The 56,646-nt window shown below is 73.1% G+C and carries 51 protein-coding genes and 3 pseudogenes (1 of these 54 only partly in view); 26 read left to right on the top strand and 28 right to left on the bottom strand.

The features are described from left to right. Positions 1–121: the 3' portion of a MoaD/ThiS family protein gene (locus H9641_RS08280; RefSeq protein WP_191802732.1), read on the top strand. 116 nt of this gene lie to the left of the window's left edge; 121 of the gene's 237 nt are visible here — the last part of the coding sequence; its start codon lies off the left edge, out of view; it ends in the stop codon at positions 119–121. Positions 122–161: 40 nt separating this feature from the next. On the opposite strand, the gene H9641_RS08275 is transcribed toward H9641_RS08280, so the two are convergent. Next, positions 162–692 carry a MogA/MoaB family molybdenum cofactor biosynthesis protein gene (locus H9641_RS08275; protein ID WP_191802730.1) on the bottom strand — a complete coding sequence of 177 codons (531 nt, stop codon included), beginning with the start codon at positions 690–692 and terminating at the stop codon, positions 162–164. Positions 693–822: 130 nt separating this feature from the next. Between H9641_RS08275 and H9641_RS08270 the strand changes: the two genes are divergently transcribed. The 4 genes from H9641_RS08270 to narI all read left to right on the top strand — a co-directional run bounded on the left by H9641_RS08270 (position 823) and on the right by narI (position 8,027). Next, positions 823–4,740 (top strand): nitrate reductase subunit alpha, encoded by a 3,918-nt coding sequence (locus H9641_RS08270; RefSeq protein WP_191802728.1) that lies wholly within the window; start codon positions 823–825, stop codon positions 4,738–4,740. A gap of 73 nt (positions 4,741–4,813) precedes the next feature. After that, entirely contained in the window at positions 4,814–6,520 is a 1,707-nt protein-coding gene (gene narH, locus H9641_RS08265) for a nitrate reductase subunit beta (protein WP_191802726.1), read from the top strand. Continuing rightward, entirely contained in the window at positions 6,520–7,269 is a 750-nt protein-coding gene (gene narJ, locus H9641_RS08260; RefSeq protein ID WP_191802725.1) for a nitrate reductase molybdenum cofactor assembly chaperone, read from the top strand. Before narH ends, narJ begins: the two co-directional genes overlap by 1 nt. Further along, positions 7,266–8,027, top strand: a complete 762-nt coding sequence (narI, locus tag H9641_RS08255) for a respiratory nitrate reductase subunit gamma (RefSeq protein WP_191802723.1) — start codon at positions 7,266–7,268, stop codon at positions 8,025–8,027. The genes narJ and narI overlap by 4 nt, the downstream gene beginning before the upstream one ends. Before the next feature lie 122 nt (positions 8,028–8,149). On the opposite strand, the gene H9641_RS08250 is transcribed toward narI, so the two are convergent. The 9 genes and pseudogenes from H9641_RS08250 to H9641_RS08215 all read right to left on the bottom strand — a co-directional run bounded on the left by H9641_RS08250 (position 8,150) and on the right by H9641_RS08215 (position 17,413). Continuing rightward, complete coding sequence (locus tag H9641_RS08250) at positions 8,150–9,241, bottom strand: pirin family protein (protein WP_191802721.1); 1,092 nt, start codon at positions 9,239–9,241, stop codon at positions 8,150–8,152. 579 nt (positions 9,242–9,820) lie between these two features. Beyond that, positions 9,821–10,819 (bottom strand): hypothetical protein, encoded by a 999-nt coding sequence (locus H9641_RS08245; RefSeq protein ID WP_191802719.1) that lies wholly within the window; start codon positions 10,817–10,819, stop codon positions 9,821–9,823. A 107-nt stretch (positions 10,820–10,926) separates the two neighbouring features. Continuing rightward, positions 10,927–11,493: a DinB family protein gene (locus H9641_RS08240; protein WP_191802717.1), complete on the bottom strand. Its 567-nt coding sequence runs from the start codon at positions 11,491–11,493 to the stop codon at positions 10,927–10,929. Between the two features lie 46 nt (positions 11,494–11,539). After that, complete coding sequence (locus H9641_RS08235) at positions 11,540–11,836, bottom strand: antibiotic biosynthesis monooxygenase (RefSeq protein ID WP_191802715.1); 297 nt, start codon at positions 11,834–11,836, stop codon at positions 11,540–11,542. A gap of 86 nt (positions 11,837–11,922) precedes the next feature. Next, positions 11,923–13,365 carry a sugar porter family MFS transporter gene (locus H9641_RS08230; protein ID WP_191802713.1) on the bottom strand — a complete coding sequence of 481 codons (1,443 nt, stop codon included), beginning with the start codon at positions 13,363–13,365 and terminating at the stop codon, positions 11,923–11,925. A gap of 169 nt (positions 13,366–13,534) precedes the next feature. After that, positions 13,535–13,723, bottom strand: a pseudogene (locus H9641_RS20915) (DUF779 domain-containing protein); the annotation flags it as partial. Between the two features lie 231 nt (positions 13,724–13,954). Next, positions 13,955–14,233: pseudogene (locus H9641_RS20910) on the bottom strand (DUF779 domain-containing protein); the annotation flags it as partial. A gap of 102 nt (positions 14,234–14,335) precedes the next feature. Further along, the gene (gene adh / locus H9641_RS08220) at positions 14,336–15,859 is read right to left on the bottom strand and encodes an aldehyde dehydrogenase (protein WP_191802709.1); all 1,524 of its coding nucleotides are present in this window, start codon (positions 15,857–15,859) and stop codon (positions 14,336–14,338) included. A 192-nt stretch (positions 15,860–16,051) separates the two neighbouring features. Further along, complete coding sequence (locus H9641_RS08215) at positions 16,052–17,413, bottom strand: sigma-54-dependent transcriptional regulator family protein (RefSeq protein ID WP_191802707.1); 1,362 nt, start codon at positions 17,411–17,413, stop codon at positions 16,052–16,054. A 136-nt stretch (positions 17,414–17,549) separates the two neighbouring features. On the opposite strand from H9641_RS08215, the gene H9641_RS08210 reads away from it, so the two are divergent. The 7 genes from H9641_RS08210 (at position 17,550) to H9641_RS08180 (ending at position 25,320) form a co-directional block, all read left to right on the top strand. After that, positions 17,550–18,155 carry a TetR/AcrR family transcriptional regulator gene (locus H9641_RS08210; protein WP_056644728.1) on the top strand — a complete coding sequence of 202 codons (606 nt, stop codon included), beginning with the start codon at positions 17,550–17,552 and terminating at the stop codon, positions 18,153–18,155. 37 nt (positions 18,156–18,192) lie between these two features. After that, positions 18,193–19,011, top strand: coding sequence for a CPBP family intramembrane glutamic endopeptidase (locus tag H9641_RS20690; protein ID WP_191802705.1), 819 nt, complete (start codon positions 18,193–18,195; stop codon positions 19,009–19,011). A 356-nt stretch (positions 19,012–19,367) separates the two neighbouring features. Continuing rightward, on the top strand, positions 19,368–20,744 hold the full coding sequence (locus H9641_RS08200) for an MFS transporter (protein WP_191802704.1): 1,377 nt from the start codon (positions 19,368–19,370) through the stop codon (positions 20,742–20,744). 183 nt (positions 20,745–20,927) lie between these two features. After that, positions 20,928–21,593: a biliverdin-producing heme oxygenase gene (locus H9641_RS08195; protein WP_191802702.1), complete on the top strand. Its 666-nt coding sequence runs from the start codon at positions 20,928–20,930 to the stop codon at positions 21,591–21,593. A 345-nt stretch (positions 21,594–21,938) separates the two neighbouring features. Next, complete coding sequence (locus tag H9641_RS08190) at positions 21,939–23,171, top strand: heme/hemin ABC transporter substrate-binding protein (protein WP_191802700.1); 1,233 nt, start codon at positions 21,939–21,941, stop codon at positions 23,169–23,171. Between the two features lie 230 nt (positions 23,172–23,401). After that, positions 23,402–24,412 carry a FecCD family ABC transporter permease gene (locus H9641_RS08185; RefSeq protein ID WP_191802934.1) on the top strand — a complete coding sequence of 337 codons (1,011 nt, stop codon included), beginning with the start codon at positions 23,402–23,404 and terminating at the stop codon, positions 24,410–24,412. Beyond that, on the top strand, positions 24,409–25,320 hold the full coding sequence (locus H9641_RS08180; RefSeq protein ID WP_191802697.1) for a heme ABC transporter ATP-binding protein: 912 nt from the start codon (positions 24,409–24,411) through the stop codon (positions 25,318–25,320). The genes H9641_RS08185 and H9641_RS08180 overlap by 4 nt, the downstream gene beginning before the upstream one ends. A 171-nt stretch (positions 25,321–25,491) precedes the next feature. On the opposite strand, the gene H9641_RS08175 is transcribed toward H9641_RS08180, so the two are convergent. The 8 genes from H9641_RS08175 to H9641_RS20090 all read right to left on the bottom strand — a co-directional run bounded on the left by H9641_RS08175 (position 25,492) and on the right by H9641_RS20090 (position 31,738). Further along, positions 25,492–26,289 carry a MerR family transcriptional regulator gene (locus tag H9641_RS08175; RefSeq protein WP_191802694.1) on the bottom strand — a complete coding sequence of 266 codons (798 nt, stop codon included), beginning with the start codon at positions 26,287–26,289 and terminating at the stop codon, positions 25,492–25,494. A gap of 294 nt (positions 26,290–26,583) precedes the next feature. Continuing rightward, positions 26,584–27,372, bottom strand: a complete 789-nt coding sequence (locus H9641_RS20685) for an HAD hydrolase-like protein (RefSeq protein WP_318244462.1) — start codon at positions 27,370–27,372, stop codon at positions 26,584–26,586. Positions 27,373–27,470: 98 nt separating this feature from the next. Then, entirely contained in the window at positions 27,471–27,998 is a 528-nt protein-coding gene (locus tag H9641_RS08165; RefSeq protein ID WP_191802691.1) for a hypothetical protein, read from the bottom strand. A 124-nt stretch (positions 27,999–28,122) separates the two neighbouring features. Next, the gene (locus H9641_RS08160; RefSeq protein WP_191802689.1) at positions 28,123–28,455 is read right to left on the bottom strand and encodes a hypothetical protein; all 333 of its coding nucleotides are present in this window, start codon (positions 28,453–28,455) and stop codon (positions 28,123–28,125) included. 137 nt (positions 28,456–28,592) lie between these two features. Beyond that, positions 28,593–29,030 (bottom strand): MazG nucleotide pyrophosphohydrolase domain-containing protein, encoded by a 438-nt coding sequence (locus tag H9641_RS08155; RefSeq protein WP_191802687.1) that lies wholly within the window; start codon positions 29,028–29,030, stop codon positions 28,593–28,595. 19 nt (positions 29,031–29,049) lie between these two features. After that, positions 29,050–29,649, bottom strand: coding sequence for a dihydrofolate reductase family protein (locus H9641_RS08150; RefSeq protein ID WP_318244461.1), 600 nt, complete (start codon positions 29,647–29,649; stop codon positions 29,050–29,052). A gap of 14 nt (positions 29,650–29,663) precedes the next feature. Continuing rightward, a complete protein-coding gene (locus tag H9641_RS08145; RefSeq protein WP_191802685.1) occupies positions 29,664–30,638 on the bottom strand; it encodes an ABC transporter permease in 975 nt (324 codons plus the stop codon). Beyond that, positions 30,638–31,738 carry an ABC transporter ATP-binding protein gene (locus H9641_RS20090; RefSeq protein ID WP_225220184.1) on the bottom strand — a complete coding sequence of 367 codons (1,101 nt, stop codon included), beginning with the start codon at positions 31,736–31,738 and terminating at the stop codon, positions 30,638–30,640. The genes H9641_RS08145 and H9641_RS20090 overlap by 1 nt, the downstream gene beginning before the upstream one ends. Positions 31,739–31,848: 110 nt before the next feature. Between H9641_RS20090 and H9641_RS08135 the strand changes: the two genes are divergently transcribed. After that, positions 31,849–32,730, top strand: a complete 882-nt coding sequence (locus H9641_RS08135; RefSeq protein ID WP_191802683.1) for a TetR/AcrR family transcriptional regulator — start codon at positions 31,849–31,851, stop codon at positions 32,728–32,730. Between the two features lie 269 nt (positions 32,731–32,999). Further along, positions 33,000–33,623, top strand: coding sequence for an HdeD family acid-resistance protein (locus H9641_RS08130; RefSeq protein WP_191802682.1), 624 nt, complete (start codon positions 33,000–33,002; stop codon positions 33,621–33,623). A gap of 256 nt (positions 33,624–33,879) precedes the next feature. Here H9641_RS08130 and H9641_RS08125 read toward each other — a convergent pair whose 3' ends face one another. After that, a complete protein-coding gene (locus H9641_RS08125) occupies positions 33,880–34,800 on the bottom strand; it encodes a sugar phosphate isomerase/epimerase family protein (protein WP_191802680.1) in 921 nt (306 codons plus the stop codon). Positions 34,801–34,913: 113 nt separating this feature from the next. On the opposite strand from H9641_RS08125, the gene H9641_RS20085 reads away from it, so the two are divergent. After that, positions 34,914–35,180, top strand: a complete 267-nt coding sequence (locus H9641_RS20085) for an HPr family phosphocarrier protein (RefSeq protein WP_318244460.1) — start codon at positions 34,914–34,916, stop codon at positions 35,178–35,180. A gap of 172 nt (positions 35,181–35,352) precedes the next feature. Here H9641_RS20085 and ptsP read toward each other — a convergent pair whose 3' ends face one another. Next, the gene (gene ptsP / locus H9641_RS08115) at positions 35,353–37,092 is read right to left on the bottom strand and encodes a phosphoenolpyruvate--protein phosphotransferase (protein ID WP_191802676.1); all 1,740 of its coding nucleotides are present in this window, start codon (positions 37,090–37,092) and stop codon (positions 35,353–35,355) included. Next, a complete protein-coding gene (locus H9641_RS08110; RefSeq protein ID WP_225220183.1) occupies positions 37,089–38,549 on the bottom strand; it encodes a PTS transporter subunit EIIC in 1,461 nt (486 codons plus the stop codon). The genes ptsP and H9641_RS08110 overlap by 4 nt, the downstream gene beginning before the upstream one ends. Before the next feature lie 235 nt (positions 38,550–38,784). Between H9641_RS08110 and H9641_RS20680 the strand changes: the two genes are divergently transcribed. From H9641_RS20680 to H9641_RS08090, 4 genes and pseudogenes are all read left to right on the top strand, one after another. Next, on the top strand, positions 38,785–39,576 hold the full coding sequence (locus H9641_RS20680) for a GntR family transcriptional regulator (RefSeq protein ID WP_191802674.1): 792 nt from the start codon (positions 38,785–38,787) through the stop codon (positions 39,574–39,576). Positions 39,577–39,601: 25 nt separating this feature from the next. Then, positions 39,602–39,880 (top strand): annotated as a pseudogene (locus H9641_RS08100) (PTS transporter subunit EIIB); the annotation flags it as partial. 191 nt (positions 39,881–40,071) lie between these two features. Continuing rightward, positions 40,072–40,302, top strand: a complete 231-nt coding sequence (locus H9641_RS08095; RefSeq protein WP_191802671.1) for a PTS transporter subunit EIIB — start codon at positions 40,072–40,074, stop codon at positions 40,300–40,302. Continuing rightward, entirely contained in the window at positions 40,302–40,766 is a 465-nt protein-coding gene (locus tag H9641_RS08090; protein ID WP_191802669.1) for a PTS sugar transporter subunit IIA, read from the top strand. Before H9641_RS08095 ends, H9641_RS08090 begins: the two co-directional genes overlap by 1 nt. A gap of 68 nt (positions 40,767–40,834) precedes the next feature. Here H9641_RS08090 and H9641_RS08085 read toward each other — a convergent pair whose 3' ends face one another. Then, on the bottom strand, positions 40,835–43,036 hold the full coding sequence (locus H9641_RS08085) for an NHL domain-containing thioredoxin family protein (RefSeq protein ID WP_191802668.1): 2,202 nt from the start codon (positions 43,034–43,036) through the stop codon (positions 40,835–40,837). A gap of 95 nt (positions 43,037–43,131) precedes the next feature. On the opposite strand from H9641_RS08085, the gene H9641_RS08080 reads away from it, so the two are divergent. Continuing rightward, on the top strand, positions 43,132–43,623 hold the full coding sequence (locus H9641_RS08080; RefSeq protein WP_191802666.1) for a GNAT family N-acetyltransferase: 492 nt from the start codon (positions 43,132–43,134) through the stop codon (positions 43,621–43,623). Between the two features lie 10 nt (positions 43,624–43,633). On the opposite strand, the gene H9641_RS08075 is transcribed toward H9641_RS08080, so the two are convergent. After that, complete coding sequence (locus H9641_RS08075) at positions 43,634–43,942, bottom strand: hypothetical protein (protein ID WP_191802664.1); 309 nt, start codon at positions 43,940–43,942, stop codon at positions 43,634–43,636. A gap of 44 nt (positions 43,943–43,986) precedes the next feature. Further along, positions 43,987–45,024, bottom strand: a complete 1,038-nt coding sequence (locus H9641_RS08070; RefSeq protein ID WP_191802663.1) for a chymotrypsin family serine protease — start codon at positions 45,022–45,024, stop codon at positions 43,987–43,989. A gap of 187 nt (positions 45,025–45,211) precedes the next feature. Here H9641_RS08070 and H9641_RS08065 point away from each other — a divergent pair, with 187 nt between their 5' ends. Beyond that, positions 45,212–45,442, top strand: coding sequence for a hypothetical protein (locus H9641_RS08065; protein WP_191802660.1), 231 nt, complete (start codon positions 45,212–45,214; stop codon positions 45,440–45,442). Between the two features lie 40 nt (positions 45,443–45,482). Here the strand turns inward: H9641_RS08065 and H9641_RS08060 are convergent, their stop codons facing one another. Both H9641_RS08060 and H9641_RS20080 read right to left on the bottom strand, forming a co-directional pair. Continuing rightward, positions 45,483–45,941 (bottom strand): YbaK/EbsC family protein, encoded by a 459-nt coding sequence (locus H9641_RS08060; RefSeq protein ID WP_191802658.1) that lies wholly within the window; start codon positions 45,939–45,941, stop codon positions 45,483–45,485. 211 nt (positions 45,942–46,152) lie between these two features. Then, the gene (locus tag H9641_RS20080; protein WP_318244459.1) at positions 46,153–47,046 is read right to left on the bottom strand and encodes a helix-turn-helix transcriptional regulator; all 894 of its coding nucleotides are present in this window, start codon (positions 47,044–47,046) and stop codon (positions 46,153–46,155) included. A gap of 100 nt (positions 47,047–47,146) precedes the next feature. Here H9641_RS20080 and H9641_RS08045 point away from each other — a divergent pair, with 100 nt between their 5' ends. Then, positions 47,147–47,887, top strand: coding sequence for an alpha/beta fold hydrolase (locus tag H9641_RS08045; protein WP_191802656.1), 741 nt, complete (start codon positions 47,147–47,149; stop codon positions 47,885–47,887). A 97-nt stretch (positions 47,888–47,984) separates the two neighbouring features. On the opposite strand, the gene H9641_RS20675 is transcribed toward H9641_RS08045, so the two are convergent. After that, positions 47,985–51,359, bottom strand: coding sequence for a GH36-type glycosyl hydrolase domain-containing protein (locus H9641_RS20675; protein WP_191802654.1), 3,375 nt, complete (start codon positions 51,357–51,359; stop codon positions 47,985–47,987). Next, positions 51,356–52,072, bottom strand: a complete 717-nt coding sequence (locus H9641_RS08035; protein WP_191802652.1) for a TetR/AcrR family transcriptional regulator — start codon at positions 52,070–52,072, stop codon at positions 51,356–51,358. Before H9641_RS08035 ends, H9641_RS20675 begins: the two co-directional genes overlap by 4 nt. Before the next feature lie 141 nt (positions 52,073–52,213). On the opposite strand from H9641_RS08035, the gene H9641_RS08030 reads away from it, so the two are divergent. The 4 genes from H9641_RS08030 to H9641_RS08015 are packed head-to-tail and all read left to right on the top strand — an operon-like array spanning position 52,214 to position 56,507. Then, positions 52,214–53,503: an extracellular solute-binding protein gene (locus tag H9641_RS08030; protein ID WP_191802650.1), complete on the top strand. Its 1,290-nt coding sequence runs from the start codon at positions 52,214–52,216 to the stop codon at positions 53,501–53,503. A 9-nt stretch (positions 53,504–53,512) separates the two neighbouring features. Next, positions 53,513–54,436, top strand: coding sequence for a carbohydrate ABC transporter permease (locus H9641_RS08025; RefSeq protein WP_191802648.1), 924 nt, complete (start codon positions 53,513–53,515; stop codon positions 54,434–54,436). A 1-nt stretch (position 54,437) separates the two neighbouring features. After that, positions 54,438–55,328, top strand: coding sequence for a carbohydrate ABC transporter permease (locus tag H9641_RS08020; RefSeq protein WP_191802646.1), 891 nt, complete (start codon positions 54,438–54,440; stop codon positions 55,326–55,328). Positions 55,329–55,337: 9 nt separating this feature from the next. Beyond that, positions 55,338–56,507 carry a glycoside hydrolase family 1 protein gene (locus H9641_RS08015; RefSeq protein WP_191802644.1) on the top strand — a complete coding sequence of 390 codons (1,170 nt, stop codon included), beginning with the start codon at positions 55,338–55,340 and terminating at the stop codon, positions 56,505–56,507. The last annotated feature ends 139 nt before the right edge of the window (positions 56,508–56,646 follow it).

The following is a 56,646-nucleotide window of genomic DNA, read 5'->3' as shown; positions in this document are numbered from 1 at the left end:
GCTCGCCGAGGTGCTGCCGCGCTGCTCGGTGCTCGTGGGCGGCGTGCGGACGGCGGACCACGGCGTCGCGCTGGCCGACGACCAGCAGGTCGACGTCCTGCCCCCCTTCGCGGGCGGCTGAGGGCCACCCACCTTCCGCTGGGTGCGGAGGCCGCAGAAGACTAGTGGTCCCCGCCCGCGAGCTGCGAGAACACGTGCGGCAGCAGCGGCTCGAGCACCGTCCACCCGTCGCGGACCCCGCCCGGTGACCCCGGCAGGTTCACGACGAGCGCGCGCGTCCCGTGCGCCGCGGGCGCGGTCCCGACGATCCCGCGCGAGAGCACCGCGCTCGGCACCACGGTCGCCCCACGGCGCCGGATCGCCTCGGCGACGCCCGGCAGCTCCTGGTCGACGACCTCGGCCGTGCCCTCGGGCGTGTGGTCGCGCGGCCCGATGCCCGTCCCGCCCGTGGTGATCACGAGGCGCGCCCCCTCGACCAGCGCCGAGGTGAGGGCGTCGCGGACGGAGTCGACGCCGTCGGGCACCAGACGCAGCGTGACGCGCTCGAAGCCACCCGTCTCCAGGAGCGAGACCAGCAGCGGGCCCGAGCGGTCGGGCGACTCGCCGCGCGAGCCGCGGTCGGAGACCGTGACGACGGTGACGGGCAGGTGGGCGAGGGGGAAGACCGCGGAGGGCCCGTCGAACGAGGTCATGGGAGCACCGTAGACAATCGCGCGGCCAGGGGCGACGGGGCACCGCTCGCCGGGCAGAAGAGACGGTACCTGGGCATACTGCAAGGCAGACGAACGTACAAGCACGATCCTGCTCGCCCCAGGAGGTCGCATGTCGCAGTCCACCGTCCCAGGCCCGGGCACCGCCGCCCGCGCCGAGGGCGCCCCACGCCCTGAGTCCCCTGGTGGAGGCGGCGAGGACGCCCTGCTCCGGCTCGGCAAGCACCTGCGCCGCGGGGAGGTCTCACCGGACCTGCGGCAGCTGTTCCTCCAGGGAGGCCGCGAGGGCGACGTCTTCTACCGGGACCGGTGGTCGCACGACAAGGTGGTGCGCTCGACGCACGGCGTGAACTGCACGGGCTCGTGCTCGTGGAAGGTGTACGTCAAGGACGGCATCATCACCTGGGAGACGCAGCAGACGGACTACCCGTCGGTCGGCCCGGACTCGCCCGAGTACGAGCCGCGGGGCTGCCCGCGCGGCGCGGCCTTCAGCTGGTACACCTACTCGCCGACGCGGGTCCGGTACCCGTACGTGCGCGGCGTGCTGCTGCGCGCCTTCCGCGACGCGAAGGCCCGCACGGGCGACCCGGTGCGGGCGTGGGCCGAGGTCACGGGCGACCCGGAGACGGCGCGCGCGTACAAGCAGGCGCGCGGCAAGGGCGGCCTGGTCCGGGCATCGTGGGACGAGGCCGCGGAGATCGTCGCGGCGGCCCACGTCCACACGATCAAGGCCTACGGCCCCGACCGCATCGCGGGCTTCTCCCCCATCCCGGCGATGTCGATGGTCTCGCACGGCGTGGGTGCCCGGTTCATCTCGATGCTGGGCGGCGCGATGCTGTCGTTCTACGACTGGTACGCGGACCTCCCGGTCGCCTCGCCGCAGGTGTTCGGCGACCAGACCGACGTGCCCGAGTCGGCTGACTGGTGGAACTCGTCGTACTGCATCATGTGGGGCTCGAACATCCCCGTGACCCGCACCCCCGACGCGCACTTCATGGCCGAGGCGCGCTACCGCGGCCAGAAGGTGATCGTGGTCTCGCCCGACTACGCGGACAACACCAAGTTCGCGGACGAGTGGCTCGCGGTGCACCCCGGCACGGACGGCGCGCTGGCCCTCGCGATGGGTCACGTGATCCTGCGGGAGTTCCACGTGGAACGTCGCACCGCTCCGTTCGTGGACTACCTGACGAGGTTCACGGACTCGTCGTTCCTCGTGACGCTCACACCGAGCCCGGCGTCGTCGGGGCCCGACGGCGCCGCTCGCCCCGCGGGGGACGTCACCTACGTCCCGGGCAAGTTCCTCACCGCGGCCGACCTCGCGGACGATGTCCTGCCGGGCGCCGCGAGCGCCGCGAACGCGGCCTTCAAGCCCGTCCTGCTCGACGCCGACGGCTCGCCCGTGATCCCGAACGGCACGCTGGGACACCGGTTCGGCGAGGCCGACGAGGGGAAGTGGAACCTCGACCTGGAGGGCGTCGAACCGCTGCTGTCGGTCGCGGACGGCCGCACGACCGGGCACGATCCGCTGACGGGGGCGGCGCCGTCGGGCCATGACGACACCACGACCGCGCGCGTGGACCTGCCGCGCTTCGACCTCTCGCCCGACCCCGACCAGGGCGACGAGCGCATGCACACGGGGGGCGCGGGCTCGGTCACGCGCGGCGTGCCGGTGCGGCGCGTGGGTGGGCACCTGGTGACCACGGTGTTCGACCTGCTGCTGGCCCGGTACGGCGTGAACCGCGAGGACCTGGACCTGCCCGGCGAGTGGCCCACGGGCTACGACGACGCGGACTCCCCCGGCACCCCCGCGTGGCAGGAGCAGTTCACGGGGGTCCCCGCAGCGGCGGCAGCACGGATCGGGCGCGAGTTCGCGGACAACGCCGAGAAGTCCGGTGGGCGCTCGATGATCATCATGGGCGCCGGCGCCAACCACTGGTTCCACGCCGACACGATCTACCGCGCCATGCTCGCGCTCACGACCATGACGGGCTGCCAGGGCGTCAACGGCGGCGGGTGGGCGCACTACGTCGGGCAGGAGAAGTGCCGACCCGTCACGGGATGGGCCCAGTACGCGGGCGGCCTGGACTGGTCGCGGCCCCCGCGCCAGATGATCGGCACGGCGTTCTGGTACGTCGCGACCGACCAGTGGCGCTACGACGGGCTGCCCGCGGACGCGCTCGCGACCCCCCTGGGCTCGGGCATGTTCGCGGGCCGGACCACGGCCGACTGCCTGGTCGAGTCCGCGCAGCGCGGCTGGATGCCCAGCTACCCGACGTTCGACCGCAACCCGCTCGACCTCGTGGACCAGGCCGAGGCGGCCGGGGCCGAGCCCGCGGACTACGTGGTCTCCGAGCTGCGCAGCGGCGCGCTCAGGTTCGCGGTCGAGGCCCCCGACGCCCCCGAGAACTTCCCGCGCTGCGTCACGGTGTGGCGGGCCAACATCCTGGGGTCCTCGGGCAAGGGCAACGAGTACTTCCTCAAGCACCTGCTCGGGACCGACTCCGCGGTGCTCGCGGACGAGTCGGCGCCGGGGCGGCGGCCACGGTCGATCGAGTGGGCCGAGGAGGGCGCGCGCGGCAAGCTCGACCTGCTCACGACGCTCGACTTCCGCATGACGAGCACCACGCTGTTCTCGGACGTCGTGCTGCCCGCAGCCACCTGGTACGAGAAGCACGACCTGTCCACGACCGACATGCACCCGTTCGTGCACTCGTTCAACCCCGCGATCAGCCCGCCCTGGCAGACCCGTACCGACTTCGACATCTTCCACACGATCGCGAAGAAGATCAGCGAGTACTCGGTCGAGCACCTGGGCGTGCGCAAGGACCTCGTGGCCGCGCCCCTGCTGCACGACACCCCGGACGCCATGTCGGTGCCGCACGGCACGATCGTCGACTCGGGCGCAGGGTCGGCGTCCCGGCCCCTCGTCCCGGGCGTGACCATGCCCAAGCTGGTCGTGGTCGAGCGCGACTACCCGGCGTTCGCGGACCGCATGGCCTCGCTCGGCCCGCTCACCGAGAAGCTCGGCATGGTCACCAAGGGCGTGCAGTTCTCGCCCGGCGAGGAGGTGCGGGTCCTGGGGCAGAAGAACGGGCTCGTGCCCTCGGGACCTGCGGCGGGTCGCCCGCGGCTCGACAAGGACACGCACGCGTGCGAGATGATCCTCGCGCTGTCGGGCACCACGAACGGTCGCCTCGCCGTCCAGGGCTTCGAGCACGTCGAGAAGCGCACGGGCGTCGAGCTCGCGGACCTGGCGCGCGACGAGCAGGGCAAGCGCGTCACGTTCCCCGACGTCCAGTCCCGCCCGACGACGGTCATCACGTCTCCCGAGTGGTCCGGCTCGGAGCACGGGGGGCGCCGGTACACGGCGTTCGCGATCAACGTCGAGCGGCTCAAGCCGTGGCACACCCTCACGGGGCGCCAGCACTTCTTCCTCGACCACGACTGGATGACCGAGCTCGGGGAGCAGCTGCCCGTGTTCCGGCCGCCGCTCGACATGCACCGCCTGTTCCCCGACTCCCCGGCGCTCGGCGACCGCTCCCCGAGCGGGTACCCCGGGTCGCAGGGTCAGGCCGAGGTCGCGGTGCGGTACCTGACCCCGCACTCCAAGTGGTCCATCCACTCGGAGTACCAGGACAACCTGTTCATGCTCTCGCTCTCGCGCGGCGGGCCGAACATCTGGATGTCGCCGCGCGACGCCGTCAAGATCGGGGTCCGCGACAACGAGTGGATCGAGGCCTACAACCGCAACGGCGTGGTCGTCGCGCGGGCCGTGGTCTCGCACCGCATGCCCGAGGGCACGGTGTACATGCACCACGCGACCGACCGCACGATCGACGTCCCGCTCGCCGAGACCTCGGGCCTGCGCGGCGGCATCCACAACTCGCTGACGCGGGTGCTGCTCAAGCCCAGCCACCTCGTCGGGGGCTACGCGCAGCTGGCCTTCGCGTTCAACTACCTCGGCCCCACGGGCAACCAGCGTGACGAGGTCACGACGATCCGTCGCCGCTCGCAGGACGTGACGTACTGATGGGCGCCCCGCAGCGGCGACTGGGCCCCCGTCGCCGACCGCTGACGTACCGATCCGACCAGGAGGTGGCACCGTGCGCGTGATGGCTCAGATGTCGATGGTCATGAACCTCGACAAGTGCATCGGGTGCCACACGTGCTCGGTCACGTGCAAGCAGGCGTGGACGAACCGCACGGGCGTCGAGTACGTGTGGTTCAACAACGTCGAGACGCGGCCCGGGCTCGGCTACCCCCGGACCTACCAGGACCAGGAGAAGTGGCAGGGCGGTTGGGTCCGGACCAAGCGTGGCAAGCTCAAGCTCCGCGCGGGTGGTCGGGCCAAGAAGCTCGCGACGATCTTCTCCAACCCCAAGCTCCCCTCGATCCACGAGTACTACGAGCCGTGGACGTACGAGTACGACATGCTGCTCTCGGCCCCGCAGGGCCCGCACACCCCGGTCGCCAAGCCCAAGTCCCTGCTCACGGGCGAGGACATGAAGATCGAGTGGTCGGCCAACTGGGACGACGACCTGGGCGGGTCCAAGGAGACCATGCAGGACGACCCGATCCTGCAGCACATGAGCGAGCACGTGGCCTCGGAGTTCGAGCAGACGTTCATGTTCTACCTGCCGCGCATCTGCGAGCACTGCCTCAACCCGGCGTGCGTCGCGTCGTGCCCGTCAGGGGCCATGTACAAGCGGGCCGAGGACGGGATCGTCCTGGTGGACCAGGACCAGTGCCGCGGCTGGCGCATGTGCGTCACGGGCTGCCCGTACAAGAAGGTCTACTTCAACCACAAGACCGGCAAGGCCGAGAAGTGCACGCTGTGCTACCCGCGCCTCGAGGTCGGGCTGCCCACGGTCTGCTCCGAGACGTGCGTGGGGCGCCTGCGCTACCTGGGCCTGGTCCTGTACGACGCCGACCGCGTGACCGAGGCCGCGTCGGTCGAGGACGAGCACGAGCTCCTCGAGTCCCAGCGCTCGGTGTTCCTGGACCCGCACGACCCCGAGGTCGTCGCGGCGGCCCGGGCCGAGGGCATCCCCGAGGACTGGATCGCGGCCGCCCAGGCGTCCCCGATCTGGGCCCTCATCCAGAAGTACCGTGTGGCCCTGCCGCTGCACCCCGAGTACCGGACCATGCCCATGGTCTGGTACATCCCGCCGCTGTCCCCCGTGGTCGACGTGGTCGGGTCGTCGGGCAACGACGGCGAGGACCCGCGCACCCTGTTCGCGGCGATCTCCAAGCTCCGCATCCCGCTCGAGTACCTCGCGGGACTGTTCACCGCGGGCGACACCGTGCCGGTCGAGCGCACGCTGCGCCGGCTGGCCGCGATGCGCTCCTACATGCGCGACATCAACCTGGGCGAGGAGCCCAACGAGGCCATCGCCCGCGCGGTCGGCATGACGGGCACCGAGATCCAGGAGATGTACCGCCTGCTCGCGATCGCCAAGTACGAGGACCGCTACGTGATCCCGACCGCGCACCAGGAGATCGCGCGCGAGCTCGAGGAGATCAGCTGCTCGCTCGACTTCGACGGCGGTCCCGGGATGGGTGGCATGGGTGGGGCAGGGCCGTTCGGCTCGTCGAGCGGGACCCCGGTGCCCGTCGCGGTCGAGAACTTCCACGTCCTGCAGGCCCGCCAGACGGCCGACTCCCCCAACGGCCCGTCGACCTCGGGGCGCGTCAACCTCCTCAACTGGGACGGCAACGGCCGGCCCGCGGGCCTGTTCCCGCCGGGGTCGCCCGGTGGCGCCGAGGGCCCCGGGCGGGACACCTCGGGCGACGACACGGCGGCCCGGTGATGGGACTGTTCTCGAAGTCGCCCTCGACGACGTTCCTGCCCCGCCCGACGGCGCGCACCCCGCTCCTGGAGCCCCTCGCCCCGGTCCGGGCCACGCCCGCGCAACGGCGCACCACCCACATGGCCGCCTCGCTCCTGCTCGACTACCCCGACGCCGCGACGCTCGCCGCCGCGCGCGAGGTGCGCGACGTCGTCGGGCAGCTTCCTCCCGAGGTCCGGGCGCGGCTCGGCGCGTTCCTCGACGACCTCGAGGCCGGCGAGCCCGCCGCGCTCGAGGCGCGCTACGTCGCGACGTTCGACCTCAAGCGCAAGTGCTCGATGTACCTCTCCTACTACGCCGCCGGGGACACCCGGAAGCGCGGCATGGCGCTCGTGCGGTTCGTGCAGGCCTACCGCGCGGCCGGGTGGGAGGTCGACGGCGAGGAGCTGCCCGACTACCTGCCCATGGCCCTCGAGTTCTCCGCGCGCGCCCGGTCCCGCGACGAGGAGCGCATCGCCGCGGGCCTGCTCGGCTCGCACCGCCAGGGCATCGAGGTGCTCCGCTCGGCGCTCGCCGCCATGGCCAGCCCGTACGCGCTCGTGGTCGAGGCCGTGTGCTTGACCCTGCCCCCGCTCGACGCCGAGACCGAGCGGCGGTACCTCGAGCTCGTGACGTCCGGACCGCCGACCGAGATGGTCGGGCTGTCGGCCATGGGGCCGCTCGAACCCTTCGCCCCCGCGGGGGCGCCGTCCGAGGAGGTACGACGATGACCGGTGCGAGCACGGGGAGCATCCTGCTGTGGGTGGTCTTCCCCTACGTGACCTTCGCGGTGTTCGTCGTCGGGTCCGTGTGGCGGTACCGCTACGACAAGTTCGGCTGGACCACGCGGTCGAGCGAGCTCTACGAGAAGAAGCTGCTGCGCCTCGGGTCGCCGCTGTTCCACTTCGGGCTGCTGTTCGTGATCCTCGGGCACCTCATGGGGCTCGTGATCCCCAAGACGTGGACCGAGGCCGTGGGGATCAGCGAGGGCGCCTACCACTTCGTCGCGACGTACATGGGGGCGCTCGCCGCGCTCGTGCTGGTCGCGGGGCTCCTCATCCTGATCTACCGCCGACGGACCACGGGCCCGGTCTTCCTCGCGACGACGCGCATGGACAAGGTCATGTACGTGTTCCTCGCGGCGTCGATCGTGCTCGGGACGTGGGCGACGGTCCAGACCCAGCTCCTCGCCGCGAACCACGGGTACGACTACCGCGAGACCATCTCGCCGTGGTTCCGCTCGCTCTGGTACCTCCAGCCGCAGCCCGAGCTCATGGCGGGCGTGCCCGCGGCGTTCCAGCTCCACATCGTCGCGGCCAACCTGCTGTTCATCCTGTGGCCGTTCACGCGGCTCGTGCACGCGTTCTCGGCGCCCGTGCCGTACATGTTCCGGCCCTACATCGTGTACCGCTCGCGCGACGCCGCCGTGGCGTCCCGTGAGCCGCGGCCCGGCTGGGACCCGTCGGAGGGACCGCGGGCGAAGCGGTAGGTCTGCGGCTCGGCACTGGTTATTGCCCCCGGGTCCGCGTCCGGCACGCGACAGGGCGAGGGGGCGTTCCCCCGACGAGGAGAGCGGCCTGTTCTCTCCCACGGACACGCACGAGGGGCGGCTCAGGCAGGCCGTCGGCGCGGCACGAGCCGGATGTCCGGCAGCACGGGGGCGGGCAGTGGCCCGCCGTCGTACCCCACGACCTCCCCGAAGCGCCGGCCCGACGCCCCCGCGGCGTACCGCGTGCCGCCCTCCCCGGGCACGGGCACGTCCGCCCCGTCGTCCTGGACGACCTCGACCTGCGCCATCCAGTCCGCGCGGGCGGCCGCGACGTCGTCGTGCGAGCGCCCCACGAAGTTCCACCACATGACGATCTCCTCGGCGAACGGCTCTCCGCCGATCAGCACGGCCCGCACGGGCCTGTCGCCCGCGGAGACGGTCAGCGTCGAGCACCCCGGCTCGACGTAGCCGAGCGAGGCCACGGGCACGGGGACGCCCTCGAACGACGCGTCTCCCGTGTCGACGAGCAGCGCGTGCTCGAACCGCGGGTCCACCTCGACCTGGACCGATCCCCCCGCGGGCAGGTCGACCTGCGCCCCGACCAGGGGCGTGAAGACCGTCGCGGCCGACCGCAGCTCGACGCCGCCCACGTCGAGCGACCCCACGAGCACCTGGACACGCTCACCTCCCGGCCCGGGCCACACGGGCAGGTTCCCGTGGTGCTCGAAGAACGGCTCGTCGCCGAGCCGGTCCCCCGGCAGCGCGACCCACAGCTGCACGCCGTGCAGCAGCGGCGGCCGCACGCCAGCGGGCGACTCCTCCGAGTGCGAGATACCCCGTCCGGCCGTCATGAGGTTCAGCTCGCCCGGCCGCACGGTCTGCAGCGACCCGAACGAGTCCCGGTGCAGGATCTCGCCCTCGAACAGCCAGCTCACGGTCTGCAGGCCCGTGTGCGGGTGCGGGGGCACCTGCATGCCGTCGGAGGTCGAGACGTCGTCGGGGCCGTAGTGGTCCAGGAAGCACCACGCGCCCACGAGCGAACGTGCGCGCTGCGGCAGGGTGCGGCGCACGTCCATGGCGCGGGTCCCGCCGAGCGGGACCTGGCGGTGGTCGAGGATCTCCACGCGCGCTGCTGTGCCGGAGGTGCCCGACGACGGAGCGTGGCTCCCCGCGGCGCACACCTCTTCGCGGGGCCGGGTCTCGAGGTTGCTCATGGGTCGAGCGTAGGCGTGCCGCAGGGCTGCGGCCCACCCGGCCGGGAGGGGCGGCCCCGGGACTCAGCGAGGCCCCTGGCTTGCGCCAGGGGCCTCGCTGATGACCGTGTGCCCTGTGTGGTCGGCCGCAGGGGTAGGCCGGCCGGGCTCCGCGTCGACGTCGCGGCTCGACGCCTCCCCCGCGACGTACCGAAGTCCGTCCCGGTCTCCTTGGGAGGTGTCTCTCACGATCGGTCTTCCGGTCCGCTGGAGACCTGCGTCGTCACCCGCAGCTCGGGGCCTTGCGGCCACGAGACGTCCCACCGTTTTCCGGTCGACCAGGGTCCCTCGGGGTTGTGGTTCCAGCGTCCTTGCCGGTCCGTCCTCCCGTGCGGGAGAGCGTCGTCGGGGCTGCCTCGTCCGTACCCGTCGGAGCCAACACTGTCGTTTCTAGTCCTGTGCCGGGGCCTGCGGCAAGACCTCTGCACGAGGTATTTCTGCCCAGGCCGAGACCACAGGTTCATCCACAACCGGAGGCCCGGTCTCGCGGAGTTACCCACAGGCTTGTGCACAGAATCTGTGGACAACTCTGGGAGCGGGTCACACCCAGAAGCGGGCCGTGCTCACCGCCGCGATGCGTTCGTCCACCTCCGCGGAGGTCACCTCGAAGCCGCCGTCGTCCACGAGCACGCCGGCAGCCCGCCCCTGCAGGACCGACGCGAGCCGGGCCACCGAGGCCCGCATGCGCGAGCGCGCGATGAGGTGCAGACCCGACGGCTCCTCGACCTCGAGCTCGTACGAGTCCGCCGGCACCCAGCTCATGCGGTACGCGAACGGGCCGTACTCGCGCCAGTCCAGGGCCCCGAGCACGGCCGGGACCACGTCCACCTTGCGCACCACGACCCGCAGCGCGCCGTCGTAGGCCGTCTCCCCGTCGAGCGCGAAGTCGACCAGCCGGTCCGGGCGCTCCACGACCTCCACGACGCGAGCGCCCGGCACGACGGTCTGCAGCGAACCGAGCGCGGCGTCGGGGGTCAGGGCCTGCGCGCTGTAGAGCGTCAGGTCGACCGCGGCCGCGGGCTCGGGCGCGAGCGGCACGGCGCCGTCGACGAACAGCGTGCCCCCGACCTTGCGCGCCGCGGCCACCATCCACCGGACCACCCGCAGCTCCATGTCGTCCGGGAGCCCCGCGGCGAAGACCCGTGCCAGGCCGTCGCGGTCGTCGACCTCGGCCGGGAGCCGGTCGCGCGACCTGTGCGCGACGCGCACGGCCCACAGCTCCGCGACCGACGAGGCCAGGTCCAGCGCGAGCGACTGCGGAGCCGGGACCACGAACGGCCCCACGACCTCCACGCCCTCGGTGAGCCGCAGGACCCCGGGGCGACGGACGTCGTCGGGCACCACGCCGCGGAAGCGGGCCCCCGCCATGGGACGCTCCGCCGGACCGCTCGACGGCTCGCTGACCCAGCCCGCCTCCGGGTACCAGGCCTGCGCGAGCGCCTCGATCCCCGGACGCGACACGCCGCGCGAGCGCGGCAGCGCGAGCAGATGGTCACTGCTGTACATCTCGGGGACCGACCCCGTCAGAGGAAGCGTCATGACGTGACGCTAGACGGGTCGACGACCGCCAAGAATGCCGGGAGGTTACGGGCGTGGGTCGTGCGCGGGACGTCGGGCTCGCGTGGGCGGGCCTGGCCGGAAGTGACTCAGGCGGTCGGCGCGCCCACGTCGTGCAGGTGGTGGACCACGTCGTGCAGGAAGTACTGCCCGAGCGTGCGGACCGTGAAGACCGAGCCGTTCGAGCGGCGACCGGGACGCTCCCAGTCGTCGGACCCGACGGCGTCGAACCGGCCCGCGACCCGGTCGCCCGCGAACGCGATCTCGCGCGAGAGCACCTGCGGGTCCTGGCTCGCGTAGTCGCCCTCGACCGCTGCCGCGTCCTGGTCCCAGTTCGCGAACTGCGGGTCGTCCCCCTCGACCATCGAGGCGAGCCGCACGTCGAAGATGCCGAACACGTCGCGCACGTGCGCCGCGTACTCGAGCGGCGACCACGTGTGCTCGTCCGGGCGCAGCGCCGCGTCGGGGCGCTCCAGGACCTCCTGCCAGCGCACGACCGACGACCGGACCGCAGGGCCGACCTGGTCCGGGTCCACGGCTGACGACACGAAGCCGCACTCGGGGCACGGGCGCTCGAGGACCCACGTCCAGTCCTTGGTGTCCGGGGTGATCCCTGCGGGGTCCTGCGGGGCGGGCTGGGCGGGCGTCGACGTCATGCACGGAATGGTAGGCCCGCAGGCCACCAGGGTGAACCCCCTGCGCTCAAGCGGCCGGCGGCGGGATCTCGTCGAGGAGCAGGACGTCGAGGGGCTCGCGCATCCACTCGTCGTACGGGACGCTCTGGAGCAGGTCGAACAGCGCGTCCTCACCCGCCGCAAAGGTCGCCGGCGACTCCCACGTGGTGGTCAGGACGAAGCGCTCGCCGTCGCCCTCGGCCCACACCACGGCCTCGACGACCCCCGGGAGCACCCGGGCGGCCTCGGTCACGCGCTGGAGGAACGCGACCGTCTCGCCCCGGAACTCGTCCTTGGGGCGGTGCACGACGACCTGCGTGAACATCGGCGGCCCCTCCCCAGGTTTCCGATCCAACGCTACGATTCCGGCCGGTACCTGGGGAAGCACCGCACAGGGTGAGATCCTGGGCTTCACCCCACCCGGGCGCCGTCGCCCATCTGCTCGAGGGTCCGCCCCTTGGTCTCGGGCAGGAAGCGCAGCACGAAGAACACCGCGAACGCCGAGATCGCCGCGAAGGTCCCGTACGTCGCAGGCAGCCCCCACGACTCGCTCACGACGGGGAAGGACCGGGTCACGCCGTAGTTCACGAACCACTGCACGGCCGTCGCCACCGCGAGCGCCGTCGCACGGATCGAGTTCGGGAACATCTCGCCCAGCAGGACCCAGCCGAGCGGCCCCCACGTGAGGCCGAACGAGACCACCATGAGGTTCACGGCCACGAGCGCGGTCATGGCCCACACCTGCGGGAAGACCAGCTCGCCCGCCGCCGACGTCGTCGCGTGACCGAACGCGAACGCCGTGACCGCGAGCGAGACCGCCATGCCGACCGACCCGGCCGCGAGCATGGGGCGACGCCCGAACCGGTCGGCGAGCATGATCGCGACGACCGTCACGGCGATGTTGACCGCCGCGGTCACGAGCGACATGGTCAGTGCCCGGGCCTCGGTGAAGCCCACCGACTCCCACAGCGACGTCGAGTAGACGAAGACCGCGTTGATGCCGCTCAGCTGGATGAGTGCCGCGACGCCCAGCCCGATCCACACGATGGGCCTGAGCCCCAGGGCCGGGCCGCGCAGGTCGCGCAGCGACGTCGTCGCGTGCTCGCCGATCGACGTCCGGATCTCTTCCACGGTCTCGTCGACCTCGCGGTCGTCGACTCCCGTGAACCGCCGGAGGACGCGCTTGGCCTCGTCCTCACGCCCCTGCGCGACCAGGTACCGCGGGGACTCGGGCAGGCGGAACGCGGCCAGCGCATAGAGGGCCGCGGGGACGAGCTCGCCGAGGAACATCCACCGCCAGGCCGGCAGGCCCGCCCACAGCTCGTGCGCCGCGCCCCCGGCCGCGCGGGACATCGCCAGCCCGGCCGCGAGCGCCACGAAGATCCCGACCGTGATGAAGAGCTGCTGGAGACCGCCGAGGCGTCCACGGGCTCGCGCCGGGGCGACCTCCGCGATGTAGCCCGAGGCCATGACCGAGGCCGCACCGATCCCGATGCCCGCGACGAACCGCACCGGCAGGAGCAGGGCCACCGACGGCGTGAACGCCGCGAGCACCGCGCAGCCGCCGAACAGCAGCGCCGAGAGGAGCATGACCCGCACGCGCCCGACCCGCTCCGCGACCGACCCCGCGAACCAAGCACCGACCGCGCAGCCCAGGAGCGACAGCGAGGCCACCATGCCGCGCATGCTCGCGGCCAGCTCGAAGTGCTCGCTCAGTGCACCGACGGCCGAGTTGACGACCGACGTGTCGAAGCCGAACAGGAGCCCGCCGAGAGCAGCCGCGAGGCAGGCGAGGACGACCTTGCCGGGAACTCGGGTGGGGGTTGGGGATGCCACGGGCGGTTCAGCACTCATGCTCGGAAGACTGCCATGGCGCGGGTGGCCGGGCGCGGTGACGAGGTGTGCTCGGCAGCCGGATGTGACGTTCGTCCTCGTGTGACGTGCACGACGTGCGCGCACCGCACGGGTGGGCCGGCGGGCACCCGACTGCGGGGCCCAGGACGGCGGGTCACAGGACGGCGGATCACAGCACCTGGCCGGCGAGCGCCTCCGACTCCTCGTCCGAGAACAGCCTCGACCGGATGATGAACCGCACGCCCTCGGGCGCCTCGACGCTGAACCCCGACCCTCGTCCCGGGACCACGTCGACCGTGAGGTGCGTGTGCTTCCAGTACTCGAACTGGTTGCGGCTCATCCAGAACGGCACGGTGAACGTCGGGCCACCGGCCCGCGTCCCGTCGCCCGCGAGCCCCGGCGCCACCGCAGGCTCGGACAGCACGTGACCCGAGACCACGGCCGACAGCACGGTCGCCGCCCCGCGGGCCGGCGTCGCGCCGTGCTCCGGGTCCACGGGTCCCGGCGGTACCGCGAGCGCAGGGTCGTCCGACAGTCCCCCGAGCGGCAGGGCGTCAGGCACCTCGGCCAGGGCCGAGTACGAGTCCGTGACCGTGAGGTCGCCCAGGTGCACGTCGGCGTCCGACGTGAGGAACTCGCCCTGCGGGTAGCACATGGGCGACGACCCGTCGCAGCACCCGCCGGACTGGTGGAACATGAGCTCGCCGTACTGGACGCGGAGCCGGGCGAGCAGCTCTGCCGCGCCCTCGGTGAGGGTCACGCGCCCAGGCAGTCCCTCGCTCGGTGCGGCGCCCGCCCCCCCGCCCGGCACGGTGCCCACCGCCCCCGTTGCGGTGACCTGCAGGGCGGGCGTGACGTCGTCGGGCATGGTTCCTTCTCCCCTCGTGGCGGACGGTCCGGACGGTGCGGCCGCCGTGCGCGGGGCCCGGGACGTCCCGGACCCCGCACACGACGGTCGCCTCCTGCAGGCCTAGAAGAAGCCGAGCTTCGAGGCCGAGTAGCTGACCAGGAGGTTCTTGGTCTGCTGGTAGTGGTCGAGCATCATCTTGTGGTTCTCGCGGCCCACGCCCGAGCCCTTGTACCCGCCGAACGCCGCCGCCGCGGGGTACGCGTGGTAGCAGTTCGTCCAGACGCGGCCCGCCTGGATCTCGCGGCCCGCCCGGTAGGCGATGTTGGCCTCGCGCGACCACACGCCCGCGCCCAGGCCGTACAGGGTGTCGTTCGCGACCGTGATCGCGTCGTCGAAGTCCGCGAAGTCCGTGACCGCGACGACGGGCCCGAAGATCTCCTCCTGGAAGATGCGCATCGAGTTCTTGCCCTCGAAGATCGTCGGCGTCACGTAGTAGCCGCCCGCGAGGTCGCCGCTCATCTCGGCGCGCGTGCCGCCCGTGAGGACCTTGGCCCCCTCGGCCTTGCCGATGTCGATGTAGCTGAGGATCTTCTCGAGCTGGTCGTTGGACGCCTGCGCGCCGATCATGGTCTCGGTGTCCAGGGGGTTGCCCTGCTTGACGGCCTTGGTCCGCTCGATCGCGTCGCCCAGGAACGAGTCGTAGATCGACGACTGGATGAGCGCGCGCGACGGGCACGTGCACACCTCGCCCTGGTTGAGGGCGAACATCGTGAACCCCTCGAGGGCCTTGTCGTAGAAGTCGTCCTTCTCGCGCGCCACGTCCTCGAAGAACAGGTTGGGCGACTTGCCGCCCAGCTCGAGCGTGACCGGGATGATGTTCTGGCTCGCGTACTGCATGATGAGCCGGCCCGTCGTGGTCTCGCCCGTGAACGCGATCTTGCGGATGCGCGGGCTCGACGCGAGCGGCTTGCCCGCCTCGACCCCGAACCCGTTGACCACGTTGAGGACGCCCGGGGGCAGCAGGTCCCCGATGATGTCGATCAGGAACAGGATCGACGCGGGCGTCTGCTCGGCGGGCTTGAGGACCACGCAGTTGCCCGCCGCGAGCGTGGGGGCCAGCTTCCACACGGCCATGAGGATGGGGAAGTTCCACGGGATGATCTGCCCGACCACGCCCAGCGGCTCGTGGAAGTGGTACGCGATGGTGTCCTCGTCGATCTCGGAGATCGAGCCCTCCTGCGCGCGGATCGCGCCCGCGAAGTAGCGGAAGTGGTCGATCGCGAGCGGGATGTCCGCGGCGAGCGTCTCGCGCACGGGCTTGCCGTTCTCCCACGTCTCGGCGACCGCGATCTTCTCGAGGTTGGCCTCCATGCGGTCGGCGATCTTGTTGAGGATCACGGCGCGCTCGGTCGCCGTGGTCCTGCCCCAGGTGCGGGCGGCGCCGTGGGCCGCGTCCAGGGCGCGGTCGATGTCCTCGGCCGTGCCGCGCGCGACCTCGGTGAAGGTGCGGCCAGTGACGGGGCTCGGGTTCTCGAAGTACCGGCCGCTCGCCGGCGCGACGTACTCGCCGCCGATCCAGTGGTCGTAGCGGGACCTGTACTCGGCGATCGCCCCGGGGGTACCGGGTGCTGCGTAGACGGTCATGTGCGTCTGCCTCCTTGCAGTGCTCCGTGCCGTGCGTGGCCTGCGTGGTGTCGGCTGCCCGCCGGCCGACGCGGTCCACGGCCCGTGGCGCACCGTTGCGCCGGGTTGGTCAGGACGCTACGGGCGCCAGGGTTGCAGGAGGGTTGCAGTCAACCTGTCAGAACGAGCGCGCGACCGGTCGGGGCGGGCACCTCAGCCCAGCGAGCGGTCCAGCAGCGCGAGACGCGCCCGGGCCCGCGCCGCGGCGGGGCTGCCCGGCGCGACGAGGGCGGCGAGGCGCCGCCACGCCGCGTGGTCGTCGGCGCCCTCGTCGCTCGCGAGCCAGCGGCCCACCGCCCCCGGGTCGCCCGACGCGAGGACCGCCCCGCGCACCTCGGCCGAGAGCTCGTCGCGCAGCTGCTCGACGCCCGGCGCGACCGACCGCGGCAGCACCGGTCCCGCGTACGCCGTGAGCGCCCCGTGCACGTCGCCCACCGCGAGCAGGTCGCGGACGGTGTCGAGGTCCGTGCGCAGGAGCCCGCCCAGCCGGTACGGGCGCGAACCGCCCAGCAGCGGCCCCACGGCCCGCCGCAGGCGCGACACCTCGGCCCGCACCGTGACGTCCGACAGCTCGCCCGGGTGCAGCAGCACGGCCAGCTCGTCCGCACCCAGCCCCCGCGGGTGCGCCGCGAGCAGCAGGAGGATCTCGCTGTGGCGAAGGCTCAGGCGGCCCGACGGCGCAGCGTGCGTGCCGCCGTCGGGCACGGTCGCGTACGTGCCCGGGCCGGGCCACCCCGCCGCTGCTCCGGGCGCCGCCCGCAGCGTGCCCCCCGGACGTCCCAGGACGTCGAGCTGCGGGGCGCTCGCAGCCCCTGCGAGCCGACCGCCGGGCGGGACGTGCTCGGCGAGCTCGCGCTCGACCGCCGCGACCGACGCGCGCACGAGCGAGAGCACGAGACCCGACCCCGCGACCCGCCCTCCCGTGACGTCCAGGACCCCCAGGACACGGCCGGTGTGCAGGTCGCGCACGGGCACGGCCGCGCAGTTGAAGGACTGGACGGGGCGCGTGAAGTGCTCGGCACCCAGGACCTGGACCGGTCGACCCGTCGCGAGGGCCGTCCCCGGAGCGTTGGTCCCGACGCGCTCCTCGCGCCACACCGCCCCCTCGACGAACCCGATGCGTCCCACCTGGTCACGCACGCTCGAGCTGCCCTCGACCCACAGGAGGCGACCGGCGTCGTCGGTCAGCGCGACGACCGCGCTCTCGCCCGCGAGGCCCGCGACCAGGAGGTCGCGCACGACCGGCATGGCTCGCGCGAGCGGGTGCTGCGACCGGTAGGCGCCGAGGTCGAGGTCGGTGATGGACGTGTCCGGCTGGGGCGAGTCGGGGTCGACGCCGCTGCGGGCGCTGCGGCGCCACGACTCGGCCACGAGGGGACGGATGCCGGGCGGGAGCGCGCCGGTGCTGAGGAAGGCCTCGCGGGCCGCGCGGACGGATGCGCGGCGGGGCGGGGCGTCGGGGCTGTCCCCCGTGCCGGGGCTGTCGGAGCGGGCGGGTGCACGATGGTCGGTCATGATCGCCTTCCTCCGACGGCCTTGTCGGGTCGATCCGGGGCTGCTGCCAGTGTAGGCAGCCGCGCCGCCGGGCGGGCTCAGGAGCCGCAGGATCTCGCGAATTAGCATTCTGACAGCAAGTGCCTATGATGTCAGTATGCCGAAGATCATCGGCGGTTCGCTCCACGAGCACCGCGCACAGACCCGTCAGAAGCTCTTCGCGGCGCTCTCGAACCTCATGATGGACCGCGGTTTCGACGCGATCTCGCTCGCGGACATCGCTGCCGCGGCGGGCGTGGGACGCACCGCGGTGTACAACCACTTCCCCGACAAGGAGTCGCTGCTCCTGGGGTTCATCACGCACGAGACCGAGCAGTACGTCGGCACCCTGGAGCGCGCGCTGGAGGGCGTCGACGACCCGGTCGAGCAGCTCCGCACCTACATCCGCCAGCAGGCGCAGCTCAAGCGAGTCTTCCACCTGGCCCCCGGGCCGGACCTGCGCACCGTGCTCTCGCGCGGCACGCAGCAGCGCCTGCGCGAGCACGCCGTGATCGTCGAGGACACGCTGCGCCGCATCCTGACCGCGGGCATCGCGTGCGGCGAGTTCCCCGAGCAGGACCTCGGCACCACGGTCCAGCTCGTCAACGCGTGCCTCTCGGGCCGCCTCATCCCCGAGGACCCCGCCCAGCGCGAGCGCGCGATCGAGGCCACCGAGGCGTTCGTCCTGCGGGCCGTCGGGACGCAGGAGCTCGTGGCCGGCTGAGGTTGACACCCCGCACGACCGGCTGCGAGCCTGCGGCGTGACCCCGACCGCCCCGGCCCCCGCAGCCCGCGCCTTCCTCGCCCCGACCCTCACGTTCGTCCTCGCGACGTTCGTCGCGTCGGGCGCGCTGCTCCTCCTCCAACCGGTCTCGGGGATCGACCCGTCGGTGCTCGCCCTCGTCCAGCTCGGCCCCGCGATCGGGGCCGGTCTCACGTTCGCGATCTTCCGCGGGCGCCTCGCACCGCTGCTGCCGAGCGCCGTCCCTCGCCGTCAGGTCGTCGCCCACCTCGTCCTCGCGTTCGCGGCGTGCCTGCTCTACTGGGGTGTGCTCGTCGTGACGCTCCTGGTGCAGGGCGAACCTCTCGCAGGGGTGCACGCGACGGCGGGTGTGCCGTTCGTGCTGCTGCTCCTCACCTACCTCGTGGGTGCGGCCGGCGAGGAGATCGGGTGGCGCGGCATGCTCCAGCCCTTGCTCGAGAACCGGTTCTCGCTCCTGGTCGCGAGCATCGTGACCGGCCTCGTGTGGGGCGTGTGGCACGTGCAGATCTTCACCGCCGGGCCCGTCGTGATCGTGGGCTTCCTGCTCGCGACCGTGGCCCTGTCGGTGCTCGTGGGGCACTTCGGGCGAGGCACCGTGGGGCAGCGCGTCGCGCTCGCGACCCTCGTGCACTGGCTCGTGAACGTCGCCCTGCTGCTCACCCTCGGGGACCGGCACTCGACCCCCGAAGGAACTGTCGCGAACGCGATCGCCGCGCTCGTGACGACGGCCGTCTTCATGGCCATGTTCGCCGCAGCCCAGCGCAAGCGCGGCAAGAGCGCGCTCGTGGCGCGCCGCACGCAGGACGTCGCGGCGTAGGACAGCCCCGCGGGGCGGTCCTGCGCGCCTGGCGCCGACGTCTGGCGCACCCGGGGCGGGAGCCGCCGCCAGCCTCTCACGTGGTGCCGCTGGTCTTCCCGGCCCGACCCGCTTCGTCCTGCCGCACCGGCGCCCACCGACGTCTCTCGCCGTCAGGCCTCTCCCCCAGGGGTGTGTTTCTGCGGAGCCGCAACAATTGTTGCGGCTCCGCGGAAGACGAACCCTCCCGGAGTCGCCAGGATCCACTGCCGGGCCGCGGCTCGGACAAGACCGCACCCGACGGCCCGGCCCCGGCTCCGCCGTCGGGCCGGTGACCTCCGCGCACAGCCCTGCGGCAGGGAGCCTAGAGTTCTCCGGTGCCCCCCGCAGAACCCCCACCCCCCGCTGACGCTGCCCGGAGGCCGTCCGGGCAGCCCGACGAACCCGCCCGCCGCGGGCTCGGCCGGTCCTTCACCAACGTCTTCACCGCGAACATCAGCTCGAGCCTGGCCGACGGGATCGCGCGCGTCGCCGCGCCCCTCCTCGCGGCCCGCCTCACGGACGACCCCTTGCTCATCGCGGGCATCGCGGCCGTCGCGATGCTGCCGTGGCTGTTCTTCGCGATCCCGTCCGGGGTGCTGCTCGACCGGATCGACCGTCGCCACGCCATGGCGATCGCGAACGGCACCCGGACCCTCCTCGCGGTCACGCTCCTCACGCTCTTCGCGACCGACACCCTGACCATCTGGTGGCTGTACGCGGTGATCTTCGCGTACGGCGCGCTCGAGACCCTCTACGACGGCGCGATCCGGGCCGTCGTCCCCGCGATCGTGCGCCGCGCGGACCTGCCGCGTGCCAACTCCCGCATCGAGGCGGGCGAGCTCGTCGTCCAGAACTTCCTCGCGGTGCCCGTGACGTCGGCGCTGTTCGCGGTCGCGGTCGTGATCCCGCTGGGCATCGGTGCCCTGTCCTACGCGGTCGCGGGGGTGCTCGCGTTCTTCCTGCCCGCCGCCGCGGCCGGCGCCCACCGCGCGCGCCGACGCCGGGTCGACGACGCACCCGTCGCCGCCGCGGGCGCACCGCACGACGACGCCGGGACGCCCGCGCTCCCGTCCGTCCGTGCGACGTTCGCGCACCAGCTCACCGACGGCTTCCGCTTCATCATGAGCCACCCGATGCTGCGGCCCCTGTGGTTCCTCAGCATCCTGATCGCGCTGTTCTTCTCGGCGGCGATCGCGACGGACGTGCTCTTCGTGCTCGAGCGCCTCGACGTGCCCGAGCAGTGGTTCGGGGTGTTCATGCTGTCGGGCGCCGTCGGGGGCATCGTCGGCGCCGTGGTCGTGAGCCCGCTCAAGGTCCGGTTCGGCGCCGGGCCCGTCATGGCCGCGGCGAACTTCGTGGGCCCGGTCGCGCTCGTCGTCATGGGCTTCTTCCCGACGATCCCGGTCGCGGTCGTGTGCTTCGCGGTGTCGTTCGGGTCGACGTCGGTGTGGAACGTCCTGGTCATGTCGCTGCGCCAGGCCGCGATCCCGGGCCACCTGCTGGGGCGCGTGCACGGGACGTGGCGCACGCTGCTCTGGGGCACCATGCCGCTCGGCTCGCTGCTGGGCGGCCTGCTCGCCCGGATCGACCTGACGACACCGCTGCTCGTCGCGGGCGGGCTCACGGTCGTGGTGGCCGCGGTCGGGTACCGGTTCCTGCACGGCCTGCCCAACCCCGAGGGCGTCGCGGAGCACGCCCTGCCCACGAGGTGACACCGCGCCCCCAGGACCAGTCCGTGAGATCTCCCCCACAGAGCATAGGTAAACCTCACCTCACTGTTGTATCGTTCCTGACGCGACGTCATGACGATGTGTCACCACACCGTGGACCCTGCGCCGAACCCGGCGCACGTGCCGACGTCGTGCACGTGACACGACGAACCGCAGGAGCCCCTCGTGACCGCTGAGACCCTTCCCGCCACCGACGCCGCACCCGCGTCCCTGTCGCTGCGCCTGCGCGAGGGCACCCGCCCCGAGCACGAGCAGGCCGAGACCACGGGCTTCGTCGAGAAGCTCATGGGGGGCGAGCTCGACGTCGCCGCCTACACGGACCTCGCCGCACAGCAGTACGCGATCTACGGGGCGCTCGAGCAGGCCAGCGCCCAGATCCGCGATGACGCCCAGGGTGCGACCCTCGTGTTCGACGAGCTGACCCGCACGCCCTCGATCGAGAAGGACCTCGCATTCCTGGTCGGTTCCGACTGGGCCACCAAGATCCGCATCCTGCCCGCGACCGAGGCCTACGTGGCCCGCCTGCTCGAGGTCGGCACCTCGCTCTCGGCCTACGCCGCGCACGCCTACACGCGCTACCTGGGCGACCTCTCGGGCGGTCAGATCATCAAGCGCATGATGGAGCGCCACTACGGGCTCGGCCCCGATGGCCTCGCGTTCTACACGTTCGACGAGATCCCCAAGGCCAAGCCGTTCAAGGACGTCTACCGCGAGCGCCTCGACTCCCTGGACCTCACGGACGAGCAGATCGCCGAGACGGTCGAGGAGGCCAAGCTCGCGTTCCGCCTCAACAGCGCGCTGTTCGCGGAGCTCGGCGCGATCCACTGCTGAGCACGCGGTGAGCCCGCCTGCTCACCGCACCCGCTGAGCGCCGCTCCCGCCCCGCCCCGCCTCCGCCTCCGCCTCCGCCTCCGGGACCGAGCATGCGGTGGGCGTCCGTCGAGCATGCGGTGGGCGTCGAGATTCCCCGGATTCTCGACGCCCACTGCATGCTCGGCACCGGGAACCGGCCCCGCACGACCGTGGGTACCAGCGCCCGGGACCGCCGGCAGCGTCTCCAAGATCACAGAAGATCCCGTGGACCGGCCACCCTGCCGAGGCCCTGCGTAGGTTAGCCTCAACTTACCCGGAGCCGCCTTCTCGCGTGGGCGGCCGACCCTCGCTGGAGCCTTTGTGATGTCGCACCCTGCCCGCGTCCCGTCCCCCGCGCGTCCGCGCGGCCTGCGCCGCTCGTCCGTCGTGGGCGTCGCCACGCTCGCAGCGGTGCTGCTCGCGGCAGGCTGCGCTCCTCTCCCCTACGAGCCCGAGGGCCCGACGACAGCGCCCCCCTTGGCCTCGGACTCGTCGCCCGCGCCCACCGAGGCCGTCGCCCTGGACGCCTGCGCGGCCCTCGAGACGGGCGAGCGCCCCACCGTGGACCCCGCGACGTTCCCCACCGGCCCGACGACCGCGACGTTCGCCGACAACGTGATCGACCCGATCGTCTCGGCTCCGACCCCGACGCTGCCCGTGACCCTGCAGTCGTTCGACGGTCGCGAGGTCACGGTCGCCGACGCCTCGCGCATCATCGCGGTCGACCTCTACGGCACGCTCGGCGAGATCGTCTACAGCCTGGGGCTGGGAGCGAACGTCGTGGGTCGCGACCTGCCGACGGGCTTCCCCGAGGCCGCCGACGTCCCCGTCGTGACCGGCGCCGGCCACGCCCTGAACATCGAGACCATCCTCGGCCTGAACCCGAGCGTCATCCTGACCGACGCCACGCTCCTCACGGACACCGCACGCTCGCAGCTCGAGTCCTCGGGCATCCCGGTCGTGTACTTCGACGAGGCCCGCACGCTCGACGGGATCAACGACCGCATCACCGCGGTCGCGACCACGCTCGGCGTCCCCGAGGCCGGGGCGGCGCTCGTCGAGCGCACCGACCAGCAGATCTGCGCGGCCCTCGCCGGGGTCCCCGCGGACACCGGCAACCCGCTCGTGGCGTTCCTCTACCTGCGCGGGTCGAACATCAAGATGCTGTTCGGGCCGGGCTCGGGCGCCGACGACCTGATCCGCGAGATCGGCGGCCAGGACGCGGGCACCGCGATCGGCCTCACGCAGCAGTACGCGCCCGTCACGAGCGAGGCCATCATCTCGGCGGCGCCGGCGGCGTACCTCGTCATGACCGACGGCCTCGAGTCGAGCGGCGGTCTCGACGCCATGATGGCCATCCCGGGCCTGGCGCAGACCCCGGCGGGCCAGGACCAGCGCGTGATCGACATGGACGGCAGCCGCCTGCTGACGTTCGGCCCGCGCACGGGCGAGACCATCGCGTCGCTCGTCGAGGCGTTCTACGGTGTCCCGGCCCCCGACCTGACCGCGGTCACCTCGGCCGACGGCCAGTCCGACGCCGGCACGGCCACGCCGTGACGCCGGGTTCCCACCCCGCCGGCCCGACGACGGCACGCCCCACCTCCGACGCCCTCACCACGGCGCAGCGCACCGCGGACGGGACGACCACCGACCGGCGCGAGCCGGGCACGCCGGTGAGCGACGCCGTCGGGCACGGGGCTGCTCCCCGGGGCGACGGGCGCGACACGAAGGACGCCGCTGCGCTCACCGCCGTCGGTCGCGGGCGGCGACGCGCCGCGACCTGGCTCATGATCGGGCTCGGCGTCGCGCTGCTCGTCCTCACCGTGCTCTCGGGCATGACCGGGCAGGTACCCGTGTCGCCCGCCGAGGTCCTCGGCTCGCTCATGCACCACATGGGCCTCGACATCGGGCCCATGCCCTCGCACCCGCAGGGCGAGAACACGTTGTGGGTCGTGCGCTTCCCGCGCGTCGTCCTGGCGATCCTGGTCGGGGCCGCGCTCGCCTGCTCGGGCGCGCTCATGCAGGGCGTGTTCGGCAACCCGCTCGCCGAGCCCGGCGTGATCGGCGTCTCCGCCGGCGCGGCCGTGGGCGCGTGCGCGGTCATCGTCACCGCCGGCTCGCTCGTCTCGGGGACCTGGGTCGCCGCGGCCGCCTTCCTGGGCGGACTGATCACGACGTTCGTCGTCTACGCGCTCTCGCGGTCCGGCGGACGCACCGAGGTCGTGACGCTCGTGCTCACCGGCATCGCGGTCAACGCGTTCGCGGGCGGGCTGCTCGCGTTCTTCACGTTCGTCGCCGACCCGGCCGCGCGCGAGCAGATCGTGTTCTGGCAGCTCGGCTCGCTCGGCGGGGCCACGTGGGGATCGGTCGCGGTGGTCGCGCCCATCGCGATCGTCGGCGTGACCGGCGCGATGCTGCTGCGCCGCCAGCTGGACCTCCTGTCGCTGGGCGAGCGTGCCGCGCAGCACCTGGGCGTCGACGTCGAACGGCTGCGACAGATCGTGATCGTGCTCGTCGCGCTGCTCGTCTCGGCCGGGGTCGCGTTCACCGGGATCATCGCGTTCGTCGGGCTCGTGGTGCCGCACCTGGTCCGCATGGTCTGCGGGCCGAGCCACCGCTGGCTCATCCCCGCGTCGGCGCTCGGCGGGGCCGTGGTCCTGCTGCTCGCGGACCTCGTCTCGCGCACCGCGGTCGCGAACGTCGAGCTGCCGCTCGGCATGATCACCTCGCTCGTGGGCGGGCCGTTCTTCTTCTACCTGCTGCGCCGCACGCGCTCTCGCCAGGGAGGTTGGGCATGAGCCGCGGGACCTCAGGGATCGTGGAGCTCGAGTCGCGCCACGAGGGCAGCAGCTTCTGGTCGTCGCTCCGGACCGCGGTCACAGGGCGACGGCGCACGTCGCGCCTGCCGGGCACTCCCGAGCCCGGCACGGTCGTGACCGAGGCGCGCGGGGCGACGCTCTCGCTCGACGGGACCCCCGTGCTGCGCGACGTGTCGGTCGCGGTGCGGGCCGGCGAGGTCCGGGCGCTGCTCGGGCCGAACGGCGCGGGCAAGTCGTCGCTGCTCGGTGCGCTCACGGGCGACCTGCCGCTCGACGGCGGGTCCGTCCTGGTCGACGGCGCCCCGCTCGGGTCGTGGACCGCGACCGAGCTCGCGATGCGCCGGGCCGTGCTCATGCAGCAGATCCACCTCAGCTTCCCGTTCACGTCGCTCGACGTCGTGCAGATGGGCCGCGCACCCTGGCGCGGGACGCCCCTCGAGGAGACCGACGACCAGGCGGTCGCCGACTCGCTCGCCGCGACCGACGTGTCCCACCTCGCCGACCGGCACTTCCCGTCGCTGTCCGGGGGCGAGAAGGCGCGCGTCGCGCTCGCGCGCGTCCTGGCCCAGCGGACCGGGCTGCTCATGCTCGACGAGCCGACCGCCGCGCTCGACCTCAAGCACCAGGAGCTCGTGCTGCAGATCGCGCGCCGCCACGCGGCGGCCGGGGGTGCCGTGGTCGTCGTCGTGCACGACCTGGGGCTCGCGTCGGCCTACGCGGACCAGGTCACGCTCATGGCTCGCGGCCGCGTGGTCGCCGACGGGGCACCCGCCGAGGTGCTGACGGCCGAGCGGCTGAGCGAGGTGTACGACTACCCGGTCGAGGTCGTCGAGCACCCTGGCGGCGGGGCGCCGATCATCCTGCCGGCACGGGCCCTGAGCCACTGACGACTCCGGCTCCGACGCCGACGCCGACGCCGACGCGGGGGGACGACTCTGCCCGCCGAGGTAGAACGTGCTGCGCGAGGTAGAGCCCGTCGCGTTCTACCTCGCGCAGCACGTTCTACCTCGGCCCCACGTCGTGGCGGGTGTGGCAGGGAGGCCGGTGCGGCCGGTGACCTACAGGTTCCGCTCCGCGTACACCGCGAGCGCGTCCCGCACGAACGTGGCCCCCTCGACGCCGCCGTAGCTCGCAGCGAACCGCTCGTCGGCCACGTACATCTCCCCGAGCCCGACGACGTACTCCCTGACCGGCGCCGAGCCGTGCCCCGGGGTGCCCGGGATCCCGCTCAGCCACTCGACGTGCCTGCGCGCGAGCGCCTGCGCCTCGTCTCCGTCGGGCGCGACGCCTGCCGCAGCGGCGGCCGCCCAGTCGGCGGCCAGCTGCCGGGTCCGGTCCTGGTACGCCGCCTTGTCCTGCGCGGACAGCCCGCGCCACCAGGCGTCGCCCGTCCGGTAGGCCTCGGCGCCCCACCGCTCGGTGACCTCTGCCTCGTGCTTCGTGTGGTCGAACCCGTCGAACATCTCGTCCGCCATGAGTCGCCCACCTCCTTCCATGGTCGTGATCGTGCGCTCGACCGACGCGATCTGTCGTGTCAGCCGCTGCTGCTCGGCCCGCAGGGCGTCCAGATGGGTCCGCAGGGCCCCCGCCTGCACGGCCGGGCTCGCCTCACCGTCCCGATCCAGGATCTCGGCGACGGCCGGGAGGCCCACGCCGAGGTCCCGCAGGAGGAGGATCCGCTGGAGGCGGACGAGCGCGGGCCCGTCGTAGTACCGGTAGCCGTTGTGCCCGACCCTGCTGGGCACGAGCAGCCCGATCGCGTCGTAGTGACGCAGCGTGCGGCTCGTGGTCCCGGCGAGGCGGGCGATCTCCTGGATCGACCAGTCGGTCGGGGCCTGCGGTGCGTTGGCGGTCATGCGCTCCTCCTTCCTGGACGGTCGGGGCGGAAGCCCGTCGACGACGGGCGCCGTCGTGGGCTGCGGGTTCTGCAGGCCTCGGGTGAGGTAGCACGATCGACCCTAGAAGTTGACGCTACGTCAAGGTCAACCCTGTGTCTGCGGACTCGTTGTCGGAAGTGCACGGCGAGATGCGCCGGTGCACTCCTGACGACTGGTCCTTGCGCTCCTGAAGGGTCCGCGCGTCACGCCCTTCGGTCCGACTCTCGCGACTCCCGTGGTTCTCGCGGCCTCGCTCTTCACCGCCCGACGGCGTCACTCGCCCCGCAGCGCCCGCGCCAGCTCGTCGGTGCTCGCCACGACACGGAGCGCGCCCGCGTCCTCGAGCTCCCCCGGCTCGGCGTACCCCCACGAGACGCCGAGGCAGCCGATGCCGTGCGCAGCGGCCCCCAGCACGTCGTGCTCGCGGTCGCCGACCATGACGATCTCCTCGCGCGGCGGCAGGCCGTCGGGAACGGACCCGACACGCCCCGCACCCGGAGCTTCCTCGCTCTCCGAGGCTGCCGAGGCTGCCGAGGCTGCCGAAGACGCCGCGGCGTCAGCCCCGCCGACCACGCCGTCGGACGCCGCCAGCGACGCGAGCGCGTGCTCGATCACGTCCGCCTTGGAGCCGCGCGATCCGTCGAGGGTCGCGCCGTAGACCCCCTCGACCAGGTCGTCGATCCCGAAGTGCGCGGTGATGCGGCGCGCGTAGACCTCGGGCTTGGACGTGGCGACCGCGAGCCGGACACCGGCGGCGCGCGCCGCCGTCAGGCACTCCAGGATCCCCGGGTAGAGCGAGTTGTCGAGCATGGCTCCGGCCGCGTAGACCTCGCGGTACGCCGAGAGGGCCTCTGGGACCCGGTCCACGGGGACCCCGTGCAGCGCGAACGTCTCGTGGAGCGGAGGGCCGACGAAGCGCCGCAGGGTCTCGTCGGTCGGGGTCTCGATCCCCAGGGTCGCGTAGGCGTGCCGGACCGAGGAGAGGATGCCGGGGGCCGAGTCGGTCAGCGTCCCGTCGAGGTCGAGGAGGGCCAGTCGATAGGGAGGGTTCGCGGTGGTCACGGGATCGATTCTGCCGTGCACCATGGACGCACGGCCGCCGAGGTAGAGACCTCCCGTCGAGACAGAGGGTCCGGGCCCTCTACCTCGACGCCGGCCTTCTATCTCGGTGTCGAGGTGCGGGCGGCGAGCGCCGCCACGGCCGCGGTCAGCTCGCGCGCCCGGCCGCTCGCGACCAGGTACTCGCGTCGTCCGCCGCCCACCACGATCCGCACAGCCTCTCCTTGACGGACCATGAGCGCGACCCGACCACCACCGAGGAACCGGAGACCGAGCCCGCCCGCGGACAGTGCGTCGACCGTCGGCCCGCCGGCTGCCCCTCCCTGGACCTGATCGATCTCGTGGCCAGGGATCCGACGACGCCAGACCGGCACCCCGCCCAGGCGGAGCGAGAGCGTCATGGCATCGGGCCCGACCGCCACGACCGACGACATGCGCGCGGCCGCGGCACAGATCGCGAGCGCCAGGGTGCCGGGCAGCACGTCGAGCCATCCGAGCCCTCCTGTGGGTGACACCGCAAGGCCCACCGTCAGCCCGGTGATCGCAAGACCGAGCGTCATGACCAGCGCCTGGGTGACGACGGACGCGTGGCGCACCTCGGTGAACACCGAGCCCCCGCGCCCCGTCATCGGTCCTTCCCCGACGGAAGGGGCGCGCCCAGATCCTGGGTCGCGGTCCCGACCAGCCCGTCCGGAACCACCCCGCCCGTCGGCCCGTGCGACAGGCGCCCCGGCACCTCCTGGGTCGCTCACGTCACGCATCCGGTCGCTCCGCAGGTCGTGCCGCCCCGCCGCCGCCGCCCCGCCGACGCGCGACCGCCCACCCCGCGACGAAGCCGAGCACCAGGAGCCCTGCCCCCAGCGCGACGAACCCGAGGACCTGGGACCACGGGCGGGAGGGGTTGAACATCTCCCCCGACAGCGGCGCGTACGCGAACCACCCGAACGAGGCAGCACCGTAGGGCCGCGACGCGAGCCACACCCCGACGCCGACGAGCAGCACTCCGGCGACGAACCCGAGCACCTCGCCTCGACCCAGCCCGCGGGCAGGCGTTCGTGCGGGTTCAGAGACGGGGGAAGTGGTCATGCCGGACATCCTGGCGCGGCCGCCGGGAGGCTGCAACCGCCCGCGCCGGGCGACGGCCACCGAGGCGGGGGCCACCAGCCATCGGCCGTTGGACCCCGGGGTAGAGGCTTCCCGTCGAGGTAGAGGGTCCGGACCCTCTACCTCGACGCCGGCCCTCTACCTCGGCGGGTCGGCCACCGCGGACTTCCGGCCGGCCCCGGCCTGTCCCCGGCCTCGCCCTCCCACACGAGCCACTTCTCCTCGACGGCCCGCTCGACGTCGATCCCCTGGGACCGCGCGAGCAGGAGCAGGTGCGCGAGCACGTCGGCGACCTCGGCTGCGAGCGCCGCCCGCCCGTCGTCGGGCACCTCGCCCGGCGCGGCCCGGGGCCGCGTGCGCCCCGTGGTCGTGAGGTACGCCTGCGTGAGCTCGCCCATCTCCTCGGCGAGCTTGAGCACGAACCAGTCGGGGTCGCGCTCGATCCCGAACTTGCGCGCGTAGAGCGCGGACACGGCCTCGACGCGCTCGGTGAGCGCGGGCAGCGTGAGGCCCGACGGCGCAGGCTCGGGCGGGGTGCTCGGCGTCGCGGTGGTCATCGCGCCAGTCAAGCACTCGTCACTCCCCGACGAGGCCCCTCACCACGCGGTACGACAGATGAGTCACCAGATGGTTGCTGCTCACCGGCCCGGGCTCGACCCGCAGGTCGCCCAGGCCCTCGAACAACCGCTCGCCCGCCCCCAGGAGCACGGGCGCGACGTGCAGCCCGAACTCGTCGACGAGGCCCGCCGCGAGGTAGGCCCGCATGGTCGAGGCGCCGCCCGCGATCCCGACGTGCCCGTCGCGGGAGGCGGCGAGCGCCTGCGACAGCGCGGACTCGAAACCGTCCGTGACGAAGAAGAACGTCGTGCCGCCCTGCATGACGAGGGGTTCGCGCGGGTGGTGCGTGAGCACGAACACGGGCGCGTGGTAGGGCGGTTCCTCGCCCCACCATCCCCTCCAGGACTCGTCCCACGGCCCGCGACCGGGCGCGAACATGTTGCGCCCCATGACGAAAGCGGTGGGGGCGGCGATGGACTCGAGCGCGGCCGTGTTGGCCTCGGGCTCCTCGAACATCCACCGGTGCAGCTCCTCGCCGCCCTCGCCGAGGGGGTTCTCGAGGGACTGGTGCGGTCCCGCGACGTACCCGTCGAGGGACAGCCCGACGTCGAACGTCACCCTGCCCACGGCGCTCACACCGACTTCCGGGTGCGGCGGATGCCGACGAACAGCCCCACGGCGCAGGTGACCGCCGCCGCGACCACGCCCCACAGGACCTCGGTGCTCGCGAACGTCCCGCCGAACAGGGCCCGCTCGGCATCGACCATGTAGGTCAGCGGGTTGAACTTCGACGCGGTCTGCATCCATGACGGCCCGGCCTCGAGCGGCAGCATCATGCCGGACAGGATGAGCAGCGGGAACAGCAGCGACTGCTGCACGCCCCAGAACAGCCACTCGCGGTTCTTCGCGGCGAGGGCGAGCGCGCACGACAGGGCGCCGACGCCCACGCCGAACAGCCCCAGGAGCGCGAGGCCCGCGAGCGCGTGCAGCGGGTAGAACGTGAAGCCGAACGGGATGCACACGACCGCGATGAGGAGCCCCTGGACCACGAGCGGTGCGAACTCCTTGAGGGCACGGCCCACGAGGATCGCCGACCGGTCGAGCGGCGTCGCGAGGACCCGCTCGTAGGAGCCGGTCATCATCTCGTAGAGCAGGTTCGAGCCCGTCATCGAGGTGCCGAACAGGGAGATCATGACGATCACGCCGGGCACGAACCACTGGAGCGTCGCGGCGGTCGACCCGCCGGGTCCGCCCATGCCGCCGCCCACGGCGCCGGTCAGCAGCGGTCCGAACAGGGCCAGGAAGATCAGCGGCTGGAGCAGCGAGAAGATGAGGGTGAAGGGGTCGCGCAGGACCAGGAGGATCTCGCGCGTGAACACGGCCCAGGTGTCGCCGAGGAACTTCCCGGCCCGCGAGCGCCCGACGTCGGAGCGTCGGTCGATCTGCTCCCTCACCCCGGTCCGTGGTGCGGTCTGCGTCGAGGTCCCGCCCGTGCCGGGCGCACGGTTCGTCAGGCCCGTGCGCGCCGCCGCGCGGCCGACCTCCGGTCCGGTCCCCGGACCGGCTCCCGCGCCGGTGCCCGTCGTCGGTTCCGTCTGCTCGTCCATCACGCCGCCTCCTCGCGCAGGCTCCGACCGGTCAGGTTGAGGAACACGTCGTCGAGGCTCGCCTGCTTGAGCCCGGCCGACCGGACCGCGAACCCTGCGACGCGCAAGGACTCGATCGCCTCGGGCAGCCGGTCGGCGCCGTGCGTCGTGGACAGGGTCACGGTGACGTCTCCCCCGGCGCCGACGGTCGCCTGCAGCCTCTGGCCGGCGGACCCGTCGGCCAGGTCGGCTCGGTCGGCTCGGTCGGGTCCGCCGGCCCGCCCCGCTCCGTCGCGCCCGACCCCTCCTCCCTCGCCCACGCTGCCCACGCCACCCACGACCGGGGCGAGGGCGGCGCGGACGCGCGTGACGTCGTCGGGCACCTGGCCCTGGGAACCTGGCGTGCCGGCGACGACGAGCGTCACGACGTCGTCCGCGTGGTCGCGCTTGAGCGCGGCCGGCGGGGCGTCGGCGACGATCGTGCCGTGGTCGATCACGACGACGCGCTCGGCCATCGAGTCGGCCTCGTCGAGGTAGTGCGTGGTGAGCACGATCGTCATGCCGTACCTCTCGCGCAACGCACCGATGTGCTCCCAGAGGTTCGCGCGGCTGTGCGGGTCGAGGCCCGTGGTGGGCTCGTCGAGGAACAGCAGGGGCGGGTGGTTCATGAGGCCGAGCGCCACGTCGAGGCGGCGGCGCTGCCCGCCCGACAGGCTCTGGACCGTGCGCTTGCCGAGGCCGTCGAGCTCGAGAGCGGCGAGGAGGTCCGCGGCGCGGCGCTGGTACTCGGCGGCGGGCAGCCCGTAGAAGCGGCCCTGGTTGTGGAGCTCGTCCGCGACCCGGTAGGAGAACCCTCCCCCGTTGCCCTGGCCGATGTAGCCGATGCGCGACCGGACCTCGGCGGGCTGGGTGCGGATGTCGAAGCCCGCGACCTGGGCGCGGCCCGCAGTGGGTTCGAGGAGGCTCGTGAGCATGCGCAGGGTCGTGGACTTCCCGGCGCCGTTGGGGCCGAGGAACGCGACGAGCTCCCCCTCGCGGACGTCGACGTCGATGCCCTTGACCGCCTCGACCACTTCCTTCTTGCGATGGAACGTCTTGGTCAGCCCTTCGGTATGGATCATGGCTCACGTCTCTCACGTACGGTGTACCGGAAAGAGATTTCACGTTAGCATACGGCGTACGGGAACTGAAGGGTCCCCGGAACCGCGCGGAAGTGGGAGGATCAGGCACCATGGCCAGCAACACCGTCACCCCCGTCCCCTCCGACGGGGTGGACTCCGCCCGGACCCCCGACTCATCGGTCGACGCCGACGCCGGCGCTGACGGCACGGACGACGTCGTGGAGGACGTCGTGGACGACCCGACCGACCAGGTCCCCCGCCCCGACGACGTGACCCGGCGCCTCGCGCTCCTGTGGGACCCGCCCGCGCCGCCCACGCGCGGGCGCAAGGCGCGCCTGACCCTCGCCGAGGTCGTCGAGGCCGGGACCGCGGTCGCGCAGGAGGTCGGGCTCGAGGCCCTCTCGATGCGCCGCGTCGCCGCACGCCTGGGTGTGGGCGCCATGTCGCTCTACACCTACGTGCCCGGGCGCACCGAGCTCGTCGACCTCATGATCGACCGGGCGTTCGGCGAGCTCGACCTGCCCCCGGCCGACGCCCCCTGGCGCGAGGGCCTGTCGCGGTACGCGCGCGAGGTCTGGCACCTCTACCAGCGACACCCCTGGATCCTGCAGACCAACATGTGGCGCCTCCCCTTGTCGCCGCACGTGCTCGACGCCCAGGAGGCCGGGCTGCGGACGCTCGTCGACACCGGGCTGCCCGCCGACCAGGTCGTCGAGATCCTGGGGCTGGTCGACGCGTTCGTGCGCGGCCTCGCACGGGCCGCTGTGGCTGAGACCGTCGAGAACGACGCGAGCGGCATGAGCAGCGACGAGTACTGGACGTCGATGAGCAGCTTCTGGGCCGACTGGTTCGACGTCGAGCGCTACCCCGTCATGACCCGGATCTGGGAGGCCGGCGGGTTCGACACACCCACCGACCCGTTCGACGCGTCGCTCGACCGGCTGCTCGACGGGGTCGAGATGACGATCGACCGGGCCCGCGAGCAGGACTGACGGCCGACCCTTCGGATGCCGGGGCGCGGGCCCTGCGGGTGCCGAGCACGAGGTTGCGGTCGTTCTGCCGCCCTGGACGACCGCAACCTCGTGCTCGACCGCGCGGAACCCCGTGCTCGGCACGCCGGCCGGGTGAACTCCTCGCTCGACCGCGAGCCCGCGCGGGTCCGCCGCGCGCCCGGCACCCCCGCGCGCTACGTTCCCAGGAACGAGGCCCTGCGACGCCCACGGACCCGCCGGGGGCAGGCCCCGCGAGGACGGTGGACCCCATGACCGAGCAGGACGAGTCCCTCACCGGACGCACCTCCAAGATCGCCCGCCGCCTGTGGGGCCTCGCGTACCTGCGCGGCATCCTGTTCCTCGTGATCGGCGTGGTGCTGTTCGTCGAGCCCGACCGCGGCATCCAGTGGCTCACGTGGCTCGTGGCCGCGATGGCCGCCCTCCAGGGGGTCCTCTTCCTGATCGAGGCCGGGCGGCAGCGCAAGAACGGCGAGGGCGGCGTGTGGCGCTGGGTCGTAGGAGGCCTGGGGATCGCGGTCGGCATCACGCTCGCGGCCTGGCCCTCGGCGAGCGTCACGCTCGTGCTGCGGCTCGTGGGCATCTGGGCGCTCGTCGCGGGGCTCGTGGGGCTCGTCGGCGCGCTGCGCGCCCGCAGGACCCGCGAACCCGGCTGGGACTGGGAGCTCGCCACGGCCGCGCTGTGGGTCGTGTTCGGCATCCTGGTCCTCGTGAGCCCCGTGACCGGGCTGCAGACCATCACGGTCCTCCTGGGCCTCTACCTCGTCGTGACGGGCGTCGTGATCCTCGTCGCGGCGTTCGCGCAGAGCACGGCCGCGAAGGACGCCAAGGCCGCGCTCGCGAGGCCGGCGGCGCAGGCAGGCCCGACGGCGTAGACGGGCTCGACGGCGTAGGCGGGCCCGACGGCGTAGGCAGGCCCGACTGCTGGGGCGAGCCCGACGGCGGCGGTCCCGGCCGGTCGACCGGCACCGGCGGTCGACCGGCACGGACGAGTGCACCGGCCGCCCCCGCCGAGCACGAGGTTCCGTGCGGTCGAGGACGGGGTCGTGTTCGTCCTGCCCCTCAGAACGAACGCAACCCCGTTCTCGGCACCCGGCTCACCCGGCGCACCCCGCTCGACCCCTACCAGCCCTACCAGGCGTCCAGGTGCCGGTGCTCGTGCCCCGGCGGCGGCTCGTACTCGGCGTGCTGCCCGGGCTGGAGGTAGGTGCGCGCGAACGCGAGCGACGCCGCGAGGTCCTCGAAGCGCTCGGCCGCGGTCCGCGCCCGCCGGGTCGCGATCTCGACCACGACGTCGCCCTCCCACCCCCGGCGCACGAGCTCGCCCAGCACCTTGTCGCACGGCTGGCCCCCGCGGCCGGGCACCAGGTGCTCGTCCGACATGGAGTCGGTCCCGTCGGCGAGGTGCACGTGCGCGAGCCGGTCGCCGAACACGTCGAGCAGGTCGAGGCTGTTCTGCCGGGCCACTGCCGCGTGCGAGAGGTCGAGCGTCACCTTGTCGTAGGGGTGGTCGGTGGGGTCCCAGCCGGGCAGGTACGCCTGGACCTCGCGCTTGCGCCCGCGCCACGGGTACATGTTCTCGACCGCGATCGTCACGCCCGTCGCCGCGTTGAGCTCGCGCACGTGGTCGGCGAACCCGCGTGCGTACAGGCCCTGCCAGCGGAACGGCGGGTGCACCACGACCGTCCCCGCGCCCAGCTCGAGCGCGAGGTCCACGGTGCGCTCGAGCTTGGGGCCCGGCAGGCGCCCCCACACGCGCTGGCTGACCAGGAGCGTGGGGGCGTGCACGCTGCGGATCGGGACGCCCACGTCGGCCGAGAGCTTGGCGAGAGCCTTGGCGTCCTGGGTCGTCGAGTCGGACCAGACCATGACCTCCATGCCGTCGTACCCCAGGTGGGCCGCGGCCTCGAACGCGAACGGCGCCTTGCGCGGGTACACGCTCGCGCTGGACAGCGTGACCTTGATCCGGGGCTCGTCGCCCGTGCTGGGCTCGCCCTCGCCGGGTTCGCCCGGGACGGGCGGCTGGGCGTCGGGCGTCGTCGCTTCGCGCATGTCCGCCACCCTAGCCCCGACGGATGTGCGTCGTTCACAGGTCGTCCGTCGGGGCCTCCGAACTCTGGCAGGATGCTGACCGTCGCAGCCGTCCAGAGCACAGGAGGACCCTCGTGGAACGTACCGCCGTCGTCGCTCTCCCCGACGGGCTGCACGCGCGCCCCGCGGCGTTGTTCGCCGCCGAAGCAGGAAAGCAGGCTGTGCCCGTGACCATCCGCAAGGGCGACGGCGAGGCCGTCGACGCATCCTCGATCCTCGGTGTCATGACGCTGGGGGCTGGTCACGGCGACGAGGTCGTCCTGTCCACGGACACCGACGACGAGCGGGCCCTGGCCGCGCTCGAGTCGCTCGTCGCGTACCTCGAGCAGGACTCTGCCTGAGCCCTCGGTGGCTCCCTCCACGATCCTGCCCGACGGCGGCGCGCACGCCGCGTCGTCGGCCCGCCTCCCGGGGCCCCCGGAGGTGAGGCGACGACCCGGCCCGGGCTCCGCCGTCGGGCAGGTCGCACGGCACGTCGCTCCCCCGTACCCCGAGGGGGCGAGACGCCGTGCCCTAGAGCCCCAGTCGCTCCAGGACGGTCAGGCGCCGACGGACCGCAGCGCGCGCAGCGCCCGCGGTCGGTGCGGCGAGCGCCAGGCGGGCCAGGTCGACGCACTCGCGTGACGTCGTCGACGCGAGCACGGCGGCGACGTCGCCCAGGGCGCGCGGGGTCATCGAGAGCGACGTGACGCCCAGGCCCACGAGCACCGCCGCGAGGGCCGGGTCGGCTGCCGCCTCGCCGCACACCCCGACCGGGCGGCCGCTGGCCTCGCCTCCCTGGCACGCCGCGTGGATCAGGGCGAGCACGGCGGGCTGCCACGACGTCGACAAGGACGCGAGCCCACCGAGCTCCCGGTCCGCGGCCATCGTGTACTGCGTGAGGTCGTTGGTGCCGAGGCTCGCGAAGTCGGCGTGCTCGAGCAGCCAGCGCGACTGGAGGGCGGCGGCCGGGACCTCGATCATGACCCCCGCCGACGCCAGCCCGTGCGCGCGGCACGCGTCCACGAACTCGTGGGCCTCGTCGGGCGTCGCGACCATGGGGGCCATGACCCACACGTCGGCGGACTCCGCGGCCGCCGCGAGCGCGATCGCCTCGAGCTGACGGTCCAGGACCTGCGGGAAGCGCACCGCGGTCCGGAGCCCCCGCACGCCGAGCGCTGGGTTGGGCTCGACGGTCGCCCCGACGAACGCCAGCGGCTTGTCGACGCCCGCGTCGAGCGTGCGGACCACGACCCTGCGACCCGGGAACTCCGCGAGCACCGCACGGTAGGCCGCGACCTGCTCGGCCAGCTCGGGCTCGGCGTCCCTGCCCAGGAACGAGAGCTCGGTGCGGAAGAGCCCCACCCCCTCGGCCCCGGCCGCAGCCGCGTCGCGCGCCTCGCGCGCGTCCGAGACGTTGGCGAGGAGCTGGACCCGGACCCCGTCGGCGGTCCGGCCCGTCCCGTCGAACGCCCGGAAGACCGAAGGACGCTGCGCGGCGCGCGCGAGGTGCGCGACGTCGTCGGGCGACGGGTCGCGCTCGACCGATCCCCGCGAGCCGTCCACCAGGACGGTCTCGCCGTCACGCAGGCTGCCCGCCCCCGCGACCGCGACGATCGCCGGGATCCCGAGCGAGCGCGCGAGGATCGCCGTGTGGGACGTGGGCCCGCCGCCCGTCGTGACGATCGCCGCGACCCGGTCGGGGTTGAGCGTGGCCGTGTCGGCGGGGGCCAGGTCGTCGGCGACGAGGACGAACGGGCGGTCCCGGTCCGGCACCCCGGGCGGGCACAGCCCCAGGAGCGAGGACACGATCCGGTCGCGGACGTCCCGCACGTCCCGGGCGCGGCCTGCCATCACCCCACCCAGGGACTCCAGCCGGTCGGCGAGCGCGCTGCCCGCCTCCCAGACCGCGCGCGTCGGGGTCGCGCGACGCTCGCGCACCCGGCGCACGGCCTCCTTGAGGAGCGTCGGGTCGCCGGCCATGGCCGCCGTGACGGTCAGGACCTCGGAAGCCGTCCCGCTCGCGCAGGCCGCCCGGTCCATGAGGTCCTCGCGGACCGCCCGGACGGCCGCCTCGATCGCGCCGACGACGCGCTCCAGGTCTGCGGCGTCGTCCACCTCCCCGACGGGCGGCTCGGGCACGGGGGCCGGCATGGTCGCGACGACGCCGATGCTCCGTCCGGGGCTGACGCCGACCCCGCTCAACGCAGGGTGCGTCCCCCGGCGCGGGGCGCGGGCACGGTGGTCCGAAGGGGTGCGGAGGGCGGTGCTCATGAGCTGCTCCTGACGTCGGCGTTCGGGGGCGGGGTGCTGGGGTCGGGCGATGTCGGGGGGTGCGGGTCAGGGTCCGGGTCCGGGTCCGGGGCGGGATCCGGGTCCGGGTCCGGGGCGGGCGGCGCCGCCTCTGCGGCGCGCCCGTCGCGGGAGGTCCCGCGCTCGACGGGCTCGCTGGGCAGGGACTCGCCCGGAGGTGAGCCGCCGGGCAGCGACTCACCGGGCGGGTCGTCCTCCTCGCGCCCAGGCGTCCGCAGGTTCCACCGCGTGATGACGAACCGGAAGAGGAAGTAGTAGACGACCGCGTAGCCCAGCCCGATCAGGATGAGCAGCAGGGGCATGGACGCGATGCGGAAGTTCAGCAGGTAGTCGATCGCGCCGGCGGAGAACCCGAACCCGGACTTGACGCCGAGCGCGTTGACGAGCGCGAGCGAGGTGCCCGTGAGGACGGCGTGGATCGCGTACAGCGGGTAGGCGACGTAGACGAACGCGAACTCGAGCGGCTCGGTCAGGCCCGTGACGAACGCGACGAGCGCGGCCGAGCCCATGATGCCGCCGACCACCTTGCGGTGCTGCGGCTTGGAGGTGTGCACGATCGCGAGCGCGGCCGCGGGCAGGGCGAACATGAAGATCGGGAAGAAGCCCGTCATGAACGTCCCCGCCGTGGGGTCTCCGTGCAGGAACCGCGCGATGTCGCCGTGCCAGACCGCACCGTTCTGGTCGGTGTAGTCCCCGAACTGGAGCCAGGGCATCGAGTTGAGCAGGTGGTGCAGGCCGAGGGGCACGAGGAGGCGGTTGACCGTGCCGTAGACGAACGCCCCGATGATCGTCGAGCCCGTGACCCAGGTGCCGAGGGCCGTGAAGCCTGCCTCGAACCAGTGGTAGGCGAGGGCTCCCAGGACGGCGATCACGACGGCGGCACCCGCCGTGACGATCGGGACGAAGCGGCGGCCACCGAAGAACGCGAGGTAGGCAGGGAGCTTGATCCGGTAGTACCGCTGGAAGAGGAGCGCGGCGACCAGGCCCATGACGATCCCGCCGAGGACCCCGTAGTCGATGAGCGGCTGCTCGGTTCCCGGGGGCGCCTCGCCGAGGATCGCGGGCGAGAGCGCGTCGCCCACGCCCTTGAACACGAGGTATCCCATGACGGCTGCGAGCCCCGTGGAGCCGTCGGCCTTCTTGGCGTACCCGACGGCCACGCCGACCGCGAAGAGGAGCGGCAGGTTGTCGAAGAGCGCGTTCCCGGCCGCCCCGAGGACGTCCGCGACGTACTGCATCCATCCGATCGTCCCGGCGACCCCCTCGGACCCGAGCATGTCGGCCTGGCCGAGGCGGACCAGGACGGCGGCGGCCGGCAGGGAGGCGATGGGGAGCATGAGGGATCGCCCGACCCTCTGCAGCTGGGCGAAGCCGGGGATCCCGCGCTTCACGCGCGGTGTGTCGACGGCGGTCGTCATGGGCACTCCTCGTCGGGCGCTGGTGCCGCACCGAGGGACCACGTGCGCACCGTTGGACTGGGTCGAGCTGGCGAGATCGCGACGCAGGACCGGACGGGGAGCGCGTCGTTGCTGTGGTCCCGCTATCGTTCCGACCTTGGCGCGATAGTTGTCTGGACCACTTGCGCAAAGAGTGGTCTAGACATCATCATGTGTCAAGCCCTGGCCACCCCGGGGCACCGAGAGTGAGGACGACGTGGCAGCGACGACGCAGGCCAAAGCACCCAAGGGCGGGCACAAGTACCAAGCCGTCCGTGCCTACCTGGCCGACCTGATCGTGAGCGAGCTGGCCGTCGGCGACGCCGTCCCCTCCGAGCGCGTGCTCACCGAGAAGTTCGGCGTCTCCCGGATGACCGTCCGCCAGGCCCTCGACGCCCTCGTGGCCGACGGTGTCCTCCAGCGCGAGCAGGGGCGCGGCACCTTCGTGGCCCCGCAGCACACCGACTTCGAGATGCGGCTCACGACGTTCGGCGAGGAGGCTCGGCGCCGTGGCATGGTCCCGGGCACGCAGGTCCTCGAGAGCGGCACGACCCCCGCAGGACGGCTCGTCGCCGAGGCGCTCGGGTGCGGCGAGGACGAGCTCATGCACTACGTCGAGCGCCTGCGCTTCGCCGACGGGACCCCCATGGGCGTCGAGCGTGCGTGGGTCCCTGTCCACCTCGCGCCCGACCTGCTCGACGACGGCGTCCCTGACAGCCTCTACGACGCCCTGAAGGTCCGTGGCCACGCACCCACGTGGGGCGAGGACACGATCCTGGCGGCCGAGGCCACGGCCAAGGAGCTCGCGCTCCTCGCCATGAACGGAGGGCGCGCGGTCCTGCGGGCCCACCGGCGCACGTTCTCGGACGACGGCGCCTGCATGTACTCCCAGATGTGCTACCGCGGCGACCGGTACAGCGTCGTCGTCCCGCTGCGCGAAGCACGACCGACCATCGTCCCCCGGGTCCAGCCCGACGCCGACGACACGGCGGACGGGGCGGACGGCTGATGGGCGGGCCGCCCCGGGTAGGACCGACCTCACCACCGACCTCAGGAAGGATGCAGCGATGACTGCAGCAGATGCAGCACGGGCCGCCGCGATACTCGCCGGCCTCGGCGGGGTCGAGAACATCGAGGAGATCGACCCCTGCACCACGCGCCTGCGCTCGCTCGTCAAGGACCCGACCCTGGTGGACGTCGCAGCGCTGCGCGCGGCCGGGGCCTACGGCGTCATGACGACGGGCAGGGTGGTCCAGGTCGTCGTCGGGCCGCAGGTCGACACCATCGCCTCGGACCTCGCCGACCTCATGTAGGACGCGACCGGTCGCCCCGCGCCAGGAGACACCGCTGTCCGCCCTGGCCCCACCCGCCTCGCCCGCCCACGCATCACCGCTCGACGCCCCGACGCGCCCCGCGCGCAGCGGACGAGCACGCCCGGACCGCCGACCGGCGCGGCGCCCGGACCACCGACCCGCCGCCGTTCCCGCACTCGAAGGAGCACCGCATGAGCAAGGCACAGCAGATCCTCCTGGGACTCGGCGGTGACGCCAACGTCCTCGACCTGGAGCCCTGCATCACGCGGCTGCGCGTCGAGGTCCAGGACCCCGGGCTCGTCGACGAGCGTCTCCTGACGACGGCGGGCGCGGTCGCGATCGTCCGGAGCGGTCGCGCCGTCCAGGTGATCGTCGGCCCCGAGGCCGACACCCTCGCCTCCGACATCGCGGACCTGCGCTGATGCCCGCGCCGCTCACCCTCCTGGCCCCTGTCGCGGGGACCGTCGTGGAGCTCTCGGAGGTCGACGACCCGGTGTTCTCGGCCGGGCTCGTCGGAGCAGGGCTCGCGATCGAGCCCGACCCCGCCGAGGGAGCCCTCGTCGTCGCACCCATCAGCGGGACGATCGTCAAGGTCCACCCGCACGCGTTCGTGCTCCAGCACGAGGACGGGCGGGCCGTGCTCGTGCACCTGGGCATCAACACGGTCCAGCTCGGCGGCGCGGGGTTCACGCTCCACGCCGCCCTCGGCGACGCCGTCCGCCGCGGTGCGACGCTCGTGACGTGGGACCCCGTCGCGGTCGAGGCCGGAGGACGTTCTGCGGTGTGCCCGGTCGTGGCGCTCGACGGCGCGCGCGACGCCATGACTCCCCTGGCCCAGGTGGGCGCATGGATCGCTCGCGGCACCGAGCTGTTGTCCTGGGGGTGAGCCGCGCCGTCAGGCCGAGCCCGACGTCCCGGTCACGCTCGACCTGAGGGGGCGCCCCGAGGCGAAGCTCAGCCGCGGAGCGGAAGCGTCAGCCCCCGGCCCCGGGCCACCTCAGGAGCTTCGTCGTCCGGGCCGGCCGGGGACACGCCGCGGTCTACGACCCGCACCGGCACGCCCCAGTCCTGCTGCGCCAGGTGGCACGCGGGGAACACGTCGGGGTCGGGCGTCCCGTCGGCCAGCAGCGGCACGACGTCGCACGACGCGGCCTGCGCGGTCACGTGCAGCACTCCCTCGCCCACCTCGGGGTTCACGACGAGCTCCCGGGACAGGTCGGTGCCCGTCCCCGCCCCCTCGAGCAGCAGCTCGGGCGGCGTCGAGCTGACCGTGAGGCGCGTCGAGGGGCCGTACCGGTCGTCGAGCTTCTGCCCGGGGGCGGGCGAGAACGGCACGTCGAGGCGCAGGGCGCCGGCCACGACCTCGGTCACGGGGCGCTGCGTGCGGTGCGCTCCGCCGTCGAGCAGCTCCCCGGCCAGGGTCGCCGGGAGCGCGACGCGCGTGATGCGGTGCGCGGCCGACTCCACGACGAGCAGGTCGATGCGCGCGCCGGGCGCCGCGGGCGCTCCTGGCGTCCACGGCTCGCCGTCCACGAGCACGACGACGTCGCTCGGCTCCGCGAGCCCCGTCGCCAGGGTCGTCACCTGGCCCGCGACCGGGTCCTGACCGACGCCCGGGTCGGAGCCCGCGGCGGCCGCCGGGACGAACCGGCGGATCGCGCCGTTGTAGGTGTCGGCGACGGCGACGCTCCCGTCGGGCAGCACGGCGACGCCGAGCGGGTGCTGGAGCAGGGCCTGGTCGGCCGCACCGTCGCGGTGACCGAAGTCGAACAGCCCCTGCCCGACGGCGGTGCTCACCTCCACCCCTTCCGGCACGACGGCGACGCCACCACCGAGCCCGGTGACGCGGCGGAGCGCCGACGTCTCGGAGTCCGCGACCCAGACCGCGCCATCCTCCCCGACCGCCAGACCGGACGGCTGCGCGAACCACGCCCCGGACCCAGGCCCGTCCTCCAGCCCCTCGTTCATGGTCCCGGCCAGGAGCCCCAGCTTCCAGCCGTCGACCGCCCACAGCGTGTGGTTGCCGGCCATGGCGATCACGAACCCGCCCAGAGCCTCCGACCACACGACGTCCCACGGCGACGACAGCCTCACGTCCAGCGGGTCGTAGGTCAGCGCGGGGTCGAAACGGCCGGAAGATCGCTGATCGGGGAGGGCGAGGAGGGTGGCGGCGGCGGGTCGTGGCGGGTCTGGCGGGAGGTCGTGAGGGACGAGCGACCGGATGGCAGACCCGCCGCCGCCACCCTCCTCGCCCGAGGCGCCCACCACGTTCTCGACACCGCCCACCATGAACTGCTCACCCGTCCCGGCCACCGTCGTCACCTGGCCGTCTGCGAGCCGCACCCCGCGCAGCGCGTGGTTCACGGTGTCGGCGACCAGCACGTCGTAGCCGAGCAGCGACCGCAGCTCGGTCGGGACCAGGCACAGCCCGTTGGGCTCGCTGAACCGGGCGTCGTCGGGCCCGCCGTCGACGAGCCCGCGCTCGCCCGAGCCGATGCGCCGGACGAGCGTCTCGCCGTCGGGCAGGAGCTCGGCGAGCGAGTGGTGGCCCGCGTCCGCGACCAGGAGGTTGCCTCCCGGGAGCGCGATCGCCTTGGCGGGGAAGCGCAGCGTGCCCGACGTCGGGGCGGGGGGCACGTAGACGTCGTCGCTCCCCGCGGCGAGGGACCGCAACGTGCCCTTGGCGCGGTGCTCGGTCACGAGCTCGTCGACGAGCGCGGCGAGCGCGGACGCGTGCCCCTCGCCGGCCATCTGCGCGACGACGTAGCCCTCGGGGTCGATCACGACGAGCGTCGGCCAGGCCCGTGCGGTGTACGCGGACCAGGTGACGAGCTCCGGGTCGTCGAGGACCGGGTGCCGCACCTCGTAGCGCTCGACCGCGGCGGCGAGCGCGACCGGGTCGGCCTCGTGCTCGAACTTCGGGGAGTGGACGCCGATGATGACGAGGTCGTCGCGACGGGCCTCCTCGAGCTCGCGCAGCTCGTCGAGGACGTGCAGGCAGTTGACGCAGCAGAACGTCCAGAAGTCGAGGACGACGACCCGCCCGCGCAGGTCAGCGAGCGACACGTCGCGGCCGCCGGTGTTGAGCCAGCCGCGCCCGACGAGCTCGGAGGCGCGGACGCGGGGCAGGCGGGCGTGGGGGGTCGTGGAGCTCACCCGAGAATTCTGCCCCAGGCCGGGCGTCCGCCCGCCACCCGCTGCTAGCCTCGCGGCCTGAGGCTCGTGGACCGACCCCTGCGCAAGGAGGCGTGATGACTGACGAGGCGACACGGAGGTCTCGGCTCCGGAGGATGCGGGAGGACGACCTCCCGGTGCTGTTCGAGATCCAGCGCGACGCCACGGCCCAGCGCCAGGCCGCCTTCACCGACGCGACCGCCGGCGACCGCGACGCCTACCTGAGCAAGTTCCGCAGGATCCTCGCCGACGACGCGATCGTGAGCAGGGTCGTGGAGGTCGACGGCGAGGTCGTCGGCAGCGTGGCCGCCTTCCCGATCGAGGGCGACACCGAGGTCACCTACTGGATCCGGAGGGACTGGTGGGGCCGAGGAGTGGCGACCGAGGCGCTGGCAGCCCTGCTCCAGGAGGTGCCAACGCGACCGCTCCAGGCACGGGTCGCCGAGGACAACCACGGCTCGCGCAGGGTCCTGGAGCGCAACGGGTTCGTGCGGGTCGGCAGCGAGGAGTCGTTCGCGACGGCACGCGACGCGACCATCACGGAGCTGATTCTCGAGCTGCCCGCCTGACGGGCCGGTCTCAGCCCGCGCCCACGTGCCCCGTGACGCGCACGACGACCGCGACGCCGTCGACCTCCTGCGGCACCTCGCCCCGCGCGTCGGCGTCGACCACGTTGACCTGGAGGCACCAGGTGTCCTCGGCCGGTTCCGCGTCCTGCGCCGGCTCGGCCTGCACGGCTGCCTCGCCGTCCCCCGCACCGGCCGGGTCGGCGGCGACGCCCGATTCAGCGGGCCCGCGCGTCAGCCCGATCCCGGTCACGCCGTCGTGCTCCGCCAGGGCGTGCTTGAGCGCGGCCTTCGCTTCCCGGGCCTGCTCGAGGCTCGCCACGGCGCACCGCCCTCCCACCGTCCGGCGCCGGACGCGGGCCCGCGTCAGACGGCGAGCCGTGCGTCGAGCGCGGCGAGGACGGTGTCGATCGGGTTGACGTACGTCAGCCCGGTCCCATTCTCTCCCCCGGTCTCCGACCCGGCAAAGAGCAGACCGAGCGCGACACCGTCCTCGCGGTACACGAGCGACCCCGAGTCGCCGCCTCGCGAGAAGGGGCCGGTGCCCGTGGACTCGACCTCGATCTGGTCGTCGAACCGCAGCGCCCCGAGCCCTTCGCCGTACCCGACCACGACGTCGTCGAGCTCGATCGCGGTCACGCGCCCCGCGGTGACCGCGGTCGTGCGGCCGATCTTGCCGACCACCTCGCCGCCCAGCGCGACGGCCGTGGAGGTGATGCGCCCCACGGGGTAGTCGAGGTGCACCTCAGGGTCGTCGAGCAGCGCGATCGCGGCGTCGACGGTCGCCGTCCGCCCGGGGGCGAGTGGCACGGTCGCGGCGAGCGTCCCGACCTGGTCTGCGGGTGCACGTCCGCCGTCGGCGGGCCCCGGCTGCACGACGGCGTCCCCCACCTTCGCGCGCGGGGAGCCCGCGAGCACGTGGAAGTTGGACAGGGCGTGCAGCACCTCCCCGACCAGGACGAACGCGCCGAGCGTGCCCGCGGTGACGTCGACGTGCGCGATCGAGACGCCCGGACGCAGCGGGCGCACGCGCCCCGTCTCCCCTGCTGCCTGCGCGGTCACGACGGGCGGGCGCGGCCCGGTGCCGCCCGTCCGCGCGAGCGGACGGATCCGTCCGGTGCGGCGCACGTCCACGACCGGCCCGGCCTCGGACGCGACGCGGCGCGCGATGCTCCGGGCCGCCGGGACGCCGAGCCGGTAGCGCACCGCGATGCCGTACCCGCCGCCCTCGCGGGGGGCGAGGCCGAGCGCGAGCGTGGGGGCCCGCACGGCCTGCGCGGCCGCCGTGTCCTCACCGGGCGCGCCCGCGGCGCTGGCCGTCGCGTCCGTGCCCGCACGCTCCGCGAGATCTCGCGCGAAGTCCGCCAGCTGCAGCTTGATCTCCCGTGCCTCGTCCCTGTCCATGCGACGAGGCTGGCACAGCCCACCGACACGCGCGCGCCACCTTCGGGCGGTGCCGGACGCGGATCTGCCCTCCCGCGCGCAGATGATCGCAAAACTCGCGGCAGATCTCGCGTCATGAAGTCACGGTTCACCCCTCTTGAGAGGTGTACACACATTTCACCGCCGCGCATCCGCGGCCCTCACGACGATGAACAGGACCATGCACCTCGACCACGCCTTCCGGCCCACGACCGACGAGATCCGTTGCGCCATCCTCTGGGCCCTCGACCACGACCGTGCCGCTCTGGTCGAGCACCGGGCCTCGGCCCACCTGAGCCTGCGCAGCCCGCTGCGCCGTGCCGCGGACGCCCGCCTGGTCCGCCGCTGGCTCGAGGCCTCGGCGATCTCCTCGGCGCTGACCTGCGCCATGGCGGCCTGAGCGCCGCACGCCTCCCGCAGGCGTCGGCGACCATCGACGCCTACCGGCTGACGTCGACCCACTCCGCGCCGGCCAGCTCTGCGAGCCTCGTGGGTGCGATCGCGAACGCGCTCGTCGGGCTCCCCGCCGCCGGGTAGACGGTCTCGAACCCCTGCAGCGACACGTCGCAGTACACCGTCACGGGCCCCGCGTGGCCGAACGGCCCGACTCCCCCGATCGGCTGTCCCGTCAGCGCCGTGGTGCTCTCGGCGTCGAGCATGCGCGGCTTGGCCCCGAACGCGGCCTTGAACTTCACGTTGTCGACCCGGGCGTCGCCGCGCGTCACGAGCAGGAAGCTGCGCTCGCCGTCGCGCAGCGCGAGCGTCTTGGCGATCTGCCCGGGCTCGACCCCCAGCGTGTCGGCTGCCATCTGGACCGTCGCGGTGTCCTTCCCCGTGTCGAGGACCGTGAGGTCGGGGGCCTGGGCGTCGAAGAAGGCGCGGGTGCGGTCGATGCTCACGGACGGGCTCCTCTGGTCGGGCGCGCGGCGTCGGTGCAGCGCGTCGTCAGGGCCATCATCACCCGCGGACGGGGACCGCGGAAGGAACCGGGCCGCGCCCGTCCGGTGCCGAGCACGAGGTTGCGGTCGTTCTGGGGCCCTGGACGACCGCAACCTCGTGCTCGACCCGGCGCAGGGTCGTTCTCGGCAGACCACGCAGGCCACGGACCGCTCAGGCGACAGGCACAGCGCCCGACGGCGGGGTCCCCACCTCCGCGACCGGCCGCGGCACGTACGTCTCACCGGTGAGGTCTGCACGCTCGACGCGGTCGAGCCGGAACCACCGGACGGCCTCCCGGGACCGGCACCACGCGACGAGGTACCAGGCAGCCTCGGTGTGGGCCAGGATCACGGGCTCGACCCTCCGGGCCGACTCGTTGCCGCGGCCGTCGCGGTAGCGGAGAGCGAGCACGAGCGACCGGGCGAGCGACTGCTCGACCGCCCGCAGGACCTGCAGGTGGGCGTGGGCGCGCGAGACGACCCCACCCGGGGCGACGTCCGCACCCGGGCGAGCGGCGTCGTCGGGCACCCCCGGGCCACCCGGGGCGACGTCCGCACCCGGACGCGCGGCGTCGTCGGGCACCCCCGGGACCCCCGGGGCGACGTCCGCACCCGGGCGAGCGGCGCCGTCGGGCACCGACTGCGGGGCGTCCCGGGGCCGGCCGGCCGTGTCTCCTCGGTCGATCCACACCCTCGCGGCGAGCGCCGACGCGCGCTCGCGCGCCTCGGGGCCCAGCGCGTCCCAGACCTTGCCCTGCGCCGCAGCGGCGTCGACCGCGAACGGGCTGCCGGGCGGGAGCGCGGCGAGCGCGACCGCGACCGCGACCGCCTGCTGGGGCGAGAAGTTGACGGGAGGCAGCGACGCGGAGGGGTCGAGCACGTACCCACCGCCCGGCCCGGCCTGCGCCCACACGGGCAGCCCGGCCTGCTGGAGCGCCGAGACGTCGCGCTTGACGGTGCGCTCGCTGACCTCGAAGAGGCGGGCCAGCCGGGCACCCGTGGTCCCGGTGCGTCCGGCGCGACGCAGCTCCTCGGCCGTCGCGTAGAGCCGCTCGGTCTTGTTCACGTCGCCTCCGCCGGGTCCCGGGCTCGTCGGTGGACCCCGTCGAACCTCCTCGAACAATGGTGACAGACAGGTGTCACCAGGGTCGGGCGAGAGTGGGTCCATGACCACTTCGACGCAGCACAGCATCAGCGACCGGCAGACCCACGTCGTCCTCGTCCCGGGCTTCTGGCTCGGGGCCTGGGCGTGGGACGACGTCGTCCCCCACCTCGAGGCCGCGGGCCTCGCACCGCACGCCGTCACCCTCCCCGGGCTCGACGACGTCGAGACCGACCGCAGCGGCCTCACCCGCGAGGACCACGTCCAGGCCGTGCGCGACGTGATCGCACCGCTCGAGGGCGATGTCGTGCTCGTGGGGCACAGCGGTGGCGGGCCCGTGATCCACGAGGTCGTCGACCGGGACCCCGCGCGCATCCGGCGCACGGTCTACGTCGACACGGGCCCGCTGGTCGACGGGGCCTCGCTCGCCCCCGACCTCCCCGCGGGGACGGTCGACCTCCCGCTGCCCGCGTGGGAGGACCTCGAGGCCGCCGGGTCGAGCCTCGACGGGATCGACGAGGCCGGGCTCGCCCGGTTCCGCGCGCGGGCGGTCCCCCACCCCGCGGGCGTGGCCGGGGGCCGGGTGCGGGTGAGCGACCCGGCGAGGCTCGACGTGCCCGCGACCGCCATCTGCACGAGCCTGCCGTCGGAGGTCCTGAGGCAGATGGCGCACCCCGGGCCGCCCCTGCACACCGAGCTCGGCGAGCTCGACGTCACGTACGTCGACCTGCCGACCGGGCACTGGCCCATGTTCTCGCGTCCGGCCGACCTCGCGGCGGAGATCGTCCGGGCGGTGCGGGAGTAGCCGGGCCAGCCCCGTCGAGGACGAGGCCGTGGTCGCGCGGGGGGCCACGGCGACCACGACCTCGTCCTCGGCGCGACGGCGACGGGACCCAGCCGGGCTACGACCCGGCGGGCACCGAGATCTCGACGACGGCCGCGACGCCCAGCGCCTCGGGCGCGACGACGACGCCCCGCTGCCGGTAGTCCCCCGCGCGCGCAGCGGACGGGACGACGACGAGGTCGTCGGGTCCCGATCCAGCGCGGACCTGCACCTCGGTGCCCGCGTCCCCGACCCGGAAGACGACGCGGCGCGTCCTGCCTCCGACCTCGAGATCGACGGTGAGCCCGTCGGCCGTCGCCGGAAGGACGGGGTCGACCACGAGTGCACCCGACTGCTCGGTGAGACCGAGCACGCCCTGGACGAGCTGGCGCAGGTAGATCCCCGGACCGCTCGAGTAGACGCGCCACCCGCCCCGCACGCCCACGGACCCGTCGCGGAGCTTCTCGAAGTCACGGGCGAAGCTCGCCCGGTCGGGGAAGTCCGCGTCGCTCGACGAGAAGTACGCGTTGCGCTGCCGGGGCAGGGCGTGGTCGATGCGGGAGCCGAGGTCGAACGGGCTGATACGGAGCAGCTCGTCGAGAGCCCTCCCCCGGCCCAGCGCGGCGAGCGCCTCGACGTAGCGGATGTGCGCGTGCACATACATGAGCCCGACCTCGCGCCCGACGTTCGCGGCCTGCTCGGCCCGCAGGAACGTGTGAGGGATCCCCTCGTCGAACGCGGCAGGATGGTCCATGAGCCGCACGCCGTCGGGGAAGAGCAGGTGCTCGACGACGAGGCGCTCGTGCTCCTCGGCCTCCTCCGGCGTGAGGATGCCCGCGAGGATCGACTGGGTCATCGGGATGAGGCGGTACCGCATCCCCGTGCTCGTGTCCCGGGGGTGGATGACGAGCTCGTCGCCGAGCTCGTCGTGCCGCACGTACCCGGCCATGACGCCGTCGACCAGAGCGCGCTCGCGCAGGTCGTGACGCACCGACGCGGCGAGCGCCGCGGCACGCGCGGACAGGACCTCGTCGCGCCCGGCCGTGGTGCGGGCCAGGAGGAGCGAGGCCTGCACGAGCAGCGCCGACGTCCAGGTGGAGGCGAGGTTGGTACGCATCCGGGAGTCCGCCGGCTGCAGGGTGTCGTCCCAGTCGCCCTCGCCGTAGGCGGGCAGCGAGGTGCCGGGCAGCAGGTCGGTCTCGAGGTGGTCGAGGATCCGCACGACGTGCTCGGTGACGGTCGCGCGGGCGTCGGGGCCCTGCGTGGCAGGGCTCCGGCGGGCGTGGTCCCAGAAGGGGACCACCTCGTCGAGGATCCCGAGGTCACCGCTCGCCTCGAGGTACTGGGCGAGCGCGAAGAGCGGCCACACGACGACGTCGCCGTGCGAGGAGTCGTTGTACCGCTCGGCGTACTCGTCGAACATGAACCACTGCGGGAACCCGCCCCAGGTGTGCTGGTGCGCGAGGACCCGCAGCACGATCTGCCGGGCGATGTCGGTCCGGCCACCCGCCAGCGCCAGCTCGAACGGTCCCTGGCACACGTCGCGGGTCCCCCAGGCCGCGCCCGAGTACTGCTCGAGCCCGTGGGGCACGAGGAAGTGGATCAGTGCGTCGTGCGCGTACCAGGGCACGAGGAGGTCGAGCTCCTGCGTCGCGAGCTCCGGGTGCGGCTGGAAGCGCAGCCCGCGGACGAGCCCCCGCACGGTCTCGAGATGGCCCGCGAGCGTCGCCTCGAGGTCGTCGAGCGGGTCGTGCTCGGGCGCGACCAGGGCGAGCGCGCCGGCGTCGCCGTGCAGCGAACCCGCGATCGCGAGGGTCAGCGCGCCGGTGTCCGACGAGCTGTCCACCCGGTGCGCGGCGGCTCCCTCGAGGGCGAGGGGGGCGCTCGACGAGACGGCGTAGCGGAGGTCGGGGTAGTGCGTCGCGACGTCCGCTCCCGGGACGGGGCGGACGACGAGCGAGGTCTCGGACGTGTGCTCGACCGTCCAGCCGCCGGCCTCGTCGTCGAGCTCGAGCGTGGCGGTGACGCGCAGCGCCCGCTCGCACCCCACGCTCACGTCGACTCGGTCCTGGCGGTGATGGGCGACGGTCCGCACGTCGATGCGGCCGAGCGGGGTCTCGTACAGCCACCGGACACCGCCGACGTCGAGCACGAGCGCCGACGGGACGCCCAGCAGGCGGGGGCCCCGGCCGTCGTCGACGAGGACCCGCAGCCCGCTGCTGCGCAGCAGGTTGAGGTGGTGGCGGTGGACCGTGGCGAGCCGGTTGGCGGTCGTGTTGCCGAGGACCACGTGCGAGGCGAAGACCCCGGGCGCGAACGCGGTGACGGACAGCACCTCGTCGGTGGGCAGGACCGCGTCCCCCGCCTTGAGGACGTGGCCGTGCGACCGCTCGGTGACGAGCTCCTTGCGGCCGTCGACGACGTGCGACCCACCCGGGGTGAAGAAGGAGAGCAGCGTGCCCTCGGCGTCGCGCTCGGGCAGCAGGACCTCGTCGGACGCCAGTCCGAGGGCCGCGACCAGTCCTGCCTCGTCGAGCTCGACCCCGGCCAGGAGAGGAGCGTCGCGCAGCACCGAGCCCGTCGTGGGCAGCGGGACGGCAGGGCGCTCGGCCGCCGCGACGGCGACGGCGGCGTCCGCCCAGCCGGACACCTGCTCGACGTGCGCGTCGAGCGGTCCGCGCGCGTCGACGTCGACCACGGTCACCGCGTGCACCTGGGCCGCGCCCGTCGACAGGTCCAGGGGGTGCGACACGAGCGTCTGCATCGCGTACTCGTACTGCAGCACGCCCAAGGAGACCGGGCCGAGCAGCCCGTGCGGCACGCCGTCGCGCCGCGACCGCGGGGTGAAGACCTGCAGGGAGTCGGTGAGGTGGGCGGCTGCGCCCTCGACGAGGAACGTGACGGCGAGCGGCAGTCTCGGCAGCGCCGACATGGTCTGCCTGCTGACGAGGACGCTCCCCGCGGTGGGGTGCTCGAGCGCGCGGTGCAGCAGGTACTGGCAGACGTACGCCTCGCTCGAGAGCGCGGCAGCGGGAGGCGCGAGCGCGAGGTCCTGGACGTGCACGACGTCGTAGACCGCGTCCGCACGGGTCCCCGTCCCGGCCCGGAGGTCGACGCGCCACACGAGGGCCCGGTCGTCCACGGTGAGCGAGACCTCCGACTCCAGCCCGAGCGCCGCCCCGGACCACACGACGCGGTCGGTGCCGGTCTCCACGCCCGTCACGGCGGGCGCGGAACCGGTGAGCTGCGCGACCTCGACCGTCCCGTCCGCGCGGGTCGCGCGCAGGACCATGCCGCCCGGCATGCGGTCGTGCTCACCAGGGAGGTACTGGTTGACGAGCAGCCCGCCGGTGCGGACGGCGCGCACGTCACCGCCCGCCGTGAGCTCGACTGTCGTCCCGCCCGAGGCGAGGGTCGCGCCCGCGGGGGCGGCGGTCATGGCGGTGGTGGTCACGTGGACTCCTGCTCTGTGGTGTGTTCATCGGTGGCGGACGCCGCGTCCTGGACCGGCTGCAGCAGCGCGACGAAATGGTCGAACAGCGCGACCATGTCGACGTTCTCGGGGTCCAGCAGCCACTGGAGCTGCAGGCCGTCCATGACCGCGGAGAAGAGCTGGCCGATCGCCTGCGGGTCGACCTCGGGGCGCAGCTCGCCGCGGTCGATCGCGTCCCGGAAGCGCGTGTCGTCCTGGTGGCGCAGCGCCCGGTAGCGGTCGCGGACGACGTCGTGCGCGGGATGGTTCGGCTCCGTGGCCTCCGCGGCGACGACGACGTGCAGCCCCACGAGCCCCGGCGTCTCGGCGTTCCGACGGACCTGGTCCCGGATGGTGGCCAGCAGCGAGGCCCCGTCGGTCTCCGCCTCGGTGCGGCGCTCGAGGTCACGCCGGTCGCGCTCCTCGATGGTCGCCGTCAGGAGCGCCGCCTTGCTCCCGAAGTGGTGCAGGAGGCCCGCCTCGGAGATCCCCACCCGGGCGGCGATCTCCCGCAACGAGCTGCCGCGGAAGCCCTGCTCACCGAAGACCTCGACCGCGGTCCGCAGGATCTCGCGTCGGCGCTGCTCGCCGCGCACGAGTCGCCCGTCGGGCCTCTTGCCCTCGTTCGGGGTCGTGGGGTTCTTCGGGGTCGTCGCCGTGTCGGCAGCTCGCGTGCCGGGCCCGCTCTGGGTCATCACCGTCTCCTTCGTCAGGATTTGTCGGTATCCACGGTACGGCTCCGGACACCCCTGGTGAAAAGACTAACCGAGCGCACGCTATGGTAGTTTCGCATCGGCTCAGAGATCGAGCCGAACACTCGATGAGGAGGATTGCTCATGAAGCTCGGACGCAAGGCGGTCGCCGTCGGCATCGTCGGACTCCTGGCACTGACCGCCTGTGGGCGCGCCGACGAAGGGTCGGCCGATCGCCAGACCGGCGCCGCGACCACCACGACCGTGGACGACTCGCCCGCCACCGGCGACATCACCGTCTGGGCCATGGGCGAAGAGGGCGAGAAGCTCCCCGACTTCGTCAAGGGCTTCACGGACGAGAACCCCGACGCGAAGGTCCAGGTCACCACGATCCCGTGGGCCGACGTCATGACGAAGTTCCAGACGGCCGTCGCCGCCGGCACGGTCCCCGACGCGATCATGATCGGCACGTCGTTCATGCCGACCATGGTGTCCACCGGTGGCCTCGCGCCCGTCCCCGACGGGCTCGTGGAGAGCGCCGACTTCGTCGAGGGAGCCGCGGCCTCGACCGTGGCCGACGGCGTCGAGTACGGCGTGCCGTGGTACGTCGAGACCCGCGTCATGTACTACCGCTCGGACCTCGCAGAGGCAGCCGGCGTGGCCGCCCCCACCACGTGGGAAGAGCTCACCGCGTTCGCCGAGGCCATGAAGGCCAACGGCTCCACCTACGGCCTCCAGCTCCCCATGGGTGACGCGGAGGACTCCACGCAGGTCATCCTCCCCTTCTACTCGCAGGCGGGCGGATCGGTCTTCAACGAGGCCGGCGACGCCTACGACCTCGACAACCAGGCGATGATCGACGCGCTGAACTACTACGCCTCGTTCTTCACCGAGGGCCTGTCCCCGCTCGCCGGCTACGGCGACACGCAGAACAGCGCGTTCGTCGACGGGTCCGACCCGGCCTTCATCTCCGGGCCGTGGATGGTCAACGTCCTCGCGGACATGCAGGGCGAGGACTGGGTCGAGCAGAACGTCGCGACCGTCCCGGTCCCCGCAGGCACCACGAACAACGACTCGTACATCGGCGGTGCGCACCTCGGGGTCTTCAACGAGGCCAAGAACGCCGACGGCGCGTGGAAGCTCGTCCGCTGGCTCGCAGAGCCCGAGACGCAGCAGGAGTGGTACGCCGCGACCAACGACCTCCCGGCCGTCAACAGCGCCTGGGACGACGAGGCCCTGACGGCCAACCCCCGCACCCAGGTCCTCCAGGAGCAGCTCAAGAACACGATCGCCCCGCCGACCGTGCCCAGCTGGGACGAGCTCTCGGCCACGATCGAGACCGAGGCCGAGAAGGTCGCCAACGGTCAGGTCACCGCTGAGGACGCGGCCACGACGATCCAGGCCAAGGCCGATGCGCTCGGGCTCGGCTGGTAACGAGCAGCCATGACAACGACCACCGAGGGACGGCGCCCCCGGTCGGTCGGCGCCGTCCACCGGCGACGTCAAGCCGTCGTCGCCTGGCTGTTCGCGCTGCCGTTCGTCGCGGTCTTCTCGGTCTTCATGCTGGGACCGCTGCTCGCGTCGTTCGGCATGTCGTTCTCGGACCTCACGATCCGTGACATCAAGACCCCCTTCGCGGTGAACTTCGTCGGGCTCGACAACTTCGCCCAGGTCTTCCAGGACGAGCTGTTCCGCAAGGCGCTCGTCAACACCTTCTTCTTCGTGGTCGTCGGGATCCCCCTGACGATGGCGCTGGGCCTCGCCCTGGCCGTCGCCCTCAACTCGGGCATCGAGAAGTTCCGCAGCGTCTTCCGGGTCGGTTTCTACACCCCCGTCGTGACGTCGATCGTCGCCGTGGCGGTCGTCTGGCGGTTCATCCTCCAGGACTCCGGCCTCGTCAACACCGTGCTGGGCTGGGTCGGCATCAACGGGCCTGACTGGCTCAACGACAGCACCTGGGCCATGCCCTCGATCATCGTCATGGCCGCGTGGCGCAACATGGGCACGCTCATGATCATCTTCCTCGCCGGGCTCCAGGCGATCCCGCGCGACGTCTACGAGGCTGCCGAGGTCGACGGCGCCGGCGCATGGCGCCGCTTCCGCTCCATGACGGTGCCGCTCATGCGCCCGACCCTGCTGCTCGGCGCCGTCCTGCTGTCCGTCGGCTTCCTCCAGGTGTTCGAGGAGCCGTTCGTCATGACCAAGGGCGGACCGGTCAACTCCACGCTGACGATCAGCTACTACGTCTACAACCAGTTCGGCTACGGCAACTACGCGTTCGCGTCCGCAGCGGCCTACGTGCTCTTCGCGCTGATCGCCGCCCTCGCCGCGGTCCAGTTCCGCCTGCTGCGGTCGAAGGAGGATTGACATGCCCCCCACGTCCTCGCGGACCACCCCCGCGCCGTCGGGCACGAGCACCATGGTGCGCCCGCCCCGCCGCCCGATCCGCTGGTCGCGCGGCGCCACGTACACCGCGCTCGTCGTCGGTCTCCTGCTGACGCTCATGCCGTTCATCTGGATGCTGCTCGGCAGCTTCAAGACGCAGGGCGAGCTCCTGCAGCGCCCCATCACCTGGTGGCCGGAGAGCCCGACGCTCGAGAACTACGAGAAGTGGCTGTCCCAGCTCAACTACGGCCAGTTCTTCATGAACTCGATCGTCGTCGCCGTCGCGGTCGTGCTCGGCAACATCATCTTCTGCTCGATGGTCGGGTACGCCCTGGCCAAGATGCGGTTCCCGGGCAAGAAGGTGCTGTTCGCCCTCGTGATGCTGACCCTCATGGTCCCGGGCGTCGTCACGCTCGTGCCGATGTTCGTCCTGGTCTCGAACATGGGCCTCGTCAACACCTACCCGGCGCTCATCCTGCCCTTCCTCGCAGGTCCGCTCGGGGTCTTCCTCATGCGGCAGTTCATCCTCGGGATCCCCGACGCGCTCATCGAGGCCGCGCGGATCGACGGCGCGGGCGAGTTCCGCATCTTCTTCCGGATCGTGCTGCCCCAGTGCGGGCCCCCGCTCGCGACGCTGAGCATCCTCACGTTCCTCGGTTCCTGGAACAACTTCCTGTGGCCGCTCGTCGTCGCGCAGACCGAGAACATGTACACCCTGCCGGTGGCGCTCTCGCTCTACTCGGTCGGCTCCAACGGCACCTACTACGGCCTGCTCATGGCCGGCTCGGTGCTCGTCGTGACCCCGATCCTGATCCTCTTCCTGTTCCTGCAGCGCTACTTCGTGCAGGGCATCGCCATGACCGGCATCAAGTAGGAGACCCCCATGCCTCTCACCTTCCCCGACCCCTTCGTCTGGGGCGCCGCGACGGCTGCCCACCAGATCGAGGGCAACAACGTGAACAGCGACTGGTGGGCGCGCGAGGTCACGCCCGACTCGACGCTCGCCGAGCCTTCGGGCGACGCCGCGGACAGCTACCACCGCTACGCCGAGGACATCCGGCTGCTGGCCGAGTCCGGCCTCACGTCCTACCGGTTCTCGATCGAGTGGGCCCGCATCGAGCCCGCCGAGGGCATGTTCTCCCGCGCGGAGCTCGACCACTACCGTCGCGTCGTGCAGTGCTGCCTCGACCACGGCGTGACCCCGCTGATCACGCTGCACCACTTCACCTCGCCCCGGTGGTTCGCCGAGGACGGCGGATGGACCGACCCGCGGTCGGTCGAGCGCTTCGCCCGCTACGTCGAGCGCGTGCTCCCGCTGCTGGACGCCGCCTCGCACGTCTTCACCATCAACGAGCCCAACATCCTCGCCATGATGATCACGGCGGCCAAGGGCGAGGAGCAGCTCCAGGCGGGCACCATGCACGCGCCGGACCCCGTCGCGACGCAGCACCTCGTCGCGGCCCACCGCCGCGCGGTCGAGCTCGTGCGCACCGTCGGGGTCCCCGTGGGCTGGCCCGTGGCTCCGCAGCAGTTCTTCGCGGACCCCGGTGCCGAGGAGGTCCTGCGGGAGTACGCCTACCCGCGCGAGACCGTCTTCCTCGAGGCCGCGCGCGGCGACGACTTCGTCGGCGTCCAGGCCTACACGCGCACCCGCATCACGCTCGACGGGCCGCTCCCCGCACCCGAGGACTCCGAGAAGACGCTCACGGGCTGGGAGTACTACCCGGCCGCCATCGCCGAGGCGGCCCGCCTGGGCCACGAGATCACCGGACTGCCGGTCCTCGTGTCGGAGAACGGCATCGCGACCGCCGACGACGCCCGTCGGATCGACTACACGCGCGACGCCCTGCGCGCGCTCCGCGCCGAGGTCGAGGCAGGACTGCCCCTGATCGGGTACCTCCACTGGTCGCTCCTCGACAACTACGAGTGGGGCTCCTTCGCGCCGACCTTCGGGCTCGTCGCCTGGGACCCGGAGACCTTCGAGCGCACCCCCAAGCCGAGCCTCGGCTGGCTCGGGTCCGTCGCCCGCGGGGAGATCTCGCTCGACGACTGACCCGAGGGCGCGCCGCCCTCGGAGCCGACAGGTACCCGATCGGCGCGTACCTGCTCGACGCGCGGTCGCCGGTCGCCGGTCGCCGGTCGCCGGTCGCCGGTCGCCGGTCGCCGGTCGCCGGTCGCCGGTCGCCGGTCGC

The organism is Oerskovia merdavium (assembly GCF_014836755.1).
Classification (GTDB): domain Bacteria; phylum Actinomycetota; class Actinomycetes; order Actinomycetales; family Cellulomonadaceae; genus Oerskovia; species Oerskovia merdavium.
The sequence above is the reverse complement of the archived record's forward strand: the minus strand, read 5'-3'. Positions and strand labels throughout refer to the sequence as shown.

Coding starts and splice junctions, on each gene's coding strand:
- H9641_RS08190 (WP_191802700.1), top strand. CDS start 21,939: ATGTCGCACCCTGCCCGCGTCCCGTCCCCCGCGCGTCCGCGCGGCCTG.
- narI (WP_191802723.1), top strand. CDS start 7,266: ATGACCGGTGCGAGCACGGGGAGCATCCTGCTGTGGGTGGTCTTCCCC.
- H9641_RS20090 (WP_225220184.1), bottom strand. CDS start 31,738: ATGATCCATACCGAAGGGCTGACCAAGACGTTCCATCGCAAGAAGGAA.
- H9641_RS08270 (WP_191802728.1), top strand. CDS start 823: ATGTCGCAGTCCACCGTCCCAGGCCCGGGCACCGCCGCCCGCGCCGAG.
- H9641_RS08185 (WP_191802934.1), top strand. CDS start 23,402: ATGATCGGGCTCGGCGTCGCGCTGCTCGTCCTCACCGTGCTCTCGGGC.
- H9641_RS08035 (WP_191802652.1), bottom strand. CDS start 52,072: ATGACCCAGAGCGGGCCCGGCACGCGAGCTGCCGACACGGCGACGACC.
- H9641_RS08160 (WP_191802689.1), bottom strand. CDS start 28,455: ATGACCACTTCCCCCGTCTCTGAACCCGCACGAACGCCTGCCCGCGGG.
- H9641_RS08240 (WP_191802717.1), bottom strand. CDS start 11,493: ATGACGTCGACGCCCGCCCAGCCCGCCCCGCAGGACCCCGCAGGGATC.
- H9641_RS08070 (WP_191802663.1), bottom strand. CDS start 45,024: ATGGACAGGGACGAGGCACGGGAGATCAAGCTGCAGCTGGCGGACTTC.
- adh (WP_191802709.1), bottom strand. CDS start 15,859: ATGACCGTCTACGCAGCACCCGGTACCCCCGGGGCGATCGCCGAGTAC.
- H9641_RS08250 (WP_191802721.1), bottom strand. CDS start 9,241: ATGAGCAACCTCGAGACCCGGCCCCGCGAAGAGGTGTGCGCCGCGGGG.
- H9641_RS08030 (WP_191802650.1), top strand. CDS start 52,214: ATGAAGCTCGGACGCAAGGCGGTCGCCGTCGGCATCGTCGGACTCCTG.
- H9641_RS08175 (WP_191802694.1), bottom strand. CDS start 26,289: ATGACCGCCAACGCACCGCAGGCCCCGACCGACTGGTCGATCCAGGAG.
- H9641_RS08210 (WP_056644728.1), top strand. CDS start 17,550: ATGCCGAAGATCATCGGCGGTTCGCTCCACGAGCACCGCGCACAGACC.
- H9641_RS08095 (WP_191802671.1), top strand. CDS start 40,072: ATGAGCAAGGCACAGCAGATCCTCCTGGGACTCGGCGGTGACGCCAAC.
- H9641_RS08015 (WP_191802644.1), top strand. CDS start 55,338: ATGCCTCTCACCTTCCCCGACCCCTTCGTCTGGGGCGCCGCGACGGCT.
- H9641_RS08045 (WP_191802656.1), top strand. CDS start 47,147: ATGACCACTTCGACGCAGCACAGCATCAGCGACCGGCAGACCCACGTC.
- H9641_RS08080 (WP_191802666.1), top strand. CDS start 43,132: ATGACTGACGAGGCGACACGGAGGTCTCGGCTCCGGAGGATGCGGGAG.
- H9641_RS08245 (WP_191802719.1), bottom strand. CDS start 10,819: ATGACGCTTCCTCTGACGGGGTCGGTCCCCGAGATGTACAGCAGTGAC.
- H9641_RS08180 (WP_191802697.1), top strand. CDS start 24,409: ATGAGCCGCGGGACCTCAGGGATCGTGGAGCTCGAGTCGCGCCACGAG.
- H9641_RS08145 (WP_191802685.1), bottom strand. CDS start 30,638: ATGGACGAGCAGACGGAACCGACGACGGGCACCGGCGCGGGAGCCGGT.
- H9641_RS08155 (WP_191802687.1), bottom strand. CDS start 29,030: ATGACCACCGCGACGCCGAGCACCCCGCCCGAGCCTGCGCCGTCGGGC.
- H9641_RS08025 (WP_191802648.1), top strand. CDS start 53,513: ATGACAACGACCACCGAGGGACGGCGCCCCCGGTCGGTCGGCGCCGTC.
- ptsP (WP_191802676.1), bottom strand. CDS start 37,092: ATGAGCACCGCCCTCCGCACCCCTTCGGACCACCGTGCCCGCGCCCCG.
- H9641_RS08130 (WP_191802682.1), top strand. CDS start 33,000: ATGACCGAGCAGGACGAGTCCCTCACCGGACGCACCTCCAAGATCGCC.
- H9641_RS08135 (WP_191802683.1), top strand. CDS start 31,849: ATGGCCAGCAACACCGTCACCCCCGTCCCCTCCGACGGGGTGGACTCC.
- H9641_RS08165 (WP_191802691.1), bottom strand. CDS start 27,998: ATGACGGGGCGCGGGGGCTCGGTGTTCACCGAGGTGCGCCACGCGTCC.
- H9641_RS08020 (WP_191802646.1), top strand. CDS start 54,438: ATGCCCCCCACGTCCTCGCGGACCACCCCCGCGCCGTCGGGCACGAGC.
- narJ (WP_191802725.1), top strand. CDS start 6,520: ATGGGACTGTTCTCGAAGTCGCCCTCGACGACGTTCCTGCCCCGCCCG.
- H9641_RS08065 (WP_191802660.1), top strand. CDS start 45,212: ATGAACAGGACCATGCACCTCGACCACGCCTTCCGGCCCACGACCGAC.
- H9641_RS08215 (WP_191802707.1), bottom strand. CDS start 17,413: ATGACCGACCATCGTGCACCCGCCCGCTCCGACAGCCCCGGCACGGGG.
- H9641_RS08110 (WP_225220183.1), bottom strand. CDS start 38,549: ATGACGACCGCCGTCGACACACCGCGCGTGAAGCGCGGGATCCCCGGC.
- H9641_RS08125 (WP_191802680.1), bottom strand. CDS start 34,800: ATGCGCGAAGCGACGACGCCCGACGCCCAGCCGCCCGTCCCGGGCGAA.
- H9641_RS08235 (WP_191802715.1), bottom strand. CDS start 11,836: ATGTTCACGCAGGTCGTCGTGCACCGCCCCAAGGACGAGTTCCGGGGC.
- H9641_RS08275 (WP_191802730.1), bottom strand. CDS start 692: ATGACCTCGTTCGACGGGCCCTCCGCGGTCTTCCCCCTCGCCCACCTG.
- H9641_RS08230 (WP_191802713.1), bottom strand. CDS start 13,365: ATGAGTGCTGAACCGCCCGTGGCATCCCCAACCCCCACCCGAGTTCCC.
- H9641_RS08090 (WP_191802669.1), top strand. CDS start 40,302: ATGCCCGCGCCGCTCACCCTCCTGGCCCCTGTCGCGGGGACCGTCGTG.